Source organism: Sulfitobacter sp. R86518, assembly GCF_042466275.1.
In the GTDB taxonomy this organism is placed as follows: domain Bacteria; phylum Pseudomonadota; class Alphaproteobacteria; order Rhodobacterales; family Rhodobacteraceae; genus Sulfitobacter; species Sulfitobacter pontiacus.
Map to the genome: position 1 here is coordinate 906,542 of NZ_JAXHCA010000005.1, position 56,553 is coordinate 963,094.

The 56,553-nt window shown below is 62.2% G+C and carries 54 protein-coding genes and 1 pseudogene (2 of these 55 only partly in view); 34 read left to right on the plus strand and 21 right to left on the minus strand.

The genetic code is table 11. The annotated features are described in order from the left end of the window. A protein-coding gene (locus tag SJY36_RS05260) for an SLC13 family permease (RefSeq protein ID WP_009826493.1) crosses the window boundary here: on the plus strand, positions 1-1,664 show its 3' portion. 109 nt of this gene lie to the left of the window's left edge; 1,664 of the gene's 1,773 nt are visible here — the last part of the coding sequence; the start codon falls outside the window, past its left edge; the stop codon is at positions 1,662-1,664. A gap of 79 nt (positions 1,665-1,743) precedes the next feature. On the opposite strand, the gene SJY36_RS05265 is transcribed toward SJY36_RS05260, so the two are convergent. Further along, on the minus strand, positions 1,744-3,516 hold the full coding sequence (locus SJY36_RS05265) for an SLC13 family permease (RefSeq protein WP_386173483.1): 1,773 nt from the start codon (positions 3,514-3,516) through the stop codon (positions 1,744-1,746). Positions 3,517-3,674: 158 nt separating this feature from the next. On the opposite strand from SJY36_RS05265, the gene SJY36_RS05270 reads away from it, so the two are divergent. Beyond that, positions 3,675-4,415, plus strand: a complete 741-nt coding sequence (locus SJY36_RS05270) for a YebC/PmpR family DNA-binding transcriptional regulator (protein WP_005852303.1) — start codon at positions 3,675-3,677, stop codon at positions 4,413-4,415. A gap of 145 nt (positions 4,416-4,560) precedes the next feature. Here the strand turns inward: SJY36_RS05270 and SJY36_RS05275 are convergent, their stop codons facing one another. After that, the gene (locus SJY36_RS05275) at positions 4,561-4,800 is read right to left on the minus strand and encodes a hypothetical protein (protein WP_009826495.1); all 240 of its coding nucleotides are present in this window, start codon (positions 4,798-4,800) and stop codon (positions 4,561-4,563) included. A gap of 200 nt (positions 4,801-5,000) precedes the next feature. On the opposite strand from SJY36_RS05275, the gene SJY36_RS05280 reads away from it, so the two are divergent. The 8 genes from SJY36_RS05280 to SJY36_RS05315 all read left to right on the plus strand — a co-directional run bounded on the left by SJY36_RS05280 (position 5,001) and on the right by SJY36_RS05315 (position 14,209). Continuing rightward, the gene (locus SJY36_RS05280; protein ID WP_037943761.1) at positions 5,001-5,597 is read left to right on the plus strand and encodes a LysE/ArgO family amino acid transporter; all 597 of its coding nucleotides are present in this window, start codon (positions 5,001-5,003) and stop codon (positions 5,595-5,597) included. A 37-nt stretch (positions 5,598-5,634) separates the two neighbouring features. Continuing rightward, entirely contained in the window at positions 5,635-6,537 is a 903-nt protein-coding gene (locus SJY36_RS05285; protein ID WP_005852306.1) for a DMT family transporter, read from the plus strand. A gap of 122 nt (positions 6,538-6,659) precedes the next feature. Further along, positions 6,660-7,235, plus strand: a complete 576-nt coding sequence (betI, locus tag SJY36_RS05290) for a choline-responsive transcriptional repressor BetI (protein ID WP_074635535.1) — start codon at positions 6,660-6,662, stop codon at positions 7,233-7,235. Then, positions 7,232-8,740, plus strand: coding sequence for a choline-sulfatase (gene betC, locus SJY36_RS05295; protein WP_386173486.1), 1,509 nt, complete (start codon positions 7,232-7,234; stop codon positions 8,738-8,740). Before betI ends, betC begins: the two co-directional genes overlap by 4 nt. A 63-nt stretch (positions 8,741-8,803) precedes the next feature. After that, positions 8,804-9,988 (plus strand): choline transporter, encoded by a 1,185-nt coding sequence (locus tag SJY36_RS05300; RefSeq protein ID WP_005852309.1) that lies wholly within the window; start codon positions 8,804-8,806, stop codon positions 9,986-9,988. 57 nt (positions 9,989-10,045) lie between these two features. Further along, the gene (betB, locus tag SJY36_RS05305) at positions 10,046-11,497 is read left to right on the plus strand and encodes a betaine-aldehyde dehydrogenase (protein ID WP_005852311.1); all 1,452 of its coding nucleotides are present in this window, start codon (positions 10,046-10,048) and stop codon (positions 11,495-11,497) included. Between the two features lie 261 nt (positions 11,498-11,758). Beyond that, positions 11,759-13,417, plus strand: coding sequence for a choline dehydrogenase (betA, locus tag SJY36_RS05310; protein ID WP_386173489.1), 1,659 nt, complete (start codon positions 11,759-11,761; stop codon positions 13,415-13,417). A 105-nt stretch (positions 13,418-13,522) separates the two neighbouring features. After that, positions 13,523-14,209 (plus strand): thermonuclease family protein, encoded by a 687-nt coding sequence (locus tag SJY36_RS05315; protein ID WP_386173491.1) that lies wholly within the window; start codon positions 13,523-13,525, stop codon positions 14,207-14,209. Between the two features lie 4 nt (positions 14,210-14,213). Here SJY36_RS05315 and SJY36_RS05320 read toward each other — a convergent pair. Continuing rightward, positions 14,214-15,615 (minus strand): annotated as a pseudogene (locus tag SJY36_RS05320) (short-chain fatty acyl-CoA regulator family protein). A gap of 70 nt (positions 15,616-15,685) precedes the next feature. Then, positions 15,686-16,903, minus strand: coding sequence for a multidrug effflux MFS transporter (locus SJY36_RS05325; RefSeq protein WP_005852318.1), 1,218 nt, complete (start codon positions 16,901-16,903; stop codon positions 15,686-15,688). A gap of 178 nt (positions 16,904-17,081) precedes the next feature. Between SJY36_RS05325 and SJY36_RS05330 the strand changes: the two genes are divergently transcribed. From SJY36_RS05330 to SJY36_RS05355, 6 genes are all read left to right on the plus strand, one after another. Beyond that, on the plus strand, positions 17,082-18,614 hold the full coding sequence (locus SJY36_RS05330; protein WP_005852320.1) for an acyl-CoA carboxylase subunit beta: 1,533 nt from the start codon (positions 17,082-17,084) through the stop codon (positions 18,612-18,614). Between the two features lie 62 nt (positions 18,615-18,676). After that, complete coding sequence (locus SJY36_RS05335; protein WP_235208501.1) at positions 18,677-19,129, plus strand: DUF6497 family protein; 453 nt, start codon at positions 18,677-18,679, stop codon at positions 19,127-19,129. A gap of 214 nt (positions 19,130-19,343) precedes the next feature. Continuing rightward, positions 19,344-19,487: a hypothetical protein gene (locus SJY36_RS05340; RefSeq protein ID WP_005852323.1), complete on the plus strand. Its 144-nt coding sequence runs from the start codon at positions 19,344-19,346 to the stop codon at positions 19,485-19,487. Positions 19,488-19,586: 99 nt separating this feature from the next. Next, complete coding sequence (locus SJY36_RS05345; protein WP_005852325.1) at positions 19,587-19,934, plus strand: hypothetical protein; 348 nt, start codon at positions 19,587-19,589, stop codon at positions 19,932-19,934. A 184-nt stretch (positions 19,935-20,118) separates the two neighbouring features. Next, positions 20,119-20,325: a hypothetical protein gene (locus SJY36_RS05350; RefSeq protein ID WP_037943771.1), complete on the plus strand. Its 207-nt coding sequence runs from the start codon at positions 20,119-20,121 to the stop codon at positions 20,323-20,325. 116 nt (positions 20,326-20,441) lie between these two features. After that, entirely contained in the window at positions 20,442-22,487 is a 2,046-nt protein-coding gene (locus SJY36_RS05355) for an acetyl/propionyl/methylcrotonyl-CoA carboxylase subunit alpha (RefSeq protein WP_005852328.1), read from the plus strand. Between the two features lie 94 nt (positions 22,488-22,581). Here SJY36_RS05355 and SJY36_RS05360 read toward each other — a convergent pair whose 3' ends face one another. Continuing rightward, positions 22,582-23,043 carry a DUF4174 domain-containing protein gene (locus SJY36_RS05360; RefSeq protein WP_037954287.1) on the minus strand — a complete coding sequence of 154 codons (462 nt, stop codon included), beginning with the start codon at positions 23,041-23,043 and terminating at the stop codon, positions 22,582-22,584. Positions 23,044-23,211: 168 nt separating this feature from the next. Between SJY36_RS05360 and SJY36_RS05365 the strand changes: the two genes are divergently transcribed. From SJY36_RS05365 to SJY36_RS05395, 7 genes are all read left to right on the plus strand, one after another. Beyond that, positions 23,212-24,141, plus strand: a complete 930-nt coding sequence (locus tag SJY36_RS05365) for a hypothetical protein (RefSeq protein WP_386173495.1) — start codon at positions 23,212-23,214, stop codon at positions 24,139-24,141. Then, entirely contained in the window at positions 24,104-26,233 is a 2,130-nt protein-coding gene (gene scpA, locus SJY36_RS05370) for a methylmalonyl-CoA mutase (RefSeq protein WP_037943775.1), read from the plus strand. Before SJY36_RS05365 ends, scpA begins: the two co-directional genes overlap by 38 nt. 69 nt (positions 26,234-26,302) lie before the next feature. After that, entirely contained in the window at positions 26,303-26,917 is a 615-nt protein-coding gene (locus tag SJY36_RS05375) for a VOC family protein (RefSeq protein ID WP_386173497.1), read from the plus strand. Further along, positions 26,914-27,399 carry a GNAT family N-acetyltransferase gene (locus SJY36_RS05380; protein ID WP_386173499.1) on the plus strand — a complete coding sequence of 162 codons (486 nt, stop codon included), beginning with the start codon at positions 26,914-26,916 and terminating at the stop codon, positions 27,397-27,399. The genes SJY36_RS05375 and SJY36_RS05380 overlap by 4 nt, the downstream gene beginning before the upstream one ends. Positions 27,400-27,431: 32 nt before the next feature. Continuing rightward, positions 27,432-28,112, plus strand: coding sequence for a molecular chaperone DjiA (locus SJY36_RS05385; protein ID WP_037944973.1), 681 nt, complete (start codon positions 27,432-27,434; stop codon positions 28,110-28,112). After that, positions 28,112-29,137, plus strand: a complete 1,026-nt coding sequence (locus SJY36_RS05390) for an endonuclease/exonuclease/phosphatase family protein (RefSeq protein ID WP_386173501.1) — start codon at positions 28,112-28,114, stop codon at positions 29,135-29,137. Before SJY36_RS05385 ends, SJY36_RS05390 begins: the two co-directional genes overlap by 1 nt. Before the next feature lie 42 nt (positions 29,138-29,179). Continuing rightward, entirely contained in the window at positions 29,180-29,599 is a 420-nt protein-coding gene (locus SJY36_RS05395) for a hypothetical protein (protein ID WP_009826515.1), read from the plus strand. A gap of 6 nt (positions 29,600-29,605) precedes the next feature. Here SJY36_RS05395 and ppx read toward each other — a convergent pair whose 3' ends face one another. The 5 genes from ppx to SJY36_RS05420 all read right to left on the minus strand — a co-directional run bounded on the left by ppx (position 29,606) and on the right by SJY36_RS05420 (position 36,864). After that, positions 29,606-31,180, minus strand: coding sequence for an exopolyphosphatase (ppx, locus tag SJY36_RS05400; RefSeq protein WP_386173504.1), 1,575 nt, complete (start codon positions 31,178-31,180; stop codon positions 29,606-29,608). A gap of 179 nt (positions 31,181-31,359) precedes the next feature. Then, entirely contained in the window at positions 31,360-33,534 is a 2,175-nt protein-coding gene (locus SJY36_RS05405) for an RNA degradosome polyphosphate kinase (protein ID WP_039911814.1), read from the minus strand. A gap of 52 nt (positions 33,535-33,586) precedes the next feature. Then, positions 33,587-34,270: a hypothetical protein gene (locus tag SJY36_RS05410; RefSeq protein WP_005852349.1), complete on the minus strand. Its 684-nt coding sequence runs from the start codon at positions 34,268-34,270 to the stop codon at positions 33,587-33,589. 4 nt (positions 34,271-34,274) lie between these two features. Further along, positions 34,275-35,354, minus strand: a complete 1,080-nt coding sequence (locus tag SJY36_RS05415; protein ID WP_386173506.1) for an AI-2E family transporter — start codon at positions 35,352-35,354, stop codon at positions 34,275-34,277. Between the two features lie 148 nt (positions 35,355-35,502). Further along, positions 35,503-36,864 carry an FAD-dependent oxidoreductase gene (locus SJY36_RS05420; protein WP_386173508.1) on the minus strand — a complete coding sequence of 454 codons (1,362 nt, stop codon included), beginning with the start codon at positions 36,862-36,864 and terminating at the stop codon, positions 35,503-35,505. Between the two features lie 173 nt (positions 36,865-37,037). Between SJY36_RS05420 and proS the strand changes: the two genes are divergently transcribed. The 5 genes from proS to SJY36_RS05445 all read left to right on the plus strand — a co-directional run bounded on the left by proS (position 37,038) and on the right by SJY36_RS05445 (position 41,876). After that, positions 37,038-38,378 (plus strand): proline--tRNA ligase, encoded by a 1,341-nt coding sequence (gene proS, locus SJY36_RS05425; RefSeq protein ID WP_386173510.1) that lies wholly within the window; start codon positions 37,038-37,040, stop codon positions 38,376-38,378. 86 nt (positions 38,379-38,464) lie between these two features. After that, positions 38,465-38,977, plus strand: coding sequence for a DUF2937 family protein (locus SJY36_RS05430; protein WP_386173512.1), 513 nt, complete (start codon positions 38,465-38,467; stop codon positions 38,975-38,977). A 158-nt stretch (positions 38,978-39,135) separates the two neighbouring features. Continuing rightward, complete coding sequence (locus SJY36_RS05435) at positions 39,136-40,383, plus strand: lipoprotein-releasing ABC transporter permease subunit (RefSeq protein WP_009826523.1); 1,248 nt, start codon at positions 39,136-39,138, stop codon at positions 40,381-40,383. Beyond that, positions 40,376-41,059: an ABC transporter ATP-binding protein gene (locus SJY36_RS05440; protein WP_005852360.1), complete on the plus strand. Its 684-nt coding sequence runs from the start codon at positions 40,376-40,378 to the stop codon at positions 41,057-41,059. Before SJY36_RS05435 ends, SJY36_RS05440 begins: the two co-directional genes overlap by 8 nt. Before the next feature lie 82 nt (positions 41,060-41,141). Continuing rightward, complete coding sequence (locus tag SJY36_RS05445) at positions 41,142-41,876, plus strand: calcium-binding protein (protein WP_386173514.1); 735 nt, start codon at positions 41,142-41,144, stop codon at positions 41,874-41,876. A gap of 6 nt (positions 41,877-41,882) precedes the next feature. Here the strand turns inward: SJY36_RS05445 and SJY36_RS05450 are convergent, their stop codons facing one another. Then, positions 41,883-42,317 carry a DMT family transporter gene (locus tag SJY36_RS05450; RefSeq protein WP_005852364.1) on the minus strand — a complete coding sequence of 145 codons (435 nt, stop codon included), beginning with the start codon at positions 42,315-42,317 and terminating at the stop codon, positions 41,883-41,885. A gap of 94 nt (positions 42,318-42,411) precedes the next feature. Here SJY36_RS05450 and SJY36_RS05455 point away from each other — a divergent pair, with 94 nt between their 5' ends. Next, positions 42,412-42,840: a c-type cytochrome gene (locus SJY36_RS05455; RefSeq protein ID WP_386173516.1), complete on the plus strand. Its 429-nt coding sequence runs from the start codon at positions 42,412-42,414 to the stop codon at positions 42,838-42,840. On the opposite strand, the gene SJY36_RS05460 is transcribed toward SJY36_RS05455, so the two are convergent. After that, the gene (locus tag SJY36_RS05460; RefSeq protein WP_005852368.1) at positions 42,837-43,517 is read right to left on the minus strand and encodes a hypothetical protein; all 681 of its coding nucleotides are present in this window, start codon (positions 43,515-43,517) and stop codon (positions 42,837-42,839) included. The two genes, SJY36_RS05455 and SJY36_RS05460, sit on opposite strands and share 4 nt — an antisense overlap. Before the next feature lie 1,073 nt (positions 43,518-44,590). After that, entirely contained in the window at positions 44,591-46,552 is a 1,962-nt protein-coding gene (locus tag SJY36_RS05465; RefSeq protein WP_386173518.1) for a type IIA DNA topoisomerase subunit B, read from the minus strand. A 150-nt stretch (positions 46,553-46,702) separates the two neighbouring features. Between SJY36_RS05465 and SJY36_RS05470 the strand changes: the two genes are divergently transcribed. After that, a complete protein-coding gene (locus SJY36_RS05470; protein WP_180829110.1) occupies positions 46,703-47,380 on the plus strand; it encodes a dimethylsulfonioproprionate lyase family protein in 678 nt (225 codons plus the stop codon). A gap of 28 nt (positions 47,381-47,408) precedes the next feature. Here SJY36_RS05470 and SJY36_RS05475 read toward each other — a convergent pair whose 3' ends face one another. Next, a complete protein-coding gene (locus tag SJY36_RS05475; protein WP_386173520.1) occupies positions 47,409-48,281 on the minus strand; it encodes an alpha/beta fold hydrolase in 873 nt (290 codons plus the stop codon). Beyond that, positions 48,278-49,423 carry an alpha/beta hydrolase family protein gene (locus tag SJY36_RS05480; protein ID WP_386173522.1) on the minus strand — a complete coding sequence of 382 codons (1,146 nt, stop codon included), beginning with the start codon at positions 49,421-49,423 and terminating at the stop codon, positions 48,278-48,280. Before SJY36_RS05480 ends, SJY36_RS05475 begins: the two co-directional genes overlap by 4 nt. Before the next feature lie 145 nt (positions 49,424-49,568). On the opposite strand from SJY36_RS05480, the gene SJY36_RS05485 reads away from it, so the two are divergent. Then, on the plus strand, positions 49,569-50,942 hold the full coding sequence (locus SJY36_RS05485) for an MATE family efflux transporter (RefSeq protein WP_005852382.1): 1,374 nt from the start codon (positions 49,569-49,571) through the stop codon (positions 50,940-50,942). 24 nt (positions 50,943-50,966) lie between these two features. Here SJY36_RS05485 and SJY36_RS05490 read toward each other — a convergent pair whose 3' ends face one another. Next, positions 50,967-51,362 carry a hypothetical protein gene (locus SJY36_RS05490; protein ID WP_005852384.1) on the minus strand — a complete coding sequence of 132 codons (396 nt, stop codon included), beginning with the start codon at positions 51,360-51,362 and terminating at the stop codon, positions 50,967-50,969. A 22-nt stretch (positions 51,363-51,384) separates the two neighbouring features. Continuing rightward, positions 51,385-52,587, minus strand: coding sequence for a pyridoxal phosphate-dependent aminotransferase (locus SJY36_RS05495; protein ID WP_009826536.1), 1,203 nt, complete (start codon positions 52,585-52,587; stop codon positions 51,385-51,387). Between the two features lie 89 nt (positions 52,588-52,676). Here SJY36_RS05495 and SJY36_RS05500 point away from each other — a divergent pair, with 89 nt between their 5' ends. The 3 genes from SJY36_RS05500 (at position 52,677) to SJY36_RS05510 (ending at position 53,947) form a co-directional block, all read left to right on the plus strand. After that, the gene (locus tag SJY36_RS05500) at positions 52,677-53,075 is read left to right on the plus strand and encodes a helix-turn-helix domain-containing protein (RefSeq protein WP_005852388.1); all 399 of its coding nucleotides are present in this window, start codon (positions 52,677-52,679) and stop codon (positions 53,073-53,075) included. After that, on the plus strand, positions 53,068-53,334 hold the full coding sequence (locus tag SJY36_RS05505) for a succinate dehydrogenase assembly factor 2 (protein ID WP_037943808.1): 267 nt from the start codon (positions 53,068-53,070) through the stop codon (positions 53,332-53,334). Before SJY36_RS05500 ends, SJY36_RS05505 begins: the two co-directional genes overlap by 8 nt. A 112-nt stretch (positions 53,335-53,446) precedes the next feature. Continuing rightward, the gene (locus SJY36_RS05510) at positions 53,447-53,947 is read left to right on the plus strand and encodes a MarR family winged helix-turn-helix transcriptional regulator (protein WP_037943810.1); all 501 of its coding nucleotides are present in this window, start codon (positions 53,447-53,449) and stop codon (positions 53,945-53,947) included. Here SJY36_RS05510 and SJY36_RS05515 read toward each other — a convergent pair. The 4 genes from SJY36_RS05515 to SJY36_RS05530 form a co-directional block, all read right to left on the minus strand. Beyond that, positions 53,941-54,669 (minus strand): DUF1194 domain-containing protein, encoded by a 729-nt coding sequence (locus tag SJY36_RS05515; RefSeq protein WP_386173525.1) that lies wholly within the window; start codon positions 54,667-54,669, stop codon positions 53,941-53,943. The two genes, SJY36_RS05510 and SJY36_RS05515, sit on opposite strands and share 7 nt — an antisense overlap. Next, positions 54,666-55,376 (minus strand): DUF1194 domain-containing protein, encoded by a 711-nt coding sequence (locus SJY36_RS05520; protein WP_340289077.1) that lies wholly within the window; start codon positions 55,374-55,376, stop codon positions 54,666-54,668. Before SJY36_RS05520 ends, SJY36_RS05515 begins: the two co-directional genes overlap by 4 nt. 4 nt (positions 55,377-55,380) lie before the next feature. Next, positions 55,381-55,815: a VOC family protein gene (locus tag SJY36_RS05525; RefSeq protein WP_005852400.1), complete on the minus strand. Its 435-nt coding sequence runs from the start codon at positions 55,813-55,815 to the stop codon at positions 55,381-55,383. 96 nt (positions 55,816-55,911) lie between these two features. Then, on the minus strand, positions 55,912-56,553 hold the 3' end of the coding sequence (locus tag SJY36_RS05530) for a surface lipoprotein assembly modifier (protein WP_386173527.1). 753 nt of this gene lie beyond the right edge of the window; 642 of the gene's 1,395 nt are visible here — the last part of the coding sequence; the start codon falls outside the window, past its right edge; the stop codon is at positions 55,912-55,914.

The following is a 56,553-nucleotide window of genomic DNA, read 5'->3' on the forward strand; positions in this document are numbered from 1 at the left end:
CCCTGTCAGGGGCGGCCATCATGCTGGCGCTTGGCATCTTGCCCTATGACGATGCGCAGGCGGTGCTGCAGAACTCTGCCCCCTGGACCATTGCCGCGATGTTCATCGTGATGGGCGCGCTGGTGCGCACGGGCGCGCTGGATGTGCTGACGCGCATGGCCGAACGCTATGCCAAGACGCATCCGAAAACGGCGGTGGTGGGCGTGATCGTGGCGGTCATGGCGGCCTCGGCGGTGATGAACAACACGCCCGTGGTGGTGGTGATGATTCCGGTCGTGGTGCAGCTCAGCCAGACGCTTGGCACCAAAGCCTCCAAACTGCTGATCCCGCTGAGCTATGCGGCGATCATGGGCGGCTCCCTGACGCTGATCGGGACATCGACCAACCTTCTGGTGGACGGTGTCGCACGGTCGCAAGGGCTGGAGCCCTTTGGCATTTTCGAAATCCTGCCCATCGGTCTGGTCGTCTGCGCCTGGGGCCTGATCTATATGGCCGTCTTCGCGCCCAAACTGCTGCCCGCGCGCGACAGTATGGCGAATATGCTGTCGGACCGCTCCAAGATGAAGTTCTTCACCGAAGCCGTGATCCCGCCCGACTCCAACCTGATCGGGCGCGAGGTGCTTGACGTGCAACTGTTCAAACGCGAAGGCGTGCGGCTGATCGACGTGGTGCGCGGCGATCAATCGTTGCGCCGCGATCTGGCCAGTGTCGAACTGCGGGTCGGCGACCGCGTGGTTCTGCGGACCCAGATGACAGAGCTGCTCAGCCTTCAGGCGAATAAAGAGCTTAAGCGCGTCGATCAGGTGTCGGCGGTGGAAACCTCGACCGTAGAGGTGCTGATCACGCCGGGCTGCAAGATGGTGGGCCGCACACTCGGGGCGCTGCGTCTGCGACGGCGCTATGGGGTGTACCCTTTGGCGGTACACCGGCGGAACCAGAACATCGGTCGTCAGCTTGACGACCTCATCGTCAAGGTCGGTGACACGCTGCTGCTTGAAGGCGCGATGGAGGATATCCAGCGCCTTGCCTCGGATATGGATATGGTCGACGTCTCGCAGCCGTCGGCACGGGCCTTCCGGCGGGGGCATGCCCCGATCGCCATCGCGGCGCTGGTGGGAATCGTGGTCTTGGCCGCGCTGAATGTCGCGCCGATCCTGCTACTGGCCGTGCTAGCCGTGGCGTTGGTCCTGGTCACGGGCTGTATCGACGCGGAAGAGGCCTTCAGCTTTGTCGATGGCCGTCTGCTGGCGCTGATCTTCTCGATGCTTGCGGTCGGGGCAGGGTTACAAAACTCCGGCGCGATCAGCCTGATCGTTGACAATATCGCGCCCTTCCTCGGCACGCTGTCGCCCTTCTATGTGATCTTCGCGGTGTTCCTGCTGACGACAACCCTGACAGAGATCGTGTCGAACAACGCGGTGGCGGTGATCATGACACCGATTGCCATCAGCCTCGGGTCCGCACTTGGCATGGACCCGCGCCCCTTGGTCGTGGCGGTGATGATCGCGGCGTCTTGCGCCTTTGCCACTCCCATCGGCTACCAGACCAACACGCTGGTCTATGGGCCGGGCGGCTACCGTTTCACCGACTTCATGCGCATCGGCATTCCGCTCAACCTGTCGATGTCGCTGCTCGTCTCCATGATGATCCCGCTCTTCTGGTAGCACCGTTCCCGCGCTTCCAAATGGCAAAAATCCCGGGGGTCCGGGGGCTGGCCCCCGGCTCCTTCCCTTAGCTCTGCCCCTAAAGCGGCCAGAATACCAGAATAGCCGGAATGGACACCGCGACGACGATGATCTCAAGCGGCAGCCCCATACGCCAGTAATCGCCAAAGCTATAGCCCCCGGGACCAAGGATCAGCGTGTTGTTCTTATGCCCGATGGGCGTCAGGAACGCGCTCGATGCGGCGACGGCGACCGCCATCAGGAACGGGTCGGGAGAGACATCAAGGCTTGCCGCCATCTGGATGCCCACGGGGGCGGCGACGATGGTGGTGGCGGTGTTGTTCAGCACATCCGACAGGGTCATGGTGACCAGCATCAGCACCGTCAGCACCACCCATGCGGGCAGCCGTTGGGTCAATCCGACAAGCGCGCCGGCAATCAGCTCCGTCCCGCCAGAGCTTTCGAGCGCCGCCCCCAACGGGATCATCGACCCCAGCAAGACGACGACCGGCCATTCGATATGGGTATAAAGCTCCGACAGCGGGACGATCCGCGCCAGCACATAGGCGATGACGACCAGCCCCAGGGCGACGGGCAGGTAGATCAACCCAAAGCTCGCCGCCGTGACCGCGCCGCCAAACAGGCCGATGGCCAGCCAGACCTTGTGGTTTTCGGTCACTGCCAACCCGCGGTCAGCAAGGGGCAGCACGCCCAGCCATTCGACCACATGGGACGCGGTATCGCGCGGCACGAGCAGCAGCAGAATATCCCCCACCTGCAGCTCGGTCTTACGCAATTGCGAGGTGATGCGTTTGCCGCGCCGCGATACCCCCAGCAGCACGGAGCGCTGCCGCCACGACAGGCCGACCGCCTGAGCCGACCGGCCGTTCAGTCGGGAATCGCTGGTGACCACGACCTCGATGATCTCGACCCCTTCGCCATCGGCGCGCAGGCGGTCTTCGCGGTCGGCGTCGGCGACATGCAGGTCCAGCGTGCTGCGAAATTCGTCCAGCGCGTCGGGTGTTGCCTCAAGCACCAGCGCGTCGCCTGCGCGCAGGGGCAGGTTGCGTGACTGGCCGTAGCGGCGCTTGCCGTCCCGGATCACCCCCAGCATGGCGACATCGGCCTTCTCGGCCGCGTCCTGAAGCTCTGCCAGACGTTTACCGATCTGGGCATTGCCTTCGGGGATCGTCAGCTCTGCCAGATAGGGGGACAGGTCTTCGGGGCCCAGCACGTTGTTTTCGCGCTGCGGGATAAAACGCCAGCCGATCAGCGCGACAAAGGCCAGCCCCGCCGCCGCTGCAATCCCGCCGACAGGGGCGAAATCGAACATGCGGAACGGTTCGCCAAGGGATTCCTGTCGGATCGAGGCGATGATGATATTGGGCGGCGTCCCGATCAGCGTCGCCATGCCGCCAAGGATCGTGGCAAAGCTCAGCGGCATCAGGCTCAACCCCGGGGATCGTCCGGCTTTGCGGGCGGTCTGGATGTCGACCGGCATCAGCAGCGCGAGGGCCGCGACGTTGTTCATGAAGGCTGACAGCACCCCGCCGATAACCCCCATCAGCGTGATATGCCCGCCAAGGCTACGCGAGGCATCGACCAGCGTGCGGGTGATCAGCAACACCGCGCCAGACCGCGTCAGCCCCGCCGATACGATCAGCACCAGCGCGACCACCAGCGTCGCAGGGTGACCAAAACCCGCAAAGGCATCCTTGCTGTCGACCACCCCCAGCACCACGGCAACCATCAGCGCAGCAAAGGCGACAAGGTCATAGCGGAACCGCCCCCACAAGAGCATGCCGAACACGGCGGCAAACAGGGTGAACAGGATGATTTGATCGGTGGTCATGAGCGTACCTTGCGTGAACTGCGACCAAAGCCCTAGCAGCCGCCCGCGCGCCTGTCTGCCCCAAACCCGGCTATACCGCGCGCGTGCGCGGTGGCTTGTTCAGGCGCGTGGGCTGCCGTATAGAGAGCCAACCGAGAATTTTAGCATGTGAGGTCACCATGGCAGGTCACTCAAAATGGGCAAATATCCAGCACCGTAAGGGCCGTCAGGACAAACTGCGCGCCAAGGTGTTTTCCAAGCTCTCCAAAGAAATCACCATCGCGGCGAAGATGGGCGAACCCGATCCGGACAAGAACCCGCGTCTGCGTCTGGCGGTGAAAGAGGCCAAGGGCCAGTCCATGCCCAAGGACAACATCGAACGCGCGATCAAGAAAGCCGTCGGCGGCGAGGGCGAGGATTACGAAGAAATCCGCTATGAAGGCTACGGCCCCAATGGTGTTGCCGTCATCGTCGAGGCGATGACCGACAACCGCAACCGCACCGCGTCGACCGTGCGGTCCACCTTCACCAAGAACGGTGGCAATCTGGGCGAGACAGGCAGCGTCGGCTTCATGTTCGACCGTAAGGGCGAAATCACCTATCCCGCCAGCGTTGGCGATGCCGACACCGTCATGATGGCCGCTATCGAAGCCGGTGCGGAAGACGTCGAAAGCTCGGATGACGGGCATGTGATCTGGTGCATGGATACCGACCTGAACGATGTCAGCACCGCGCTAGAGGCCGAGTTGGGCGAATCCGACAGCACCAAGCTGGTCTGGCGTCCGACCACCACGACCGAAATGGATCTGGAAGGGATGGAAAAGCTGATGAAGCTGATCGACGCCCTGGAAGACGACGACGACGTGCAGCGGGTCACCGCGAACTTCGAAGCCTCTGACGAGGTGATGGAGCAGCTGTAACATCTACGCCCCGCCGTTGACCCATGTCGCTGCGGGGCTTTGCTTTGGCGGGGGGCGGTTGCGTCACACGCCCGCGAGACACAAAAAAAACCGCCCCTGGCTTAGCTGCGGGGCGGTTTTTTTGTGTCAGCGTTTGGGGCCGAATTTATCCCAAAAGGCGCGCCATGCGAAAAAGACCACCCCAGGCCGGTTTGGTCGTGGTGTCGCGCACGCGCTGCTGCGAGATAGAGGCGAGGACGCGTTTGACCTCGTTCAGGTGCCCCAAGGCCTTTGATCCGCCTGCGCTTGCCTGAACGCTCAGGATCTTGGACTGTGTGTGCAGGGCTGCTTCGATAAGCGCCAATTCATCTTGGCTGATTTCCAGCTTCTGTTTGTCGTCGAACATGACATTATTCCTTGGTTGTATGCGGGTCAGATAGGCGCTGTATCTGTGGTTCGCTAGTAGTAACGGGCCCAATCACGCAAATGTTTCGCGGCCGCAACAATAAAGTTGGGGTTGCAGGGGATGAAAATTTATTTTTGGGTGGGGTCCGGCGGTGCATCTTGCCCGAGACCGGCCCAGATTCCCGACGGAGCTTTTGACATATGACCGCCTTCTTTCCCGGCTTTGCCTTGGGCCTGACCTTGATTCTGGCGATCGGGGCGCAGAACGCCTTTGTCTTGCGCCAAGGCTTGCGGTTGCAGCATGTCTTTTGGGTCTGCCTGACCTGCGCCTTGTCGGATGCGGTGCTGATCGCCGCAGGGGTGGCGGGGTTCGGTGCGCTGGCCACGGCGGTGCCGTGGTTCGAAACGTTGATGCGCTACGGCGGGGCGGCGTTCCTGATCTGGTACGGTTTCCAGAACGCGCGATCGGCTTGGCAGGGCGGCCATGCGCTGGCCGCTGACGGGGCCGCGCAAACCAGCCTGCGCCGCACGATCCTGACCCTGCTCGCGCTGACCTGGCTGAACCCGCATGTCTATCTTGATACCGTCGTGCTGCTGGGGTCCATCGCCGCGCAATATGAAAGCCGCCTTGCCTTCGGGGCAGGTGCGGTCACGGCGAGCTTTGTTTTCTTTTTCAGCCTGGGCTATGGCGCGCGCTTGTTGGGGCCGTTTTTCAGTAAGCCGCGCAGCTGGCAAATTCTGGATGGTGTGATCGCGCTGACCATGTGGGCGATTGCTTTGAAACTTCTGCTGATGTGACCTTGCCCTTGGGGAAGGGTTGGGGAATGTTGCGCCCATGACAACTGCACATCCCCAACGCCCCGTCACCGGTATCTTCTGGATGGTCGTGACCGGCCTGTGTTTCATTTGCGTGACCGCTTTGGTCAAACATATGGGCCCGCGCCTGCCGTCCTCCGAAGCTGCTTTTATCCGTTATGGCTTTGGCTTGGTGTTCCTGCTGCCCGCGATTGGCGCGCTGCGCGAGGCGAAGCTGTCGCGCCGCCAATGGGCGCTGTTTTCGGTACGCGGCGGGCTGCATGGGGTGGGCGTTATCCTGTGGTTCTACGCCATGACCCGTATCTCTATCGCCGAGGTGACGGCGATGAACTATCTTGCGCCGATCTATGTCACCATCGGGGCCGCGCTGTTTCTGGGCGAGAGCTTGGCCCTGCGCCGGATCATTGCGGTCGTGCTGGGGCTGGTCGGGGCCGCGATTATCCTGCGACCGGGGTTTCGAGAGCTGACCGGCGGGCATTTCGCGATGCTGATCGCAGCGGTGGTGTTTGGCGGGGCCTATCTGCTGGCCAAAGTGCTTGCGGATGAGGTGCGCCCGTCGGTCGTCGTCGCGATGATGTCGCTGTTCGTGACGCTGTTTCTGGCCCCCTTCGCGCTTGCCAACTGGATCACCCCCACGTGGGAGGAGATCGGAATCCTCGCCGCTGTCGCGTGTTTTGCAACCGCAGGCCACTACACCATGACGCTTGCCTTTGCCGCGGCACCGCTGACGGTGACCCAGCCGGTGACCTTCCTGCAACTGGTCTGGGCCACGGCGCTAGGTGCTGTCGTTTTTGCTGAACCCATTGATATCTGGGTCGTTCTTGGCGGGGCGGTAATCCTTGGGTCGGTGACGTTTATCACATGGCGCGAGGCGATGCTGAAACGCCAGATCACCCCCGCCACGCCGGCGACGAAATTCTAGCAACGCCGCCGGCTGGAAAATGACTAAACCCTGAGTTGATCCGCTCTCAGGTTTTTATTGACTTGTCAGTCAATGAACGTAGGTTTGATGGCCAGACGCTATCAAACCACTAAGGATTCTTTATGCCCAAAGTCGGAATGGAGCCTATTCGCCGCGACGCCTTGGTCAAAGCGACGATTGCCGAAATCGGTGCTGCCCAGTCACTGGATGTGACGGTCGGCCAGATCGCGCGCCGCGCGGGGATGTCCTCGGCGCTGGCGCATCACTATTTTGGCGGCAAGGATCAGATCTTTCTGGCGGCCATGCGCTATATCCTGACGGAATACAGCGCCGAGGTCCGCCGCGAGCTGCGTCTGAACAAATCTCCGCTGGGACGGGCCGAGGCGATCATCCGCGCGAGCTTTGACGAAAGCTATTTCGATCCGGCAACGGTCAGCGCCTGGATGACGCTCTATGCCTCCTCGCGGACCAATACCGAAACCTACCGTTTGCTGGTGGTGTATCAAAAGCGGCTGCGGTCGAACCTGACCTATGCGCTGCGCCCGATCTCGGATGATCCGGCAGGGGATGCCGATACGCTGGCCGCCCTGATCGACGGGCTTTACCTGCGTGCCGCCTTGTCGGACGAGGGCAGCGCCCGCGCCGCCAGCGACCGCGCCCTGTCGGTGCTTCATATGCTTGTGGGGACCAAAGAATGACCCAGCCCAATATCCTGATCCTGATGGTCGACCAGTTGAACGGCACGCTGTTTCCCGACGGCCCAGCTGACTGGCTGCATGCTCCGAACCTCAAAAAGCTGGCGGCGCGGTCGACGCGGTTCAAGAACGCCTATACCGCCAGCCCGCTGTGCGCGCCGGGGCGGGCGGCGTTCATGTCGGGGCAACTTCCGTCGGCTACGGGCGTCTATGACAACGCGGCAGAGTTCGCGTCGAGCGTGCCCACCTACGCCCACCATCTGCGGCGTGCGGGCTATCAGACCTGCCTGTCGGGCAAGATGCATTTCGTCGGCCCCGATCAGCTGCACGGGTTCGAGGAACGCCTGACCACCGATATCTACCCCGCCGATTTCGGCTGGACGCCGGACTACCGCAAGCCGGGGGAACGCATTGACTGGTGGTATCACAATATGGGGTCGGTGACCGGCGCAGGTGTGGCGGAAACCAGCAACCAGATGGAATATGACGACGCCGTGGCCTATGAGGCGACGCGCAAGATTTACGACCTGTCACGCGGTCTGGATCCGCGCCCGTGGTGCCTGACCGCCAGCTTTACGCACCCCCATGACCCCTATGTCGCACGCAAGAAGTACTGGGATCTGTACAACGATTGCGACCACCTGCTGCCCGAGGTGCCCGATCTGGGGTATGAAAATCAGGACAACCATTCGAAACGTATCTTTGACGCGAACGACTGGCGCAGTTTCGACATCACCGAAGACGATATCAGACGTTCGCGTCAGGCTTACTTTGCCAACATCAGCTATCTTGACGACAAGATCGGTGAGATCCTGCAAACGCTAGAAGACACGCGCCAAGAGGCGATCATCGTCTTCTGCTCGGACCACGGCGATATGCTGGGCGAGCGGGGGCTCTGGTTCAAGATGAGCTTTTTCGAAGGGTCGTCCCGCGTCCCGATGATGATCGCCGCCCCGCAGATGGCACCCGGTTTGCAGACCACGCCGGTCAGCAATATCGACGTGTGCCCGACCGTTTGTGATCTGGCAGGCGTGTCAATGGACGAGGTGATGGAATGGACCACGGGGCAATCGCTGGTGCCCATGGGGCAGGGGGTGGAACGCACCGAACCCGTCGCCATGGAATACGCGGCAGAGGCGTCTTATGCGCCGATGGTCTCACTGCGCTACGGCAAGTGGAAGTTCAACCGCTGCGCCCTTGATCCTGACCAACTGTTCGATCTGGAAGCCGATCCGCACGAGCTGACCAACCTTGCCGAAGAACCTGCCCATCAGGGCACGCGGCTGACCCTGTCGGCCAAGGCCGACGCCCGCTGGGATCTGGCCGCCTTCGATGCCGATGTGCGCAAAAGCCAGGCCCGCCGTTGGGTCGTCTACGAGGCGCTGCGCAAGGGCGGGTACTATCCGTGGGATCACCAGCCGCTGCGCAATGCGTCAGAGCAATACATGCGCAACCACATGGATCTGAACGTGCTGGAAGAGAATAAACGTTTTCCGCGCGGCGAATAGAACGACTGCCCAAGGGGTGCGGGCAACCAAACCAATAATGCACCCCCAACACGGAGGGACACAATGTTAACGACCATCATTTCGTTCGGGGTCATACTGGCTTTGGGCTTAACTATTTTCTGTACGATCAAGTGGTGGAACCTGCCGCTGACCGGCGTGACGCCGGTGCCGCTGTTCACCTTTATCGCGATCCTCTTCACGTCGGGGCTGGATGTGGGGCTGATCATGTTCCCGCTGGCCTTCGACTTTCCGCTTTATGCGGATACGGCGACCGAGCCGGCCTATGGGTTCACCAACCCGCTGGCGCTTGAATTCGGCTTCTGGGGCTTTCTGATCTGGACGTTCTACTTCCTGACGACCTTCTATTTCTGCGCCATCGAGCCGCGGGTGAAGTTCTTTGAGATCCCCGCGATCAAACTGCTGAACAACATCGTGATCATCACCACCTGCGCCTTCACCGGTGCGTTGTTCCTGATCTATATGCCCTATTACATCGCCGAGGTCGGCGACGGAGAGACGATCCTGCCGGTCTTCTACCTGATCTGCTTCCTCGTGATCCTGATTGCGGCTTTCAGCTCCACCGATCTGAAGTTCGTGCGTGTGCTGTCGGTCAGCTCGACCCTGCTGTTTCTGGCGCTGATCGCTTACATGTGGCTGAATGCCGGCATGGGATTGGGCGAATTTGCCTCTAGTGCCAGCAACCTTGGCGGCTATTTCGCGAATATCCACAAGTTCATCATCCCGCTGACGGATTACCACGAATTCTACCTGTTCTGGTGGTTCGCCTGGTCGATCATGATCGGGCAGTTTGTCAGCCGCTTTGTTGGCGGGCTGAAGACATGGCAACTGCTGGCATCCTTGCTGGTATTCCCGTCGATCCCCTTGGGGTTGTGGTTCTCGGTGCTGTATTACTACCACCTGAACGGCATCGGCACCGCGGGCTTCCCGAATTGGGCCATGACCATCGTGGGCATCGTGTTCGTGATCAACTCTTTCGACAGTCTGATCCGGCTTTACACCGATAACCTCAACTTCACGACCGAACGCTTTGGCACGGTGTCTTACGTGCTGGCCAACGCCATCGGCCTGTTCGTGCTGACCCTGCTGTTCCAAAGCCAATGGCTGCAGATCCAGTGGGTCGGGACCATCGTGATCGGCATCTACCTGCTGGCGCTTGGCTATATGTTCTTTGTCAAACGCCGTCACCTGCACGGGCTGGATGGCAACGCCAATATCCCGGCCGAATAACCCTTAAACCTAAGAGGCCCCGCCATACGGGCGGGGCCCAACCGAAAAGAGAGACCTATGCAAACGCAACCCATCGCCAGCCATTTCATCAACGGCGAATATGTCGAAGATACCAACGGCACCCCGATCGAGGTGATCTATCCGGCAACGGGCGAGGTCATCGCGACCGTCTATGCCGCCACGCCGGAAATTGTGGAAAAAGCCATCACCGCCGCGCGGGACGCGCAGGCTGCTTGGGCCGCGATGACCGGCACCGAACGGGGCCGTATCCTGCGCCGCGCCGCCGACATCATGCGCGAACGCAATCACGATCTGTCGATCCTCGAGACCTATGACACCGGCAAACCCTATCAGGAAACCTCGGTTGCGGATGCGACCAGTGGTGCCGATGCGCTGGAATATTTCGGCGGTCTGGCGGCCTCGTTGACGGGGGAGCATATCCAGCTGGGCGAAGACTGGGTCTATACCCGCCGCGAACCGCTGGGGGTCTGTGTTGGCATCGGCGCATGGAACTATCCGACGCAGATCGCCTGCTGGAAAGGCGCACCGGCGCTGGCCTGCGGGAACTCGATCATCTTCAAACCGTCCGAGACGACGCCGCTTTGCGCGCTGAAAGTCGCGGAAATTCTGGTAGAGGCAGGGCTGCCCGCCGGTCTGTATAACGTTGTGCAAGGCATGGGCGAAGTGGGGGCCTCCCTTGTGACCGACCCGCGCGTCGACAAGGTCTCGCTCACCGGTTCTGTGCCCACGGGCCGCAAGGTCTATGCCGCGGCCGCGGAAGGCATCAAGCACGTCACGATGGAACTGGGCGGCAAGTCCCCCATGATCGTGTTCGAGGACGCGGATATCGAAAACGCCATCAGCGGCGCGATCTTGGGCAATTTCTACAGCTCGGGCCAGATCTGTTCGAACGGCACCCGCGTCTTCGTGCACCGCGACATCAAGGAGGCATTCCTGAAACGCTTGGCCGAACGTCTGGACACCGCCGTGATCGGCGACCCGATGGACCCTGACACCAGCTTTGGCCCGATGGTATCGAAACGTCAGATGGAGATCGCGCTTGGCTATGTCGAAAAGGGCAAGGCCGAAGGCGCGCGTCTGGTCTATGGCGGGGCAGCAATCGACCGCGACGGATTTTACATGCAGCCCACCGTCTTTGCCGATGTGACCGACGACATGTCCATCGCCCGCGAAGAGATTTTCGGGCCGGTCATGTCGGTGCTGGATTTCGAGACCGAGGCAGAGGTGATGGCCCGCGCCAATGCGACCGAATTCGGTCTGGCCGCCGGTGTGTTCACCAAAGACCTGTCCCGCGCGCACCGCGTCGCGGCAGGGTTCGAGGCGGGTACCTGCTATATCAACACCTATAACGACGCCCCGGTCGAAGCCCCCTTTGGCGGCATGAAAAATTCGGGGGTGGGGCGCGAGAACTCCAAGGCGGCGATTGATCACTATAGCCAGCTGAAAACCGTCTATGTGCGCATGGGCGATATGGAAGCGCCTTTCTAGGGCGCTGATCCAACGCTGCGCTGACGCGTATGCGATAGATGGGCACGCATCCGGCCCAAGCTTTCCTTCGGCAACAAAGGGGGCTTTGGCAGGGCGTGCGGGAATATGCTGAGAGGTGCTTGAGGGATCGGTCTGATCCTCAAGTCACCTCGTCAATGTTGGGATGCGAGTCTTGCGCGCGTCATGGACAAGCCGCGCCGGGGGCGCGGGGCCTGCGGCCTCCTTGACCCGCGCAAGAACTCACGGAAGGAAGGCGATAGGATGGAAGCTGAATTTATTATCGTAGGGGCGGGCAGCGCGGGCTGCGCGATGGCGTACCGCCTGGCCACGGCAGGGCGCAAGGTGATGGTGATCGAACATGGTGGCAGCGATGCGGGGCCGTTCATCCAGATGCCGGCGGCGTTGTCCTATCCGATGAACATGAAAACCTACGACTGGGGGTTCCAGTCCGAACCCGAACCGCATCTGAACAACCGTCGGCTGGCGACCCCGCGTGGCAAGGTGATCGGCGGATCGTCGTCGATCAACGGGATGGTCTATGTGCGCGGGCACGCGATGGACTATGACCACTGGGAAGAGCAGGGGGCCGACGGCTGGGGCTATGCCGATGTGCTGCCCTATTTCAAACGCATGGAAAGCTGGCATGACGGCGGCCACGGGGGCGACCCCGACTGGCGCGGCACTGACGGCCCGCTGCATGTCAGCCGTGGCCCACGCGAAAACCCCTTGTTCGAAGCCTTTGTCGAGGCGGGCAAGCAAGCGGGCTATGAGGCGACCGACGATTATAACGGCGAGAAACAGGAAGGCTTCGGCCCGATGGAGCAGACGGTCTGGAAGGGCCGCCGCTGGTCCGCCGCCAACGCCTATCTGCGGCCCGCGCAAAAGACCGGCAACGTCGAACTCGTCCGCGCCTTGGCGCAGCGGATCGTGATCGAAGATGGTCGCGCTGTCGGGGTCGAGGTGCTACGCGGTGGCAAGACCGAGGTGCTGCGTGCCACCAGCGAGGTGATCATCGCGGCGTCCTCCATCAACTCGCCCAAGCTGCTGATGTTGTCGGGCATCGGCCCCGCGGCCCATCTGGCAGAGCATGGTATCGAGGTGATCGCGGACCGCCCCGGTGTGGGCCAGAACCTGCAAGACCACCTTGAACTGTATATCCAGATGGCCGCCAGCCAGCCGATTACGCTGTACAAGCACTGGAACATCTTTTCCAAGGCCGTGATCGGCGCGCAGTGGCTGTTCACGAAAACCGGCATGGGCGCGTCGAACCAGTTTGAAAGCGCGGCTTTCATCCGGTCGAAGGCAGGGACTAAATATCCCGATATTCAGTATCACTTCCTGCCGATCGCCGTGCGCTATGACGGTCAGGCCGCCGCCGAGGGGCACGGGTTTCAGGCGCATGTGGGGCCGATGCGGTCGACCTCGCGCGGGTCTGTCACGCTGGCCTCGGGCAATCCGGCCGACGCGCCGAAGATCTTTTTCAACTACATGTCGCAAGACAAGGATTGGGAGGAATTCCGCACCTGCATTCGCCTCACCCGGGAGATCTTTGCGCAGGACGCCTTCAAACCCTTCGTCAAACACGAGATCCAGCCGGGGGCCGATGTGCAAAGCGACGCAGAGCTTGACGCCTTCATCCGCGAACATGCCGAAAGCGCCTATCACCCCTGTGGTACCTGTCGCATGGGCCGCGCCGATGACCCTCAGGCGGTGGTCGATCCGCAGGGCCGTGTGATCGGGGTAGAGGGGCTGCGCGTCGCCGACAGCTCGATCTTTCCGCGGATCACCAATGGCAACCTGAACGCCCCGTCCATCATGGTGGGCGAGAAAATCTCGGACCATGTGCTGGGGCTTGATCCATTGGCCGCGGCGAATGACGTGCCCTGGATCCACCCCGACTGGGAAACCGCGCAGCGCTAAGGGGCTGCCCCTCCCTTGGTCGAGAGGCCACAAGTGTCAACGAAAGTTAACCTTGGTTAATATCTCTGGTTGATTGAGGCGTGAAAACGCCCCAATCAACGGGATATGAAAGTCCTCCTTCATTCATGTTTCGCCGCGGCGCTGGTCGCCGTTTTCACGCAACCCGCTGCGGCGGTCGAACCGCGCCTGACGGGCGAGATCCGGGTGATCGACGGCGATACGATCGCATTGGGTGAGACGCGGATCCGGCTTTTCGGCATCGATGCGGTCGAAGGCGACCAGCCTTGCCGTGCCACGGATGGGCGCGTGTTGAACTGCGGCGCTTGGGTGACGGCGCAGGTGCGTGCCACCTATGACGGCCAGCGGGCCGACTGCCAGCGAGTGGATACCGACCGCTATGGCCGGATTGTCGCGCGTTGTGCCGCCTTAGGGCAGGATATGGGGGAAGCTTTGGTCGCGGCGGGGCTTGCCTTTTCCTACGCGCGTTACAGCCGCGCCTATGTCGCAACCGAAGCGGCGGCCAAGCGGGCGGGACGCGGGGTACATGCCTATGAAACGCAGCGCCCCGATGCCTATCGCAAAGCCTCTAAAGCAGCGCCAAAGCCCGTCGCCTCGACAGGGCCGGGCGGCTGTGTGATCAAGGGGAATGTCAGCAGCAAGGGCACGCGGATCTTTCACGTGCCCGGACAGCACGACTATGACCGCACCGTGATCCGCACCGACAAGGGCGAACGCTGGTTCTGCACCGCGGCGCAGGCGCGTGCCGCGGGATGGCGGGCGGCCAAGCGGTAAGCGGTCAATCCACCTGATAGGGCAGCACGTCGCGCAGGTTCGGGTCCACCACCAGCTGGCGTTCCAGCGGCGGCACAGACCGCTGGTGGCAATGTTTACGTTCGCAAATACGGCAAGATATGCCGATGGGTTCAAATGCAAAGGCGCGGGTGGTGTCCATCCCGTCTGCATAGACCAGCGCGGGCGCATGGCGCACCTCGCACCCCAGTGAAATCGCATAGCGCCGCACCGGCGCGCCAAACCGCCCCGCCGGCTTCGAGATGTCCCGCGCCAGCGAGATATAGCGTACCCCGTCCGGCGTTTCGGCCAGCTGACGCAGGAAGCGGCCCGGCGTTTCAAAGGCGCTGTGCACGTTCCACAGGGGGCAGGCCCCGCCAAACCGCGCGAATTGCAGACGGGTGGCCGAATGGCGTTTTGTGATTGTGCCCGCCTGATCCACACGGACAAAGAAGAACGGAATCCCCTTTGACCCGGGGCGTTGCAGCGTCGACAGCCGATGCGCGACCTGTTCGATCGACGCCCCGAAATCAGAAGGCCAGCACCTCGAGGTCGTGGCGGCAGCTTTGGGCGCGCTCCAGAAACCGGGCGTAGGGCATCAGCGCGGCCCCGGCAAAGTAGTTCGCCAGCCCCATCTTCGCGATGTCACGGGCCGCAGGGCTGTTGAAACGCGCGAAATCCAAGGTTGCCTCAAGCAGGTCGTTCTGGCGCACAAGGGCGACCTGCAGCAGCATCTGGAACGTCTGTGTGGCCTGCGAGGCGCGGGCCGAGACATGCAACACGCCGCTGGCCGGATCATAGCGGCGCAGGGCATCTGTCTCGTCGAAGGCGACGGTGATGCCTGCGCTGGACAGCGCCTCTAGCGTGGTGTCGCGCAGGCTTTGGCCGGTGCCGGTGTCGCGGGCGAAATACTCGGCGGCGCGGTCCACGGCATCCAGATAGTTGTCGCAATAATGGAAGAAGTCGCGCACCTCTTCCCACGGGCTGGGGGAGGGGCGGGCATCTTCGCGGCCCAAGGCTTCGTCCAGATAGGCCAGCCGTTCCTGGGTCTGGCGGTGGCTTTGGTGCAGCTTGATGAACGCCCGCGCCAATCCCGGCGCGTTGGAGGCCGCAAGCTGCACATCGGCCAGTGGCAGCACATCGCCCTCGAACACCGGATCAGACAGGACTTCGCGCATGTCGCTGACCAACCGTTCGCTGTCCCCGCTGGACAGTTCGGTGACGTCCATCCCGAATTCAGACGCCAGTGCCAAGACGACCGTGGTGCTGACGGGTCGGTTATTGTTCTCCATCTGGTTAAGGTACGGGAGGGATACGCCAAGCCGCGCGGCGAATTCTTTTTGGGTATGAGCCAGATTGGTGCGCAGCTCGCGCAGTTTTGCGCCAGCGTATAGCTTTTGGATCGCCATCGGGGTGGGCCTTTGCAAAGTTACCGGTTCTGCAAACCGTATCTTTGCAAACTAACGGCGGCAAGGCCCGTCAGGCAATGCCAAGCGCCCGTTCACGGCGGATCACGACCAAGATCGACGCGACGCCCGCCACGGCGGTAGCCAGCATGATCCAGAGCAGCGGGTAGGCTCCGGTCTCCTCGCTCAGCAGGGCGCCGGCCAAAATGCTCAGCCCCGCACCACCGCCAATCATGATCGCGCCGCCAAGCCCGGATGCCGTGCCCGCCAGATGCGGGCGCACCGACAACAGGCCCGCGGTGGCGTTGGGGATGCACAGCCCGTTGCCAAGGCCCACCAGCGTCATCATCCCGAAGAACGACAGCGGCGATCCATAGCCCAGCAGGAAGATCATCATCGACACCGACCCGCCAATCGCATTGGCCAGACAGCCCCAAAGCACCAGCGTGTTGACGCCGACCACGGTCGCTTTGCGGGCCGTGATAAAGTTGCCAAGGAAATAGCCCACGGCGGGCGCGCCGAAATAGATGCCAAGCTCGGCCGGTTCCATGCCGAAAACGACGCTGCCCACAAAGGGCGCGCCGCCAAGGTAGGCGAAGAACGCCCCCGAGCAGCAGGCCGCCGCCATCGAGTACCCCCAGAACCGCGGAGAGCCGAGCAGCTCGGGGTATTCGGCGAATTGCTGGGTCAGCGTGCGCCCTGACGCGACGTGGGTCTCGCCAAGGTCGAACCATGTGATCGCCAGTACCAGCGCCCCGATCCAAAACATCGCCCAGAAGGTCGCCTGCCAGCCGAAAGATTGTTCCAGCAACCCGCCCACAGCGGGGGAGATCATGGGCACCAGTGCCATGCCCATCGTGACATAGCCGATCATCGAGGCGGCTTTATCTTGGGCGAACATATCGCGCACCACTGCACGGCTCAGCACCATCGACACGGCGACGATGGCCTGCACGCAGCGGAACGCAAGGAACACAGCCGTCGTGGGGGCGTAGATACAGCCCACCGTCGCGACCATATATATCGCCAACCCCCATAGCAGCACATTGCGGCGGCCCAGATTGTCCGAAATCGGGCCGATCAGCACCTGCAGTACCGCGCTACACAGCAGATAAAGCGGCACGGAAAGCTGCATCACAGCGTAATCGGCGTCGAAATATTCAGCCATTGCGGGAAGGCTTGGCAAGAACATATTCATCGCCAGCGCCCCGATCCCCGACAGAAGGATCAGCGTGGAAATATGCGGGGGGGATGTTTTATCCAGAAAACGGACGGGGTTATCCTTGATCATTGCATATCAGTATGCCTGCGGTTGCATCTTGTCTATCCAGAACCATACGGTAACCGAACGATTTGCAAGTTTTCAATTAGCAAATGGGTGGGTGTATAGTTTTTGCAAATTTGCAAAAATGCACTTTGGTTCGCGCGGGGGCGGCGTTACGGTGGCGGAAATCTTATAGAGGTGCGTGATGAAAGATATTCTGGAACAGCTTGAAACCCGCCGCGACGACGCCCGACTGGGCGGAGGGCAAAAGCGCATTGATGCGCAGCACGCCCGTGGCAAGCTGACCGCCCGCGAGCGGATCGACCTGTTGCTTGATGATGGGTCGTTTGAAGAATTCGATATGTTCGTCACCCACCGCTGCACCGACTTCGGGATGGAGCAGCAAAAACCCGCAGGTGACGGCGTTGTCACCGGTTGGGGCACGATCAATGGCCGTCTGGTCTATGTTTTCAGTCAGGATTTCACGGTCTTTGGCGGGTCGCTGTCCCAGACCCACGCGCAGAAGATTTGCAAGATTCAGGATATGGCGATCCAGAACGGTGCGCCTGTCATCGGGATCAACGATTCCGGCGGCGCGCGTATTCAGGAAGGCGTCGACAGCCTCGCGGGCTATGCCGAGGTGTTCCAACGCAATATCGAAGCCTCCGGTGTGATCCCGCAGATCAGCGTGATCATGGGGCCATGTGCGGGCGGGGCGGTCTATTCCCCTGCGATGACCGACTTTATCTTCATGGTGAAAGACACGTCCTATATGTTCGTGACAGGCCCTGACGTGGTGAAAACCGTGACCAACGAACAGGTCACCGCAGAGGAATTGGGCGGCGCGACGACGCACACGCGCAAATCCTCCGTCGCGGATGGCGCGTTTGAAAATGACGTCGAAGCACTAGCCGAGGTGCGTCGTCTGGTCGATTTCCTGCCTGCCAACAACCGCGACCTGCCGCCCGTGCGCCCCTTCTTTGACGAACCCGACCGGATCGAGGCGTCGCTTGATACATTGGTGCCCAGCAACGCCAACACGCCCTATGACATGAAAGAGCTGATCCACAAGCTCGCGGATGAAGGCGACTTTTACGAAATTCAGGAAGACTTCGCCAAGAACATCCTGACCGGCTTTATCCGTATCGAAGGGCGCACCGTGGGTGTGGTCGCGAACCAGCCGATGGTGCTGGCGGGCTGCCTTGATATCGACAGCTCGCGCAAGGCGGCGCGGTTTGTGCGCTTCTGCGATGCGTTCGAAATTCCGATCCTGACGCTGGTGGACGTGCCCGGCTTTCTCCCCGGTACGGGGCAGGAATATGGCGGCGTGATCAAACACGGTGCCAAGCTGCTGTTCGCCTATGGCGAAGCGACGGTGCCGATGGTGACGGTCATCACCCGCAAAGCCTATGGCGGCGCGTATGACGTGATGGCGTCCAAGCACCTGCGGTCCGACTTCAACTACGCGTGGCCCACAGCCGAGATTGCCGTGATGGGGGCCAAGGGCGCGACAGAGATCATCCACCGTGCCGATCTGAACGACCCCGAAAAGATCGCACGCCATACCGCCGATTACGAAGAGCGTTTCGCGAACCCCTTTGTCGCGGCAGAGCGTGGCTTTATCGACGAGGTGATCCAGCCGCGGACCACGCGCAAGCGCATTGCCCGCGCCTTTGCCTCTTTGCGCAACAAGAAAGCCGCGATGCCTTGGAAAAAGCATAACAACATCCCGCTCTAACGTCGTTTAATCCATATCCCTCGCGGGGCCTTTGCGGGCACCGCGAGGGGCAGGAGACCGCTTTGGTTACCGATCACCCCTCTCTTTCCGCGTCATTGCCCTTCGGGCTGCATCCAGCGGGTGCGGCACTGAAGTGGCTTGCGGTTTGCGCAGCTTTCGCCACGGCCTCTGCCGCGGCGCAGCCGGTCGAGGTGCCGTCGGGCGAAAGCATCGAATTGCAAGAGGTGCTGATAGACGAGGTGGGGGTGCAGACATGGCTGCGCTTCCGTTTTGTGGCCCCTTATATCGCGCGCGATACGGGCGCTGTGGACTTTGCGCAGGTTGGGGCCGATATGACCTATCTGTGCGACGCGCTGGCCATTCCCTACATGGCGCAACATGCGCTGGACGGAGAGGTCATCGTGATCTCTTTGGCTGATCGCGTCACGGAATTCGGGGTGTCCGACCCCGAGGCCACACAGTTTTTCGAGGCATTTCGCCTGAGCAACGACACCTGTATCTGGGAGGGCCTTTGATGCACCCACAACATCTTGCGAGCGCTGCGGCACCAGCGCGCCGAACTGCGGCTTTGGCGTCACATCTGGCCGCATTGGAAAGCACACCGTATGCAACGCCAATGAACTGCGATAATGTCGCGGCGGGGAATACCGACGTATTTCTTACTTTAACATCGGGGTCTGATTGGCATGAGGCAGTGCCGGGCCCTTTAAACAGTGACAGGAGACTTAGATGTCCAAGAGCATCACAATGCTGGCCGCATTCGGCCTTATCGCAGCCGTTGCGGCATGCGCACCCAAGCAGCAAGAAGAATATGTCGTGGTCGCACCCGAGCCCATCTCGGTTGAGCCCGTGTACACAGGCAAGTACAAGTAATGCTTGTCGGGGACAGGCCTTTGCGCCTGTCTCCAACCCCTCTGCGGCATGTAACGCAGGGGTAGCACCGCGCATCGCCCTCGCAGTCTGGGGGGTATCATGCTGAAACATCGCGGTTTTCCGGGGCGTATGCCCGGATCAGACTATCAATTCGTTATCCGTCGCGCCAACCCGCGTGGGGTCACCCCGCTGACCCGTCGCGAACGCCGTTCCGACCGCAAGGCGGCGGACCGTCGCGTTGACACGGCCTTTATGCGCGCGCTGTGGGAAGCCTTTGGCGACCAGCCGTTCGAAAGGGGCAATCTGGACGCGGGGCGTTTGTCTTGGCTCTTTGGCCGCGAGGTCGTCGCGGTAGACGACCCCTTTGATCCAGCCGACTATGACGCGATGCTGGTCATCAACGAAGCCCTTGCCCGGGCGTCTTTCCCCGACGCGTTCGAGGATTGATCATGCGCGTCGCCCCCTTCCTTTCGGCTGGTTTTTGCCACATGCGCGGCATGTTGGGCGGTAATTTGCCCGTCGGGGCAGGGGCGCGCGCCGTTATTCAAACCGCGGTGGAACCTTCTGCGAAACCATGCGTTTATCAGTATCACATCACGAATAACGCACGATCAATAAAAGGTTTAATCCCATGTCCATCAAAACAATTCTTCTCGCCGTTACTGCCTCCGCTGGCCTCGCTGCATGCGGTGACACACTGGGCGAACAAGCGCTCGGCGGTGGTGTCGTGGGTGCCGGTGCTGCAGCCGTCACAGGCGGTAGCCTCGCGCAAGGCGCAGCCATCGGTGCCGGCGCAAACGTACTGGCGTGCCAATCCGGCGCAGTACGCTGCCAATAATCTGACATCTGCCGCGGCCTCCGGTCGCGGTAGCTGCAGTGCCAAAGATTTTGCCCCGCTCAGCCGCGTGCTGATGCGGGGTTTTTCCGTTCACTCAAGACCAAAAGGGACAGTCGATGTTCAATAAGATCCTGATCGCCAACCGCGGCGAGATTGCCTGCCGCGTTATCAAGACCGCCAAGAAGATGGGCATCGAAACCGTCGCCGTCTATTCCGACGCTGATGCGCAGGCGTTGCACGTCCAGATGGCCGATGAGGCGATCCACATCGGCCCGCCTGCCGCGAACCAGTCGTATATCGTGATCGACAAGATCATGGACGCGATCAAGCAGTCGGGCGCGCAGGCCGTACACCCGGGCTATGGCTTCCTGTCCGAGAACGCGAAATTCGCCGAGGCGCTCGAGGCCGCTGGCGTCGCCTTTGTCGGCCCCCCTAAGGGCGCGATCGAGAAGATGGGCGACAAGATCACCTCCAAGAAAATCGCGCAGGAGGCCGGTGTTTCCACGGTCCCCGGCTATATGGGGCTGATCGAAGACGCGGATGAGGCGGTGAAGATCTCGAACGAAATCGGCTATCCGGTGATGCTGAAGGCCTCTGCCGGTGGGGGCGGCAAGGGGATGCGTATCGCGTGGAACGACGAAGAGGCTCGCGAGGGGTTCCAGTCGTCCAAGAACGAGGCCGCCAATAGCTTTGGCGATGATCGTATCTTTATCGAGAAATTCGTCACCCAGCCGCGTCACATCGAAATTCAGGTGCTTTGCGACGCCCACGGCAATGGCATCTATCTGGGCGAACGCGAATGTTCGATCCAGCGCCGCAACCAGAAGGTCGTGGAAGAGGCCCCGTCGCCTTTCCTTGACGAAGCCACCCGCAAAGCCATGGGCGAGCAATCCGTCGCCTTGGCGCAGGCCGTTGGCTATACCTCTGCCGGTACGGTCGAATTTATCGTGGACGGTGACAAGAACTTCTACTTCCTTGAAATGAACACCCGTCTTCAGGTGGAACACCCCGTGACCGAGCTGATCACCGGTGTCGATCTGGTCGAACAGATGATCCGCGTCGCCAATGGCGAAAAGCTGACCATCACCCAGGACGACGTGAAACTGACCGGTTGGGCGATCGAAAACCGGCTCTATGCCGAAGATCCGTACCGCGGCTTCCTGCCCTCCATCGGCCGTCTGACGCGCTACCGTCCTCCGATGGAGATTGCGGCCGGCCCCTTGCTGACCAACGACAAATGGCAGGGCGATGCGCCAGCGGGTGACACGGCTGTGCGCAACGATACCGGTGTCTACGAGGGCGGCGAGATCTCGATGTATTACGACCCGATGATCGCCAAGCTGTGTACATGGGCACCGACCCGCGCCGAGGCGATTGAACGCATGCGCGTGGCGCTGGATAGCTTCGAGGTCGAAGGCATCGGGCACAACCTGCCGTTCCTCTCTGCCGTGATGGATCATCCGATCTTTGTCGAAGGCAACATGACCACCGCCTTTATCGCCGAACAATACCCCGACGGCTTCGACGGGGTAGAACTGCCCGACGCAGAACTGCGCCGGATCGCGGCGGCCACCGCAGCCATGCACCGCGTCGGAGAGATCCGCCGGACTCGCGTGTCGGGCCGCATGGACAACCACGAACGCAAGGTCGGCACCGCTTGGAACGTCGCGCTGCAAGGCCAGTCGTTCGATGTGGAAATTCAGGCCGACCCAAAGGGCGCGACGGTGACCTTCGACGACGGCACAGCGCTGCGCGTTGCGGGCGACTGGACACCGGGCGACCAATTGGCCGAGATGACCATCGACGACGCACCGCTGGTGTTCAAGGTCGGCAAAATCTCTGGCGGGTTCCGCGTGCGGGCCCGTGGCGCGGATATGAAAGTGCATGTGCGCAACCCGCGTCAGGCCGAACTGGCCCGTCTGATGCCCGAGAAACTGCCGCCCGACACATCGAAAATGCTGCTGTGCCCGATGCCGGGTCTGGTGGTGAAAATCGATGTAGAGGTTGGCGACGAGGTGCAGGAAGGCCAGAACCTCTGCACCATCGAGGCGATGAAGATGGAAAACATCCTGCGCGCCGAGAAGAAGGGCAAAGTGTCCAAGGTCAATGCCGCAGCGGGTGACAGCCTCGCTGTGGATGATGTCATCATCGAGTTCGAATAAGCGCCATGCCAGCCGTTGCCATCATGGGATACAACACGGCGCTGCGGGGGATCCCTTCGCAGCACCGGCCCATATTGCAGCGGCTGCTGGCTGTTCAGTCGAAGATTTTACCTGACTTTTCCTTGGCTTCGCGAATTTCGCGTTGCCGGATGGTCATTTTGTCGATGCTGCGGGTGATCTCGCGCACATCCCAGGGGCGGGGCTTGCGCAGCTTGATCCCGCCGTCTTTGCCCACCAGCACTAACATGAACCCGCGCGGCCGCATCCGCAGCCGCAACGGGCTGCGCGCGCCCGGATCGGTATCGGTCAGGACGATCACGTCACGTTCGATCAGGTCTTCGGGCTGCTCGCGCAAAAGCTCCATCTGGGATTGGAAGGCGGGGTCATCCTCGCTGTCCGCAAAGACCAGAACCGGTCTTTTTTTCCAGTGGAATTCACTCAAATCTTCCATATCTGCGGGCAGGAACAAGCCGGGAACCTCGGGTTCCGTGGCCGTTTGCGCCCCCGCCGAGACCGCAAACAATCCTGCAAAAACAAGGGCTATCACTGGTTTCATTTTGTCTCCTGTCCGTACAGATATAAGCTTGCGCGACGCAATTGCGATGCACAACCGGACATCTGCGCATATTAAGCACTCTGCAACAGGTTTGCGGGCATGACTGTGGCTCAAACTCTTAGTGGGCCACAGTGGCTGGCCCCCGTTCAAGGATTGGGCAAGCAGATCATGGATATTCTTCTTCACGTCGGTGCGCACCGTACAGGAACCACCAGTTTTCAACGCTATCTGGCGGATCACGCCGACCCCATTGCGGCGCAGGGGACCTGCGTCTGGGGGCCGCGCCAGACCCGTGGCGGGCTGTTTGCGGGGCTGTTTCCGGCGTCGGGAATGCTGGCCTCGGGGCCGAATTTGGTAAACGGGCGCGTGTCGCTGCTGATGGGCAAGGCGCGGGACCTCGGGGCGGATCAACTGCTGATCTCGGACGAGAATATGATCGGTTCGGCGCGCCATTCGGTGCGCAGCGGGCGGCTGTTTCCGGCCATCGGCGAACGTATGGCGCGGTTCGGGGCCAGCTTTGGCGGGCGCGTGACGCAGGTGGTGCTGACCATCCGGCAGACGGACCATTGGTGGGCCTCTGCGCTGGCCTATACCGTGGGGCGCGGGCATCCCGTACCGGACGCCGACCAGATTGACCGCATCGCCCATGACCGGCGCGGCTGGCGCGATGTCATCACCGATCTTGCCTGCGCCTTGCCCGAGGCGAAGATCAGCATCGCCCGCTATGACGACTACGCGGGCCGCCCCGATGCGCTGTTTACGCAGCTCACCGGTCGCGCTGCCCCCGCCACCACCCAAGGCTATTGGCTGAACCGCCGCCCGGACGAGGCCAGCCTGCGTGCGCAGATGGGCCCCGACGCGGCAGGGCTGCGCAGTGACGGGCTGGGCAACTGGCACCCCTTTAGCGACGCGCAGGCCGCGGCCTTGCGTGAAACCTATGCGGACGATCTGTTCTGGCTGATAGCCGGTGCGGATGGTCTTGCCACCCTGACAGAGACATCAACCGCCCCAAGAGCCGGCACAAGCTGGCCAGACGGCGATAGAAGAAAAGGACACCACCATGACAGCGGACAAAGAAAACTGGCGCAATCTGGCTGAGGCGGAACTGCGCGGGCGTAGCCTCGATGACCTGACGTGGCACACGCTGGAAGGCATTGATGTAAAACCGCTTTACACCGCGGAAGACACCGAAGGGCTGGACCATCTGGGCGGCATCCCGGGCGAGGCACCCTTTACCCGTGGGGTGAAGGCGACCATGTATGCCGGCCGCCCGTGGACGATCCGCCAATACGCGGGGTTCTCTACGGCAGAGGAATCGAACGCCTTTTACCGCCGCGCCCTTGCGGCGGGGCAGCAGGGGGTATCGGTGGCCTTCGATCTGGCCACCCACCGCGGCTATGACAGCGACCACCCCCGGGTAGAGGGCGACGTGGGCAAGGCGGGCGTGGCCATCGACAGCGTCGAGGATATGAAGATCCTGTTCGACGGCATCCCGCTCGACAAAGTATCGGTCTCCATGACGATGAACGGCGCGGTGATCCCGATCCTGGCGAATTTCATCGTCGCGGGCGAAGAGCAGGGGCATGATAAATCCGTGCTCTCGGGCACCATTCAGAACGACATTCTGAAAGAATTCATGGTCCGCAACACCTATATCTATCCGCCCGAGCCCTCGATGCGGATCATCGGGGATATCATCGAATATACCTCGGACCACATGCCGAAGTTCAACTCCATCTCGATCTCGGGCTACCACATGCAAGAGGCGGGCGCGAACCTTGTGCAGGAACTGGCCTTTACCCTTGCCGATGGCCGCGAATATGTACGCACGGCGATTGCGGCGGGCATGGATGTGGACCGGTTTGCACCCCGGCTGAGCTTCTTTTTCTGCATCGGCATGAACTTCTTTATGGAGGCCGCGAAACTGCGCGCGGCGCGTCTGCTGTGGTCGCGGATCATGGATGAATTCAAACCGAAGAACCCCAAATCCTCGATGCTGCGGACCCACTGCCAGACCTCCGGCGTGAGCCTTCAGGAACAAGACCCCTATAACAACGTGATCCGCACCGCCTACGAGGCGATGAGCGCGGTTCTGGGCGGCACGCAGTCGCTGCACACCAACGCGCTGGACGAGGCGATTGCCCTGCCCACCGATTTCTCCTCGCGCATTGCGCGCAACACGCAGTTGATTTTGCAAGAAGAAACCGGCGTTACCAATGTCGTCGACCCGCTGGCTGGCAGCTACTATGTCGAGAAGCTGACCGCCGATCTGGCAGACGCCGCATGGAAGCTGATCGAAGAGGTGGAAGAACTGGGCGGGATGACCAAGGCCGTCGCCTCCGGCATGCCGAAACTGCGCATCGAAGAGGCCGCCGCCACGCGTCAGGCCAAGATCGACCGCGGCACCGAGGTGATCGTCGGGGTCAACAAATACCGCCGCGAGGTCGAGGACGAGATCGACATTCTGGATGTCGATAACGTCAAGGTGCGCGACAGCCAGATCAAGCGTCTCGAAGCGATCCGTAGCGCGCGTGACGAAGACGCCTGCAAAGCCGCCCTGGCCGAGCTGACCCGCCGCGCCGCAGAGGGCGGAAACCTGTTGGAAGGGGCGGTCGAAGCCGCCCGCGCCCGCGCCACCGTAGGGGAGATCAGCATGGCGATGGAAGAAAAATTCGGACGTCACCGCGCCGAGGTCAAGACATTGGCCGGCGTCTATGGCGCGGCCTATGAGGGCGACAGCGGCTTTGCGGAAATCCAGAAATCGGTCGAGGATTTCGCCGAAGCGGAAGGCCGCCGTCCGCGTATGCTGGTGGTCAAGATGGGTCAGGACGGGCACGACCGCGGGGCCAAGGTCATTGCGACGGCCTTTGCCGATATCGGGTTCGACGTGGATGTGGGGCCGCTGTTCCAGACCCCCGCCGAGGCCGCGCAGGATGCCGTGGACAACGACGTGCATGTCATCGGCATCTCGTCCCAGGCGGCGGGTCACAAAACGCTCGCCCCGCAGCTGATCAAGGCGCTGAAGGATCAGGGGGCCGAGGATATTCTGGTCATCTGCGGCGGCGTCATTCCGCAGCAGGATTACAAGTTCCTCAAAGACGCGGGGGTCAAGGCGATCTTTGGGCCGGGGACCAATATCCCCAATGCCGCGCAGGATATCCTGAAACTGATCCGTGCCGCACGCAGCTAAACGGGCGCGAGGGGGCTGTCTGCCCCCTCACACTCCCCCGAGGATTTGAACCATCTGGAAGCAGGACCAATGATTGAACTGGACCATCTTGCCGTCGCGGGCGAGAGCCTGAAAGCCGCCTCAGACCTGGCCGCGCAGGTGCTTGGGGTGCCGTTGCAACCGGGCGGCGCACATGCGGTGTTTGGCACGCATAACCACCTGCTGGGGCTTGGCGATGCGCTGTATCTGGAGGCGATTGCCGTAGACCCCGACGCGCCTGCGCCTGCCTATGCGCGCTGGTTTGATCTGGACCGGTTCAACGGCCCGGCGCGGCTGTCCAACTGGATTTGCCGCTGCGATGATCTTGAGGCGACGCTGGAAGCCTTGCCCGAAGGCTATGGCGCGCCGGTGGCGTTGCAGCGTGGGGATCTGCGCTGGCGTATGGCGGTGCCGGACACCGGTATGCTGCCCTATGACAATTGCGCCCCTGCCTTGATGCAATGGGAAGGCGAGGCCCATCCGACCCAGCGGCTTGATGCCTCTGGCTGTCGTTTGGTGACATTGACGGTCCAGCACCCGCAGGCAGAGACGTTGGCGGCAACGCTTGCCCCGATCTTCAGCGATGCGCGCGTCGTGTTCGAGGTCGGGACACCGGCGCTGTCTGCCCGGTTTGATACGCCTGCGGGCTGCGCTGTGCTGGCGTGATCATCCGACCTGCAAAGGGCAGTGACGCCGGTGTGGTGGCGGCCCTGTGGAATGTGATGATCACCCAGACGCTGTTCACCTTCACGTCGCAGCCCAAGACCGATGCAGAGGTCGCGGCGCTGATCGCCGGTCGCGCCGGGCAGTTCTGGGTGGCCGACGCGGAGGGTGTCACCGGTTCCATCACCTACGGGGCCTTTCGCAGCGGGGTGGGGTATCGCGATGCGGTGGAGCATTCGATCGTGCTGGATGCCGCAGCGCAGGGCGCGGGTGCCGGGCGTGCTTTGATGCAAACCGCCTGTGATGCGGCCGTCGCACAGGAGCGGCGCGTCATGGTGGCGGCGATCAGCGGGGCCAATCCGGGTGCCGTTGGCTTTCATGCAGCGCTCGGGTTTGACCACGTGGGCAGGATGCCGCGCATCGGGCAGAAGAACGGGCAGCAGCTTGACCTAATTTTGATGCAGAAAATGCTGACGCCCCGCTGACTTCCCCGGCGCTGCCCCGTATGGTGGGCGTCATGTCTATTTGGTCTCGCATCACCGAAGCTTTGTCAGCGCTCACCGCCGGTGAGGGGCTGTCGGCTGTTTTCGACCGTCTGCGCACCCCGCCAGAGCGGTCGGTGGCCTTTACCATTGCGGTGATCGCGCTTGGGGCCAAGATGGCCAAGGCCGACGGGCAGGTGACCCGCGACGAAGTTACCGCCTTTCGCGAAGTGTTCCAGATTGCCGAGGCCGACCAGCAGGGGGCGGCGCGGGTGTTCAATCTGGCCCGGCACGATGTGGCCGGGTTCGAGGATTACGCCGCGCGCATTGCGCAGATGTTCGCGGACCAGCCCGAGACGTTGCATGACCTGATCGAAGGGTTGTTCCACATTGCCATGGCCGATGGCATGTACCACCCGAACGAGGATGCGTTTCTGGTGCGTGTCGCGCAGATCTTCGCGATGGATGACAGCGATTTTGCCTCGCTTCGGGCGCGGTTCGTGCCCGATACCTCGCCGTTGCCCCATGCGGTTCTGGGCATTCCGCCCGATGCCTCGCTTGAAGAGGGGCGCGCGGCGTGGCGCAAGCTGGTGCGGGCCAATCACCCCGACGCTTTGGTCGCCCGTGGCCTGCCACAAGAGGCCATCGCCATGGCCGAAAAACGCATGATCGACATCAACCGCGCGTGGGAGACCTGGTCAGGCAAGGCGCAGTAATGCGGATCGCGACCTATAACGTTGAATGGTTCACAGGTCTGTTCGACGATGAGGACCAACTGTTGCTGGATGACGGGTGGTCGGCGCGCCACAATATCACCCGCGCGCAGCAGGCGCAGGCTTTGGGCACCGTGTTTCGGGCGATGGATGCCGATGCTGTGATGGTGATCGAGGCCCCTGACCAAAGCCGAAAACGCGGCACCGTGGCCGCATTGGAACGCTTTGCCGCGCATTTCGATCTGCGCACCCGCAAGGCGGTGATCGGCTTTGCCAATGACACGCAGCAGGAAATCGCGCTGTTGTTCGATCCGGACCGGCTGTCGGCTACCCATGCGCCCGGTGGTTCGGCCGGGCAGGGGGATGCGCCACGCTTTGACGGGACGTTGGACATTGATCTGGATATCGACGCGCGCGAGGATCATGTCGTCTTTTCCAAACCGCCTCTCGAGCTGGATATCGTTACCCGCGAAGGGGTGGCGTTTCACATGATCGGCGCGCATCTGAAATCCAAGGCCCCCCATGGGGCCAAGACGCCGCAGGATGCGCTGCGCATCGGCATCGCCAACCGACGCAAGCAGTTGGCGCAGGCGATCTGGCTGCGTCGGCGGATCGATGCGCAGCTAGACGATGACACGCCGCTGATGGTCTTGGGCGATCTGAACGATGGGCCGGGCCTCGACAGTTTCGAGGATCTTTTTGGGCGGTCCTCGGTCGAGATTGTGATGGGCCACCGGCAAGATCGCGCGCTCGTCGATCCCCATGCGACCCGCGCCTTGGGCCAGCGGATCGGGGCGATGCCCACCACGTCACGCTTCTGGATCGCGCCCGAAAAACGCTATCTGCAGGCGCTGCTGGATTACATCATGATCAGCCCGGCCCTGACCGCGCATCGGCCGCACTGGCGCATCTGGCACCCGTTGGACGACCCGGGATGCTGGGGGGATGCCGCGTTGCGCGACGCCTTGATCACGGCGTCGGATCACTTTCCGGTGACGATTGATCTGGACCTGTCGACGCGCCTTTAATCCCGCTTTCATCACAAGATGAAATAGGGCAGTCTTCACCGCATGAGACAGTTTCTTTTGACCACCACCCTGATCTGCCTGTCCAGTGTCGCCGTGGCGCAGGAGCAGGAAAACGACGGCTCCGGCTTTTCATTGATGGAACGCGGGGCGCGGGATTTCTTTGACGGTATGAAGAAAGAGATGGCCCCCGCGCTGGAAGGGCTGGGCGAGTGGGGGCGCAAGGCCAGCCCCGCGCTGCGGAATTTCATTTCCGAGATGGGGCCCGCCTTTACCGATCTTCTGGAAGAGGTCGAGGATTGGAGCGTCTATGAGCCGCCCCAAAAGATGCCCAACGGCGATATTGTGATCCGCCGCAAGCCAGACCCCGCGCCGGAAGATGACATGCCCGAAGACAAGACACCCGAGGAAACGCCGCCCCCGCCCGCGATCTATCTGGACGAGGTGCCGCAGATCGACCTGTAAGACAGGCTATTTCTTGCAAGTCTTAAGCTGGACCTCGGCCCCCAGGGATAGGGCGAGGGAATTCAGTCGCGCTTCGGCGACCTCTCCGAACAGGGGCATCATGTCGTCGGTCAGCCACAGCTCCAGCAGCTTTTTCTTGGGGAACCAGCGCAGGTGGCCGCGCTCTTCCTCTGGGTTCATCCAGAGCATCGCGCCAAAGCGCATGGCCTTGCCCAGAATCTCGGCCTCTAGCCGGGTCTTTTCATCGACCATTTCATAAAGGTCTTCGAAACGGGTATTCTCGCGTTTGTTGGAATAGCGGTGCAGCAGGGCCAGCCCCAGATAGATCCGTTCTGAATGTTTCAGCCCGCCCAGATTTGCCCGCGTTGCATTGTCGAAACAGACTTCGGCGCGGTAGTCGGGATGCGCGCGCCAGCTGACATCGTGCAGCAGGCAGGCGGCCTTGACCAGACGTTTGCGCTGCGGCGGCGCGGATTTATAGAGCGGTAGGATAAAGTCGAACAGCGCTTTACCGAACCCCGGTGTGCGCGCGTCCTTGGCTTCGGCAAAGCGGCAGGCCTCGATCAGAGGGTCGCGGTCGCGCAGGCGTTGGGGCATCTGTTCATACAGCATCCCCTCGCGGATCCCGTAGCTGGAGATCGCGATATCCTTGGGTTTGAAGGTCTTGACCAGCCGCGACAGCACTTCGGCGGCAAAGGGCACCAATGCCATCCGGCTGGAGGAGACGCCACTGATCTTGCGCAGCTCTTCATGGTCGCTGGTCTGGATGTGTTTCACCGTCTCGCGGACGGATTTCGGGGTCATCCGGTATTCATGAAGCACGTGCAGCGGGTAGCCGCGGCGCACCATGTCGATGCGCGCGATGGCACGCCATGAGCCGCCCACCAGAAACAGACGGTCGCGCTGTGCGCCCATCTTTTCGGCCAGCTCTTCGATCACTGTCTTGATCTGCGCCTGCCGTGCCTTGGCACCGCCCTTGATGTCGCGCAGTTTCAGCGGCCCAAGCGCCGAGGTCACCCGTTTGCCCACGCGCCCGCCCGAGATTTCTGCCAGCTCCATCGACGACCCGCCGATGTCGCAGACCAGACCAAAGGCACCGGGCCAGCCCAGCAAAACACCCTGCGCTGACAGCCGCGCCTCTTCCTCGCCGTCGATGACCCAGATCTTCAGGCCCGTCTCGCGCTGCACCTCGTCGCAGAAATCACGCCCGTCGCTGGCATCGCGCACGGCGGCGGTGGCGACGACGGTCAGCTCGGACAGGCCCATGCCCTGTGCCAGCTTGCTGAAGCGGCGCATGGCAGAGAGAGCGCGGACCCGGCCTTCGGGCGACAGGTGGCCTGTTTCGGCCATGCCCGCCCCAAGGGCGCACATGATCTTTTCATTGTAGAAATAGGCTGGCGACCGTGCGGCCCCGTCAAACACCACCAACCGGACAGAGTTCGACCCCACATCGACCACGCCCACACGCGCCAGCGCACGGGCCGAAGGGTCTAGGAACAGGGGTTTGCCGAACAGGCCCAGATCAGCGACGCCCGTTTCGGGGACGGGAGAGGGCGGAGGGGTGTCGGTTTTATCTGCCACGGACGCTCCTGCGGGGGCCTTTGTTTGGGGGGCAAGTTGGCCCAGCCGGCCCGCCGCGTCAATCGTTAACGCAAACGGGCACGTGAAAAACCCCGCCGCGTTGGGGGGATACAAACGCCAGCGGGAACGCAAGCGGACAGATGCGCCTTCGGCGAGAGTTTATAGGCAAAATGAAGCGGTTAGTCTTCGGTATGGGTCAGTTTCGGGACGTCGGATGCGCCCGCCGTGCCGCGCCCGGAGAGAGAGGGGTTCTCCATGAAGAAGCGGTGGCAGTTGAAGGCGAAGGTGCCTTCTGCAATCTCGGGGCGGGCAAAGCTGCCATCGGGGGACATGACCCAGCTTTGCGCCACATCCGCAAGATTGGCCGCCATGACCTGACTGGTGATCTGCGCCTTGACGGTGGGGTTCTCGATCTCGACCAGGGTTTCGACGCGGCGGGTCAGGTTGCGGCCCATCCAGTCGGCGGAGGACATGAAGACCCGCGATTTCTTATGCGGCAGCCCGTAGCCATTGCCAAAGCAGACGATGCGTGAATGCTCCAGAAAGCGCCCGACGATGGATTTCACGCGGATGTTTTCGGACAGCCCCTTGATGCCGGGGCGCAACCCGCAGATGCCGCGGATCACCAGGCTGATTTTTACCCCTGCCTGGCTCGCGGCGTAAAGCGCGTCGATCACATCCGCATCCACGATGGAGTTCATCTTGGCCCAGATCTCTGCCGGTTTTCCGGCTGCGGCATGGTCGGCCTCGGCGGCGATCATCGCCAGCAGGCGCGGCTTCAACGAGATGGGCGAGATGGCGAGGTTGTCCAGCGTGTCAGGTTGCGCGTAACCCGACAGGTAGTTGAACACTTTGGTCGCGTCGCGGCCCAGCTTCTGGTCACAGGTGAACAGCGACAGATCGGTATAAATGCGCGCGGTGATCGGGTGATAGTTGCCCGTGCCATAGTGGGTATAGGTGACCAGTTGATCGCCCTCGCGGCGCACCACGGTCGAGATTTTTGCGTGGGTCTTGAGGTCGAGAAACCCATAGACGACATGTGCGCCCGCGCGTTCCAGCCGGCGTGACTGGCGGATGTTGGCAGCCTCGTCGAAACGCGCCTTGAGCTCGACCAGCGCGGTGACGGATTTCCCGTCTTCGGCGGCTTCGCACAGCGCCTCGACAATGGGGCTGTCGCGCGAGGTGCGGTAGAGCGTCTGTTTGATCGCCACCACATCAGGATCGCGCGCGGCCTGTGCCAGAAAGCGGACCACCATATCGAAGGTCTCGTAGGGGTGGTGCAGCAGCATGTCCTTGGACCGGATCGCGGCGAACATATCGCCCTCGTGGTCGGTCACGCGTTCGGGGATGCGCGGGGTGAATTGCGGCCAGAGCAGATCGGGGCGGCTGTCGGTCACCAGCTCGGACAGGTCGTTGATGCCGATCATCCCGTCCAGTTCGATCACATCCTGCGGGCGCACGCCCAGTTCGGCCATGACCACGGATTTCAGCTTTTCGGGGGCACCGGCGGAATGGGTCAGGCGCACGACCTCGCCGCGGCGGCGGCGTTTCAGGGCGACCTCGAATTCGCGCACCAGATCTTCGGCCTCTTCCTCGACCTCAAGGTCGCTGTCACGCAGCACGCGGAATTCGAAATGCGCCTTGAGCTTGTAGCCCGGAAACAGCCCCGGCACCTTGAGCACCAGCAGATCTTCAAGCGGCAGGAACCGCAGCGAGCCTTCGGCGGCGGGCAGAGCGACGAAACGGTCGATCTGCGCCGGGATCGGCAGCAGCGCCTGAAGGGGGCGTTTGTCGCTGGTGCGTTCCAGTTGCAGCGCCAAGGCGTAGCCGGTGTTGGGGATGAAGGGGAAGGGGTGCGCGGGGTCAATCGCCAGCGGGGTCAGAACCGCAAAGACACGGTGCAGGAATACATCGTCAAGATAGGCCAGATCGGCCTCGTCCAGATCAGCGGCGCGTTCGAGCATAATATTCTGGTCGTCCATCTCGGACATCAGATCGACCAGCACGCGCTGTTGTTCGGTCATCAGCTTGCGCGCGTCTTCGTTGATCAGTACCAGTTGCTGGGCAGGGGTCAGCCCGTCGCTGGCCGGGGTGGTGTTGCCCGCCTGAGCCAGCTCGCGCAGGCCCGCAACACGCACGGTATAGAATTCGTCGAGGTTGCCTGCCGAGATCGACAGGAAGCGCAGGCGTTCCAGCAGCGGCACGCGGGGGTTCTTGGCCTCTTCGAGAACACGCCAGTTGAACCCGAGCCAGCTGAGCTCGCGGTTATAGAAACGACCGGGGCCGGTGATGTCCAGATCGGGCATATCCTGCGGCGGAACGAAGGCGGATTCGAGAAAGTCAGCGTTTGTCATGACGGCCTTATGGCGTTGCATTGTAATGGGTTTGTGACGAAATCTGAGAAGACTATCGCGCGGCGTTAAACCCATTGTCCAGCACTTGTGCGGCCAGCGCCCGTGTCACCGGCTTTTGTTGCGCCAGACTGGCGGCATCCAGTGCCGCGACCAGATCACCGGCAGCTGCGAAAGATCGGTCCATTCGCAGCAGCAGATAGGGGATCACATCGGGTTTGGGGGTCAGTTGGCGGTCGGCCAGCAGCTTGGCCATGACGGCCGTGAGCAGGCTGTCATCGGGCGCTTCAAGTGCGGCCGCCGTCGCCGCGCGCATACGGCTGGTCAGGTCAGGCAGATGCAGCCCCCATTGGGGCACCGCCGGGGTGCCGGTCAGCAGCAGGCTATGGCCTTCGGCCAGCACCAGATTGTGCAGGTGGAAAAGATGCGTCTCGGCCGCATTGTCGCCTGCGATGTCGGGCACGTTCTCGACCGCCAGCGGGCCCTGAGCCAGCGCGGGGATATCGCCCGTGGCAATGTCGCGCGCGTCGATGATGCCTGCGCCGGACAGATTGGCCCAGACATGCGCCAGATGGGTCTTGCCTGATCCGGGCGGGCCGGTCAGCACCATCTTGCGCCCCGCCCAGGCCTGCCAGCCCTCGATCATGGCCACGGCAATCGCGTTGGACGGGGCGACGAAAAAGTCGTCCCGTCCCAGTGCGGGGCGGCTGGGAAGGTCAAGTCCAAGCTGTTGTGCCATCGTGTCAGTCCGCCGTTTCGTCCAGGGTCTTGCGCTGCGTGCCCTGATATAGCGAGCTTTCGACATATTGCTCGGTCGCGAAGCGTGCAACCACTCCAAGGGCGGCGGCAATCGGCACGGCGGCCAGCATGCCGACAAAGCCGAACAAAGAGCCAAAGACCGACAGCGCGAGGATCAGCCAGACCGGATGCAGGCCGACCGAATTGCCCACCAGCTTGGGGGTGAGGAAGTTGCCTTCAATCATCTGGCCAAGCACGAAGATGCCCGCCACCATCCCGATCGAGAACCAATCCCCCCAGAACTGGAACAGCGCCAGACCGATGGCCAAGGCACCGCCCAGAACCGCGCCGAGATAGGGGATGAAGGTAACCAGCCCCGCGATAAAGCCCACCACAAGGCCGAATTGCAGCCCCACCAGCATCAGCGCGATGGCATAATAGGCCCCTAAAATCAGGCAGACGGTGCCCATGCCGCGGATGAACCCCGCCAGCGTGCGGTCGATGTCACGCGCAAGGCGACGGATCACCGGCGCGTGGTCGCGCGGCAGCAAACGGTCGATCTGGGCGACCATTCGGTCCCAGTCCAGCAGCAGATAGACGGCAACCACCGGCACGATCACAAACAGCACCATGACGTTCAGCAGCGACGCCGCCGAGGAGATCGCCGTGTTCAGCACCTCTCCGCCGCGTTCCTGAATGGTCGACCCGATAGAGTTGATCGAGCTGCGCAGGGTCGATCCTTCGTCCAGCAGGGCGGGGAAACGTTCGGTCAGGAAATTGGTGAAATTGCGGGCCAGCTCGGGGGCGACCTCGAACAGGTTGACGGCCTGATTGATCAAGGTCGGGATCACCAGCAGCGCCATCAGCACAAAGATCAGCAGGGCGACAAGCGTGATCACCATCGTGGCCATCGCGCGGCTCAGCCCCACGGCTTCAAGCCGGTCGGCCACGGGATCCAGGAAATAGGCAATCGCCGCCCCGATCAGAAACGGCAGCAGCACGTCACCGGTGAACCACAGGAACACCAGAAAAAGCGCCCCCGCGACACCCCAGTATTTCATCTGATCTCTGATAGGCAGGCCCATGCCGCATCCTCGCATTCTGGTTTCGGTCGACATTGCGCAACGGGGCCGGTTTTTCAAGGCCCGTGGTGAAATGGATCGGCAGCACCCGCCGATAGGGCAGGTGCCTTCGGCGAGGATTTAGAGCCATTTGGAAGCGGTCGTGGCGCGGTCAATGCAAGCGGACACCCTGATCTTGCAGGGTTTTTTGCACGCGCTCCAGCGGCACGGCGTCCAGCGGGCAGCCCGAAGCCAGCGCGATGGCCGCCGCGACGCCCGCGCCTTGGCCCGCCACCGTGCAGCACGCCATATTGCGCGTGGCGGCATGGGCGATTTTATCGCCGCCGATGGCGCGGCCCGCGACGAGCAGATTCTTCACCCCTTTAGGCAGCATCGCACGGTAGGGGATATGCATGTAGCGCCCCGTGGTGGGGATGATCAACACGCCGTAGCCGTCGATGAACTCGGGGTAGATGCCGATACTGTCGTCAAAACGGGCCTGCTGGCGCACGTCGGTTTCGGTCATGTTGTAAACCGCGTCGATCTTGCGCGTATCGCGGATGCCGATGCTCATGCCGAAATTGCGCAGCCGCGCGGTCTCGCAGCCCGGCGTATAGGCCTTGAGCGCGTCAATCGCGTGCATCGCCTGCGCGCGGCCCTCGATCTCGAAGCGCGTCATGCTGTCGGGGTCGGTGCCGTCGCATTCCGCAAGGTGGACGAGGTTCATATAGGTCATTTCGCCACTGTCATGCACAGCGCCCCATGTGCCCCCGATGGTATTGAGGTTGGCGGGCATACGCCCGTCGCGGATGGCCTGGGCAAAGGGTTTGGCCAGAAACGGAGAGAACATCGCGTCTTCCTTGCCATCGGTTTCGACCACCCATTCGCCCGTGGACCAATTGGCGTAAGTCTGCGGGTCGGCCTTGACCCCCGCCATGAAGGCCGCCTTATCGACGCCCGCGATGTGGAACATGACCGAGGCGGCCTGCATCTCCTCGACCGGGGTCTTGTAGGTCGGCGCACCTGCACGGTGGGTGACATCGGCGTCGCCCGTGGCATCGATCACGATTTTGGCGAGGATCGCCTCGCGGCCCGCTTTTGATTCGACGATGACGCCCCGGATCGTGTCGCCCTCCATGATGGGGGCTACGAACTGGCGGTGCAGCATCGGGTGGATCCCTGCTTCGGTCACCAGCCGGTCGGCGACAAGTTTGAACCCCTCGCTGTCCAGCTCGTAGCTGAGCGATTGGGATTCAGGGCTGGCAGCCCCCATCGCCTTGGCGCGTTCCTCGAATTCCCAGCCGATGCCGCCGGCCTCTATCGTCTGTTCATGGCGGTACCAGGCAAAGCCTTCGACCCCGACCACGGTGATATTGCCGCCAAAGCAGCCGAACCGGTCGAGCAGCGTCACCTCTGCCCCCGCGCGGGCGGCGGCAAGGGCCGCGGCCAGACCACCGGGGCCGGAGCCGATCACCAGCACGCCGGTCTCGTGGATCACAGGGGTTTCGCGCGCGGGCTCTAGGATCATGGTCATGGGGCGTCCTTTTTGTTTTGTGCCGCTGACAACAAACGCGTCTGTGCGCCGAGGGTCAATCGGTTGCGGGACGCGGGACCTGGTGCCCCGCTTCTTGATGCCCCGTCTGTTGGTGATTGTCTCGGCGCGGGGATTATCATAGTCAGGTGCCAATTCACTCTGAGAGGATCATCATGCGTCTGTCCCGTTATTTTTTGCCTGTGCTCAAGGAAAACCCCTCTGAGGCGCAGATTGTCAGCCACCGGTTGATGCTGCGGGCGGGCATGATCAAGCAATCGGCGGCGGGGATCTATTCGTGGCTGCCGCTTGGCTTTAAGGTGCTGCGCAAGATCGAAACCATCGTGCACGAAGAACAGCAGCGTGCGGGCCACATCCCGATGCTGATGCCGACGTTGCAATCGGCGGACCTGTGGAAGGAATCCGGCCGCTTTGACGCCTATGGCCCCGAGATGCTGCGCATCAAGGACCGTCAGGACCGCGATATGCTTTACGGCCCCACGAACGAGGAAATGATCACCGATATCTTCCGCAGCCACGTCGGGTCGTACAAGGACCTGCCGATGACGCTGTACCACATCCAGTGGAAATTCCGCGACGAGGTCCGCCCCCGTTTCGGCGTGATGCGGGGCCGCGAGTTCCTGATGAAGGACGGCTATACCTTTGATCTGACGAAAGAAGATGCGCTGCACGCGTATAACCGCCATCTGGTGACCTATCTGCGCAGCTATGAACGCATGGGGCTCCAGGCGATCCCGATGCGCGCGGATTCCGGCCCGATCGGCGGCGACGACACGCATGAATTCCTCGTGCTGGCGGAAACCGGCGAATCCGAGGTGTTCTATGACAGCCAGATCACCGAGCTGAAGTTCGGCGATCGCGAGATCGATTATGATTCCGTCGACCAGTGTCAGGCGGTGATGGAGGAGTTCACCTCGCGCTATGCCCGCACGGACGAGACCCATGACGAAGCGCTTTTCGCCGAAGTCCCCGCCGAACGCCAGCGCAGCGCGCGCGGGATCGAAGTGGGGCAGATCTTCTATTTCGGGACGAAATATTCCGAACCGATGGGGGCGACCGTACAGGGGCCCGATGGCAAGCCTGTGCCGGTGCACATGGGGTCGCACGGCATCGGCGTCAGCCGTCTGCTAGGCGCGATCATCGAGGCATCGCATGACGACAAGGGCATCATCTGGCCCGAGGGCGTGACGCCGTTCCATGTGGGGATTGTGAACCTCAAGCAGGGCGACGAACAGGCGGATGCGGCCTGTGAGGCGCTGTATGCCAGCCTGCAGGCTCTGGGTCTGGACCCGCTGTATGACGACACCAAGGAACGCGCGGGTGGCAAATTCGCGACGATGGACCTGATCGGTCTGCCCTGGCGGATCACCGTCGGGCCGCGGGGGCTGAAAAACGGTGTGGTCGAGGTCACCTCGCGCCGCAGCGGCGAAAGCGAAGAGATGACGCCCGAGGCCGCGGTCGAAAAGATCGCCGGGATTTATCGCGGTATCGCTTAACCTTTAACGAGGGGCCTTGGAACGTGGGGCCTTGAAAAACGGGGGCGGATCATGAAGCGCTGCACAACGGACCTTTGGGGCGTTTCATGATCCTGCGGGCGCTGACCCTTGCTGGCGGTGTGGCGGGCGCGGCTGTGACCTCGCAATTCCCCGAATACTCGCAGCAATATCTGCAACGGTTGGGCGGGGCGGTCGATGCGCTGCACGAGGTCGTTGCCGATTTCGATGCCAGCGCCCAAGCGGTCGGCCTGTCGCGCAGCGATGCCTTGGCGCAGATGACCGGCACCGCGTTTATGGAGCGTCGCCGCGCCGATATGGCCGCGACCTTTACCCGCTACGAGACATTGCAAACCGCCCTGACCCGATTGCAGGGGCAGGGGCCTTTCATGCGCGCCTACCACCTGCCGCAGATGTCGGACCCGCAGATCGCGGCGGCGGCGTGGCAGGCGTTTCAGCCCGCCGTACCGTTGAACTTTGCCGGGGTGGTGTTTGCTGGCGCGGGCTTTGTCGCGGGCGGCTTGGGGCTGGGGGTGCTGCTGCGACTGTTACGCGCCCCGTTCCGGCGGCGCGGCGCCCGCATACCGGCGCAGGGCCGCTGACACGCGCGGCTTTACCTGCGGTACAAGCTGCCGCGCGACCACTCCTCGCTTGACCCGATGCGCCGAAACCGCGAGGTTGCGCGCGATTGATCCCAGATCGGAACCATCCCTTGGCCAAACCAGTATCCTCGACACCGCCCTTCGCCCCTTTTGAATGGATGATCGCCTGGCGCTATCTGCGTGCGCGTCGCGCCGAAGGCGGCGTGAGCGTGATGACCTGGATCAGCCTGATCGGGATCACGCTGGCGGTCTTTGCCCTGATCGCGACCCTTGCCGTGCGGTCGGGCTTTCGGGCTGAATTCGTCGATACGATCCTAGGGGCCAATGCCCATGTGACCGTGTATAATATGGCGTCGGTGGATGAGAACGGCGTGTCCCAGACGGGGATACCCGATTACACCGAGATGGCCGCGCGTGTGGCCCAGGTGCCGGGCGTGACGCAGGTGGCCCCTTTGGTGCGCGGTCAGGTGATGGCCAACAAGGGGCAGGCCAACGCGGGGATCGAGATTTTCGGCATTGAGGCCGCCGATCTGGCCAATATCCCGCGCATCGCCAACCCCGAAACCGCCGACGGCGATCTGGCCGATTTCGAACAGGGCATCGCCATCGGGTCCGGCGTGGCACAAGCACTGCGGGTCGGGTTGGGCGACACGATCAAGATCATCTCTCCGAACGGGGTGAAAACCGCCTTTGGCACATCGCCCCGCGTGAATGGCTACGAGGTGACCTATATCTTCTCGGCAGGGCGCTATGACATCGACCGCACCCGCGCCTATCTGCCTCTGGCCGAGGCGCAATCCTTCTTCAATCGCGAAGGCGTCGCCGATGAGCTTGAGGTAATGGTCGAAAACCCCGATAGCGTGGATGATCTGACCGTGCCGCTGCTATCCGCTGCGGGGGAACGCGGCCTGATCTGGACATGGCGCGATGCGTCGGGCTCGTTTTTAAGCGCGCTGGATATCGAGGACCGCGTGATGTTCGTGATCCTCAGCATCCTTGTGCTGATCGCGGCGATGAACATTGTCTCGGGCCTGATCATGCTGGTCAAGAACAAGGGGCGCGATATCGGGATCCTGCGCACCATGGGGCTGAGCGAAGGGTCGATCCTGCGCGTGTTCTTCATCTGCGGGGCCTTCACGGGCATCATCGGCACCGCGATGGGGGTGATCCTTGGCTGTCTCTTCGCGCTCTATGTCGATCAGATTTTTGCCGTCGTGAACTACATCTCGGGGGGCAACGCATGGGATCCGTCGATCCGCGGCATCTACTTCCTACCCGCCAAACTGCAATTCGGTGACGTGATGTCGGCCATCGGCCTGTCGCTTGGCCTGTCATTCGTCGTCACTATCTTTCCCGCGCGCCGTGCCGCGCGCATGAACCCAGTCGAGGCGCTGCGCTATGAATGATCCTGTTTTGCGGCTCTCGGGGATTGGCAAATCCTACAACCCCGGCCAACCGAACGAAGTCAACGTGCTGCGCGGCATCGACCTGACCGTCGCCGCCGGAGAGGTCGTCGCACTGGTCGCCCCCTCTGGCGCGGGCAAGTCAACGCTGCTGCATATCGCGGGTCTGCTGGACACGCCCGACGCGGGGACGGTCGAGATTGGCGGCACCGATATGACAGGGCAGTCCGATCGCAAACGCACCGGCGTGCGGCGGCGCGATGTGGGGTTTATCTATCAGTTCCACCACCTGCTGCCTGAATTCTCCGCACTGGAAAATATCGTCCTGCCGCAGCTGGCAAACGGTGTCTCGCAGTCCGAGGCGCAGACCCGCGCGCTGTCACTGTTGGACGAGGTCGGTATCGGCCACCGCGCCGACCACCGCCCGGCGGCGCTGTCGGGGGGCGAACAGCAACGGGTCGCGTTCTGTCGTGCGCTGGCCAATGCGCCGCGGCTGCTGCTGGCGGATGAGCCCACAGGCAACCTTGATCCGACCACCTCGGATCAGGTCTTTGCCGCGCTGATGACGCTGGTGCGGGGCACGGGGCTGTCGGCGGTGATCGCGACCCATAACCTCGAGCTTGCCGCGCGGATGGACCGCCAGATCCGGCTTGAGGCAGGGCAGCTCGTCGCGCTTTAAGGCAGTTGCCTTAATTTATCCTTACCCAGACCCAACTGGTGCCACGAGCAGGGGGCAAACTGTGTCAAAACAGGATGCTGCCATGTCACCTTTGCTCGTCATGCTCTTTGCCGCTTTCGGCCCCATGCTGGCCGTGTTTGACCCGTTTGGTGATGACATGGAGGATGAGGTCGGGGACGAAGAAATCCCCATCGGCATGCCCGATATGGGGACGACCACGGGCGCAGGCATGGACGACGCGCTGACCCCCGACCCGGCAGCGCCTGAAGCTGACGCCTCAACCGATCTGCCGACCGAGGAGGATTCCGCGGTCGAGAATATCGACGACACCGAGCAACCCCCCGAGGATGACGCACAGTCGCAAACCGGCACGGCGGGCGATGATACATTACAAGGCACCGACGGGCGCGACATCCTGTTTGGCGGGCAGGGCAATGACACGCTTTCGGGCGGGGTCAACGCCCAAGACGGCAGCGACGACGGGGTCGCGGACGAGCTTATCGGTGAAGACGGTGACGACAGCCTGCGATTGGGCGCGAATGACACCGGCATCGGGGGCACGGGCGCGGACAGCTTCACCGCGATCTACGGTGCCACGGGCGGGATCACGGTCAGCGATTATGACGTGGGCACCGACGCGCTGATTGTCGAAACCGACGATGAAAACGCCTCTGTCACCGATCAGACCGTCGCGGATGGGGAGTTGACGGTCACGCTCAGCACTGGGCTCACCATCACCCTGCCGGGGGTCGAAAACCCCTTGGCGGAGGATGAAATCCTCTTTGTGCTGACCAGCCCGCTACAAGACGAGGCCTGATCGTTCTCAGGCTTGCTGGGTCAACCAGACACCGGCACACATCAGGGCAATGCCAGCCGCCCGCGCGGCCCCCAAGGGTGCCACCTGCGCGCCGAACAGCCCGAAATGGTCAATCGCCGCGGCGCTGAAAAGCTGGCCCACCAGAACAAAGAACACCGCGTTGCCGACGCCAAAATGCGGCGCGATAAAGGTGATCGACAGGATGTAGAAAGCCACCAGAAATCCGGCCAGCAGCAGATGCTTCGGGGCCGCGGGGATCTGCGCAAACCCTTGCCGCCCCACCAGCATCGCGACCAGCAAGCTGACGGTGAACGCCACCACAAACAGCACCGTAGCCGCTGCCGCAGGGGATCCGATCCGGCTGCCAAGCCCTGCGTTCAACGCGGCCAGAACGGGAATGCCAACCCCGGCCAAAAGCATCACAACTGCATAATGCGCCATGAGTATTCCTAATCTTTCCCGTTTCTTGATCCAGATCATGGCGAAGACCCCCGCCAAGGGCAAGCATCCCCGTGACCTACCGGAGGATCATATAATGAAAACCACAATCGCCCTCGGCGTGCCGCTGTTCCTGGGGCTGGCCGCCTGTATGCCCGCACAGACCCGGCCCGACGCCCCCGACCGCGCGGAAGGGGCGGCATTTTTTGCCGAAAACTGTGTGCAATGCCACGGGGTGAACGCCCAAGGGGCCGGTGCCGCGGCCAAGGGCCTTCGCCCGCAGCCCCGCGACCTGACCCTCCTGGCGCGGGACAATGGCGGGCGTTTTCCGCAGACCAAAACGCTGGCCTATATCTACGGCGACCCGGCGGGCGATGCCACAGACAGCCACCTGCAACGGGTGATGCCGCAGTTTGGCGAGGGCATGGCGCTGGATCTGGTGCCTGTCGATCTGGATGGCCAGTTGACGCCCACACCACGGGTGCTGGCGGGGCTGCTGGTCTATCTTGAAAGCATCCAGCGTTAACTACAGATCCCGTTCACCTCGACCCCGTCCCAGGGCATCCGCACCGCATAGGGCCGGCTTTGGGGCAGGGGTGCTACGGGCATCTCTTGCGAGATCAGCGCATGCAACCGTTTGGTGCGCGGTGCCTGCGGGTCCAACGCACGACAGCAGACGAATTCCTCGACGATAGAGCCTTGTTGTTCAAAGGCAAAATCCAGAAACTTCGGGTCGCTCTCCAGATCAAAGAGATACGGGTCCGCCCCGCCGCCATGTTCAAACGCCGCACGCAGCGGCGAATAGCCCGTCGTCTTGCGGTTCTGCCACTGCCAGATATGGGTCAGCTCATGGGCAAAGATCATCGCCGCGATCAGCCCGATCCGGTCGGGATAGTCGGGCAGGTAATCGTCCAGATACCAGTCTTCGTCAAACAGCACCGTATTCCACAGCGCCACGGCAGCGGGCTTGGTAGTGATCACCTCACCCACCTTTTCGGGCGGCAGGATACGTTCGCGACAGGTCGTGCGCGGCCGCGCCTTGCGCGTCATCGTCACCCCGCGCGAGGGCGACCCGTCATGCAGCCGCACCTTGGGGTAATTGAGCGTATCCCCCATGATGTCGCCCGCGAATAGCAGCTCATTCTGGGTCAACGGCCGCCCGCAAGAGGCCAGAAACATAAGGAGGATGAAGGCTCGGATCATGCCGAAACGTTGAGTGAAAGCGCAGGGCGGATCAAGCGGTATTTTTCACGTGAGACCCGTGTTGAAATCTTCCGAGGGAAGGTTTCAGGGGCGAACGGGCGGAGCGGATATCCTGCGGAACAGATGTTAAGGGTCGCGCCCGACCCTGGGGCGGAGGCCGTCTTGCAAACTGTCCGGGGGACAGTTTGAGGCTGGAGCGGTCGAAGACCAGGGGGCACGAAGTGCGCCCTCCCGTCGGGAGGGTCGGGCGCGGCCCGAGGCGGGGCCTCGGGCGAGAGACACAAGTCACCACCTCAAAAGGGGCAAAGACGTTTATGCAATCGAGTTTAATGCCGGAATTATACGGTTGAGGGGTAAAAAATTGAAAGCCGTGCGGCTTGCCTCTGTTAAAATACCTGCGAGAAAAAGCTTCAACAGCGTCCCCTCCATTCTTACCGCAAAAACTGGGGAACCACTCATTCCAGACGGTTCAAAATCGATAGGAGAAATAGGCGAGAACGACAATCGGCCCACGATTCGAGGTTCTTTTTCAAAACCCCATACCGCATTTGGCCCTATCGGGTAGGAGCTGCTTTCATAGTCGATATGGTTTCGGTAGGATGGGTATCCTACTGTACATATTATGATCGGCTTTGGTGTTGAGTATCCACGTGATTCCTATGGGATTTGATACCAGACGTCACTTGGGATTCTTCCAGATCTTACTAGGTCGGTAAACTCGTAAACCAGACAGTCGAAAGAATATTCATTCTCACCAACTTCAATTGGAAAGACGGCCCTATGCCCAGAATAGTATCTGCTTCGTTCTCGATTGGTGACAACCAACTCATCGTAGTCATAGTCAGCAAGTTTTGACTGATGATGACTCGTTAGCGCGAAGTACCTGCCTTTGTGAGCTACCCTCGCTAGTGAACCGGATTTGCTTAGTTGATACTCTTTAAGACCGTGAGCGTGGTAAAGGCCAGGATCGCTAAATCTCTGTATATAATGAGAAAGAGAGTTAATTGGTACTAACAAGCTGCCAGTATCTATCGAAGTGTCAATCCGAGAGCCGATTATCGTTTTCATATCCCTCAAACATCCAGCTCCTCCACAAACTGGGCGTTCTCCTGGATATACTGGTAGCGTAGCTCGGGTTTCTTCCCCATCAGACGCTCGACCAGATCGCCGGTCTCTCCGGGCATGTCTTCGTCGACGGTGACGCGGATCAGCTTGCGGGTGGTGGGGTCCATCGTAGTCTCTTTCAGGTCTTTCGCGTCCATTTCGCCCAGACCCTTGAACCGTTGCAGATCGATCTTGCCTTTGCCGCCCAGGCCTTTCTCAAGCCACATGTCCTTTTCCGCATCATCCGCCACATAGACGCGCTTGGCCCCTTGGGTCAGGCGGTAAAGCGGCGGACAGGCTAGGTAGAGGTGCCCGGCGTCGATCATCGGGCGCATCTGGGTGTAGAAGAACGTCATCAGCAGCGCCGCGATATGGGCCCCGTCGACATCCGCATCGGTCATGATGATGATCTTGTCATAACGCAGGTCATCAAGGTTGAACTTCGTGCCCATCCCGACGCCAAGCGCCTCGCATAGATCGTTGATCTCGGCATTGGTGTTCAGCTTGCTCGACGCGGCCCCCAACACGTTGAGGATCTTGCCCTTCAGCGGCAGCAAGGCTTGCGTGTTCCGGTTGCGCGCGCCCTTGCCGGACCCACCGGCGGAATCGCCCTCCACGATGAACAGCTCGGTGCCTTCGCGGGTCTTGGAGGTACAGTCGGTCAGTTTGCCGGGCAGGCGCAGCTTTTTCGTGGCGGTCTTGCGCGCGGTCTCTTTTTCCTGACGGCGGCGCAGGCGTTCTTCGGCGCGCAGCACAAGGAAATCAAGGATCGCCCCGGCACTTTTGGTATCCGCCGCCAACCAGTTGTCAAAGTGGTCGCGCACAGCGTTTTCCACCATGCGCTGCGCGTCCACCGTCGCCAGACGGTCCTTGGTCTGGCCGACGAATTCAGGCTCGCGGATAAAGCAGGACACCAGCGCACAGCCGCCGGTGATCAGATCGTCGCGGGTGATGGTGCCGGCCTTCTTGTTGCCGACCAGTTCGCCGTAGGCTTTGACACCCTTCAGGATCGCGGACCAGAAGCCCGCCTCGTGGGTGCCGCCTTCGGGGGTGGGGATGGTGTTACAATAGGACTGGATGAAGCCATCGCGCGACGGCGTCCAGTTGATCGCCCATTCGACCTTGCCCGGTGCGTTGAACTTCTCGCGGAAGTCGACGGTGCCGCCAAAGGGGTGCTCGGCGTAGGTTGTCGACCCTTTCAGCGTTTCGTTCAGATAATCCGACAGGCCGCCGGGGAAGTGGAACGTCGCCTCTTGCGGGGTGTCGCCGTCCTGCTGGCCGCATTTCCAGCGGATTTCGACGCCGGAAAACAGATAGGCCTTGGACCGCGCCATCGCGAACAGCCGCGCGGGCTTGAGCTTGAGCGGGCCAAAAATCTCTGCATCGGGGTGGAAGGTGACAGCCGTGCCGCGCCGGTTCGGGGCCGCGCCGATCTTTTCAAGCTTGCCTTGAGGGATGCCGCGCGAAAACTCCATCGCGAACAGCTCGCGGTTGCGCGCGACCTCGACCCGCAGGTGATCCGACAGCGCGTTGACCACGGACGACCCCACACCGTGCAGACCGCCCGAGGTCTCGTACGAATTGCCCGAGAATTTGCCGCCCGCGTTCAGTGTGCAAAAGATGATCTCCAGCGCGGATTTGCTGGGGTCTTTGGGGTGCGGATCGGTGGGGATGCCACGCCCGTTGTCACGCACGGTGACATGGCCGTTTTCATGCAGTTCCAGCTCAATCCAGGTGGCATGGCCCGCGACGGCCTCGTCCATCGAGTTATCGATGATTTCCGCGACCATATGGTGCAGCGCGCGATCGTCTTTGCCCCCGATGTACATGCCGGGGCGCAGGCGCACGTGCTCCATATCCTCAAGAACCTGGATCGAAGAGGCATCATATTCCTTGGCGTTGCTCTGCGCACCGGAAAGAAGATCGGACATGTAGGGGCCTGCCTGTCTGTTGCTTTTGTTGAGCCTCCCACTATGCCAGAGCGCTATGGTCGGGGGAAGGGCGGATGACGTCGCAATGCGGTGTTTCCTGCGGCTGTGCCTTTGCTATCATCGGGGCAGGAAACCGTTGGAAGGCTTGCCATGACGTTTGACACCGCTGCCCCCACCACCCTGCGCGATGTGCCCGACTGGCGCTATATGATGCAGGAATGTGACGAGCTTTATCGCTACCTGCCCGCGGGCGGCAGCGACCGGATCAAAAGCCATCAACGCAAGGCGCGCGAGGCCATCGCTAGGCTGCTGCGGGGCAATGCCGAACTGCGGTTACAGCCGCGAGCGGAAAAGCCCGTCACCGCCCATTTGCGCCGCGCGCTGGACGAGGGCAAGCAGGGGGCCTTGGCCCCCGCGGTCCGGGCGCTGGATGCCGTGGCCCATGATCTCAGCTGGCAATACGGCTACGAGAAAGTCCCCAAGGGGCTGACCAACAGCTATGCCTATGCCGAATTGGCAGGGGCGCAGGGGCCGGTGGTCAGCCATGATATCATTCTGGGTGTGGTGCTCTTCGCGCCGGGCTGCACCTATCCGGCCCATGCCCATAAGGGGATCACCGAAAGCTACGTCTGTCTGTCAGGCGCGGTGTCCGAGAACCATCAGGGCGTCTATGTGCCCGGTTCGATGATCTTTAACCCGCCCGAACATCTGCACCGCATCACCGTGGGCGACCGCGAACCGGCGCTTCTGGCCTATGCGTGGATGGGCGATCCTGCCGATCTGCACCAGCAGAAAATGGTCTTTACCCGCGCCCGCCCGCGCCCGTAAGTAACGCGCGGGACGGGGCAGGGGTGGCCTAAAGCCAGTTCAGAATGGCCTCCGCCACCTCTTGCGGTTTTTGGTGGTGCAGCCAGTGATCCGCGCCCTCGATGGTGACGCGGGTCAGGTCGGGGGCGTAGTCCTCAAGCCCGCGGGTCGTCTCGGGCAGCAGCGCGGTATCATCGGAGCCCCAGACCAGCAGATGCGGGCAGCGGACCTGCAACCGCGCCGGATCAAAGCTGAGCGCGTCGTCAATCGCCTCGCCCTCGGCCCCCAGTTTCAGCGGAGAGGCGCGATACCAGTTCACCATCCCGCGCAGCCCCGCCGCATCGCGCCAGGCGTCCTTGTAGCCCGCCAACGTCTCGCCCTCTAGCCAGCTCATATCCATATGCGCCGAGAACAGCCCCATCAGCTTGTCGAAATCATCTGCGGCCAGAATATCCTCTGATCCCTCACGGCGCAGGAAATGGATGTATTGCGAGGCATCGGTCTGCGCGCCGCCCTTGGCAAGCTCGCGCTGGAAGGGGGCGGGGTGGACGCCGTTCATGATGATCAGCTTCGATACCAGATCAGGCCGCCCGATGGTCAGCGCATAGGCGACAGAGGCCCCCCAGTCATGGCCCAGCAGGATCACGGGTTCGTCCCCGATCAGCGCGGCCATATCCGACACCAGCTTCGATGTCTTATACTTCTCTACCTCGGCGGGTCGCCAGCTTTGCCCATAGCCGCGCTGGTCGGGGGCAATGCAGTGGAACCGCTTTGCCAGCAGCGGGGCCAGATCGTTCCACGCGCCCGAATATTCGGGAAAGCCGTGCAGCATCAGCAGCTTGGGCGCGTTCTCATCGCCCCAGTGGCGAATAAAGAAAGGATTGCCGTTGATCTGGCGGGTTTCGGTCCAATGGGCGGTCATATCGTCTTCCTTTTCGGTTTGTCCGGGGCGGGGCCGGCGGGCAAATGCTCCAGTCGCAGCCCTGCGGCGGAGCCCGGGGCGAAACCGGGCCAGTCAGCCCCGTCCAGCATCCCTGCGGTGTCGTCACCGCGCAGATGCATCCCCATAAAGGCCGCCGCATAATGTTGCGCGATGTTGTTCATGCGCAGCGTGTCCCAGACCGGATCGGCATAGTGCTGGAACGGTGCCCACCCCAGCAGATCCGAATGCGCCCAGCTTTCCAGCGGAGCAGGGATCGGCGCGGCGGCATTATGGCCCGCGTTGATAAAGCTTAACAAATAGCGGTCGCTGGCGCAGTCGGTGAAGAGGCGGCGCATCGCGGCATAGTCTGATACATCATCGACGGTGCCGGCCATCATGAACAGCGGCGTGTCCATCTGCGCCAGCCCATCGGCATCCCACATCGCCTGCCCGTTGCCCCAAGGGCCGATGGGCATGATCGCGCACAGCCGCGGGTCGCGCAGGGCGGCGTGGGTCTTTGACCCCGCAAGATGCCGCGCAAGGCTGCCGCCCTCGGGCGCGCGCGGATGCTGCAACGCCGTCTCGGCCAGACCCGCCCCGCCAAAGATCATCGCCCCGTAGCCGCCCATGGAATAGCCGATCAGCCCGACGCGGCGACAATCCACCAGATCGCCCAAGGGGCCCGTCAGCGCCTCCATCGCGTCAATCACCGCGCGCTGGTCCAGCGGACGGTTCAGCAACGTCACCCCGAAGGCTTGCTGATCCTCGTAGGTACTGCCCGCGTGATCCGGTGCCGCCACGACAAAGCCTTGGCGCGCGAGCAATTCCGCCAGATGGCTCAGCAAAAAGCGGTTGCCGGGATACCCGTGCGAGATCACGATCAACGGCGCAGAAAAGCCCGTGGCGACAAAAGCCTCGCGGCAGGCCGACCCGTGCAGGACAGTCGGCGTCACCCCGTCGCGCAGCAAGGTGGCATACGATGTCCCCGCACCCGTGCCCTCGGCCGCCGGATACCAGACCTCTAGCGTCAACTGGCGCGTGTCGGACACAGGGGCGGTCAGGGTGGTCACGCCGACGGGATGGGGGCCAGGCTGCGCCAGCGCTGGCGCGTCGGGGCGCAGCAGATCGATGCGGTTGTGCAAGGCGGTGTCCTCCCAACTTCGGTGTCGCGACTGTGGCGCGGCCAGCCGCAGGGTGCAAGCCCGCCCGACCACGCAGACCGCCGCGCTGCCTTCCCCTAGGTCATCGGCTCTTTCCCTTGCGGGCGCGGCGGCGTAGGAAAGGCGCATGACACAGCAAATGACATATCCGGGCCACGCCCGAGCCATCACCGTGATGGGGCTTCCGCTTGTAGGCGGGCATCTGGGGCAGATCGCGATCGGGGTCTCCGATACGGTCATGGCGGGCTGGTACAGCGTAGAGGCGCTGGCCGCTGTCACCCTCGCCAGCACCTATTTCTTCGTGCTGCTGATCTTCGGGTCGGGCTTTGCATGGGGCGTGATGCCGCTGGTCGCGGCCTTTGACGCCGAGGGCGACGAGGTCGGCCTGCGCCGCGCCACCCGCATGGGCATGTGGCTGTCGATGGGCTTTGCCGTGCTGGCGCTGCCGCTGATGATCTGGTCGCGGCCGATCATGGCGTTGATGGGGCAGGATCAGGCGCTGGCCGATATGGTGGACGGCTATCTGTTCATCGCTGCCTGGGGCATCTTCCCCGCGCTGATGGTCATGGTGCTCAAAAGCTACCTCGCCGCGCTGGAACGCACACAGGTCGTGCTCTGGATCACGCTGCTGGCGGGCGTTGCGAATGTGCTGGCCAACTATGCGTTCATCTTCGGTAACTGGGGCGCGCCAGAGCTTGGTGTGCGCGGTGCGGCCATTGCCTCTGTCACGTCGCACAGCGTGTCGCTGGTCGCCGTGGTGATCTATGTGCTGTGGAAAATGCCGCAACACCAGATGTTTGTCCGCCTCTGGCGCCCCGATTGGGAGATGTTGGCCCGTGTCTTCCGCCTTGGTCTGCCCATCGGCTTCACAGGGCTCAGCGAGGTCGGGCTCTTTGCCGCCAGCGCCGTTATGATGGGTTGGCTGGGCACCGTAGCGCTGGCCGCCCACGGCATCGCGCTGCAACTGGCGTCGATCACCTTTATGGTGCACCTTGGTATCAGCAACGTGGCCACGATCCGCGCAGGCAATGCCTATGGCCGCCGCGACCCGGCGCATCTGGCGCGTGGCGCGATCACCGCGACGGTGATGTCGGCGCTGGTCGCAGTGTTGACGATCTTTGTCTTCGTGATGTGGCCCGAACCGCTGATCAACCTGTTCATGCAACGTGACGAACCCGCGCGCGACCAGATCCTTGTGATCGGGGTGGGGCTGCTGGCGATGGCGTCACTGTTCCAGCTTGTCGATGGCGCGCAGGCCGTAGCCTTGGGCATTCTGCGCGGGGTGCAGGACACCACAGTGCCGATGCTCCTTGCGGGCTTCAGCTATTGGATCGTGGGCATGCCCGCGTCGTATCTGCTGGGCTTTGTCTTTGACCTAGAAGGGGTCGGCGTCTGGCTCGGGCTGGTCTTTGGCCTTGGCGTGGCAGCGATCCTGCTGAACGCGCGCTTCTGGGGCAGCGTGCTGAAACGTCTGGGGCCAACAGACCCCGCAGCCGCGTAACACCACCTGCTGACTGGCAGCCGCCTAGGGCAGCCGGTCGGCCTTCTTGCGTACCAATGTGCTGCGCAGATCATGCATCGCCAACAGCAGCGCGTCCGTGACGGCATCAAGCTGGTCGTCCGTGGCCTTTGACTGCACCCACTGCGTTGTCAGGTTCAGATAATCCACCGCACGGTGGATATCGTCGATGTCGCGCTGCGCCAGCACCTGTGCGCGCTCGGTCATCCACTGGCGGATACGCTCCAGATCGCCGTCCGACAGCACGCGATCGCCTTGGGGTTTGATCTCGCCGTTGCGGATGTTCACAACGGCGATCTGGTCCATCTCGATCCGCCGCTGGCGGTTCTCTGCATCCACGCGAAACACCGCCGCGCCATTCTCGCGCACGCGAAAGTAATACTCTGGCAGGTCGCTCGCCATGGGGGCTCCTTTACGGTCTGGCTTAGCTCAGCGCGGCGCAGAACTGCTGCAAACGGGTGCAGGCTTCTTTCAGCGCCTCGTCCGAGGTGGCATAGCTGATGCGGAAGTTCGGGCTCAGGCCAAAGGCCGCGCCAAAGACGACGGCAACACCGGTGTCTTCCAGCAGCGCGGTGGCAAAAACCTCGTCATCGGTGATGGTGACGCCCGACGGGGTGGTCTTGCCGATCAACCCTGCGATGGACGGGTAGACATAGAACGCGCCTTCGGGTTTGGGGCAGACGATGCCGTCGATCTCGCTCAGCATATCCACCACCAGATTGCGACGGCGGGTGAACATCTTGTTGTTCTCGGCGATGTAATCCTGCGTGCCGTTCAACGCCTCCACCGCGGCCCATTGGCTGACGGTGCAGGGGTTCGACGTGGATTGCGACTGCACCTTGCGCATCGCCCCGATCAGCTTTTCCGGCCCCGCCGCATAGCCGATGCGCCAGCCGGTCATGGCATAGGCTTTGGACACGCCGTTGACCGTCAGCGTCCGGTCATACAGCGCGGGCTCCACCTGCGCGGGGGTACAGAATTTGAAATCATCATAGGCCAGATGTTCATACATATCATCGGTCATCACCCAGACATGGGGGTGACGCATCAGTACATCGGTCAACGCCTTCAGCTCATCCCAGCTATAGCCCGCGCCCGTGGGGTTCGAGGGCGAGTTGAAGATGAACCATTTCGTATTGGGCGTGATCGCCTCTTCCAAGGCCTCTGGGGTCAGCTTGAAATCATTCTCAAGCGTCGCGGGGGCAATCACCGGCGTGCCACCGGCCAGCAGCACCATATCGGGGTAGCTGACCCAATAGGGCGCAGGGATCACGACCTCTTCACCGGGGTTCATCGTGGCCATCAGCGCGTTGTACAGGATCTGCTTGCCACCGGTCCCGACGCTGACCTGAGACGGGGTATAGTCCAGCCCGTTGTCACGCTTGAACTTGGCGCAAATCGCCTGCTTCAGCTCGGGGATACCGTCCACGGCAGTGTATTTGGTCTTGCCCGCGGTGATCGCGGCGATACCGGCGTCCTTGATGTTCTGCGGCGTGTCGAAATCCGGCTCTCCGGCACCCAGCCCGATCACATCCTTGCCTGCGGCCTTCAGCTCGGCAGCTTTTTGGGTCACGGCGATGGTGGGCGACGGTTTTACGCGCGCAAGGGTCTTGGACAGCAGTTCCATTTCGGCCTCAGTTTGATATGTGTGCAGCACCCTCATAGGGCGCACCCCCGCACCGATCAAGCCAGATCGGTCCAAACAGGAGAGACGCAATGGCCGAGAACGAAGACTGGTACGCATCCGACGTGGCAACCTTTGGCGACCGGGTCGCCGCCGCGCGCGAGAACGCGGATATGACGCAAGCCGCGCTCGCCAAGCGGTTGGGGATCAAGCAATCCACCCTGCGCGGCTGGGAAGACGACCTGTCCGAACCCCGCGCCAACCGCCTGTCCACGCTCGCCGGGGTTCTGGGCGTGTCGATGATGTGGCTGATCAACGGCGAGGGCGAAGGCATCGACGCCCCCGATGACACAGCCGCCACCGACGCCAATATCAAAGAAGCATTGATCGAACTGCGCGACATGCGCGCCGATCTGTTGAAACGGGCCGAACAAATGGGCCGTCTCGAAAAGAAACTACGCCGGATTTTCAAAGGGAACACCCATGGCTGAGCTGCACGAACACAAGGTCAAACGTCTGCATATGCGCTCCATGCGGCGAGGTATTAAGGAAATGGATCTCATTTTACCTTCTTATGCCGCAACCCGTCTCGCGACGATGGATGACGCGGCATTGTCCCTCTATGACGATATGCTGAGCGAAAATGATCACGATCTTTATCAATGGGTTACGGGGCAAACACCTGCGCCCGAACCCTTTACCGCGCTGATCGCGGACATCCAGATTCATCTGGCTGCAAACCCGCTTTAGGCGCGGTTTCCCCTGCGGATGTCGGCCCCCGCGCGCCGACATCCGTCCGGTTTAACGATATATTTTATTTTTATCTTCAGCTTCCGCCCCAATCGCAATGTCGGAGTTGAATATGAGTATCCAAAACCCCATCCCCATCCCCCCGTCAGAGGCGGGATTCATGCAAAGCTACCTCGATGCGCTCGGGCTGGTTGAACGGCTGCACCGCCTGTTGCTGGACGTGATCAAGGATGAATTCGAACGCGTCGGCGTGCTGGACATCAACGCCGTGCAAGCGCTGCTGCTGTTCAACATCGGCGACAATGAAGTCACCGCCGGAGAGTTGAAAAGCCGCGGCTACTATCAGGGCAGCAACGTCAGCTACAACCTGAAAAAACTGGTGGATATGGGCTATATGCACCACCAGCGCTGCCAGATCGACCGCCGCTCGGTTCGCGTGCGGCTGACCGGCAAGGGGCGTCACATCAGCGGCGTCGTGTCAGACCTGTTTGGTCGCCACGCCAGCGGTCTGATGCACAAGGGCGCGCTGGGCGCATCGGGCATGGATGACATCACCCGCGCGCTCAAACGGATGGAACGCTACTGGACGGACCAGATCCGCTATATCTACTGACCGCGCAGGGCGGGCAGGGCGGGCGGGGCTTCGTCAGCCAGTTGCGCCAGCGACAGCACCGCCAGCTCGCGCAGCAGCTTGATGGTCATGGCGGATTGATAGGCGTCAAACCCCGCGGCGGGCAGGGCAAAGGCACCGGGGCCGGTGATCACCTCTGCCATGAAATACCCCGTCAGCGTGCTGTCCTCCCCCGCCGCTTCGACCACCAGCGCGTTCACCGTCAGATCGCGCCCCGCCAGCTGTCGTTTCACGTCACGGGGGCGGGGCCCAAGGTTGGATATCCCGTCGCCCGAGATATCAAGCGTGTGCTTCAAACATGCAGGCCGCTGCGCCAGATAGGCCGCCCCCGCCGCCATCGCCACGCCTAGCGCGGTGCCGGGCGACGCGGCCGCGCGCTCCACCTGCCGCAGCCCGTCGATCAGCTCTTGCAGGGCGGCGGCATCACTGATCGACCGCCATGGCGCAATAACGCGCTGGTCTGTCGGGCCGCTCCATTCATAGACCAACAGGGACACCGGTGCCTCCGGTGCCGACAGGATCGCCGCACGCACCGCCGGATCGTCCAAGGCCCCGGCAACCCCGTCCAATTGCAAGCGGTACTCCCGCGCATCGACGGACCCCGACACATCCAGCCCCAAGGCCAGGGCCTGCCGACACTCCGCCACGCCAGCCGACGCCCAAAGCGTTGCGCCGACAAGGGCCGCGACCCCGGCGCGGATCATCCGGCGTCCTCGGCCAAGGGCAGGCTGCCAATCGCAGGGGGCGTCAGCTCGCGTTCCAGCTTGATCCGCATGGCGCGTTCAAAATCCTCGAACCCGTTGGCGATCACCAGAAACGCACCGGGGCCGTGCAAGACCTCGCGTTTGTAAAAGGCGATCAGCCCTGTCTCGGCCTCGAAATCGGCGGCATTCACCACCAGCCCGTTGACCGTCACGTCGTCAAAATCAAACGAGCGATAGGCCAGCGGCGGGCCAAAGCCTTCGTTATTCTGACCGTCCCCCGCCAGATCAATTGTCTTGTATAAACAACGCGGTGCCCGCGCCATGACCGCCGCACCAAACCCCAGCGCATAGCCCATGGCCGTGGGGAAATCATTATGACTGCGCTGGCTGCCTGCCACCACGCCCGCCGCGCGCGTCAGATCGTCGGGCGAGTCTATCATCTGCCAGTCCAGCACCATCTGCTGGTTATAGCGCCCCGACCATTCATAGACGGCCAGCGCCACCGGCAGATCGCTGGCGAAAAACGCCCGCCGCACCGGGTCTGACAGCAACGCGGCGGCGGTGCCGCCACGCTGCAAACGGTCCTCGACCGCATCAACCGAACTGGACACATCCATCGCCAGCAGCAGCGCCAGCCGACACTCCGCCGCCGCTAGGGCCGCGGGTGCGACGCCCAGCGCTGTGGCAAGGAAGGCCGCCCGGATCATCGGCTTACCAATGGCCGGTGTTTTCCATGCTGGCCCAAGGTTCCTGCGGCTCCAGCCGGTCCCCTTCTTGCAGCAATTCGACCGACACATTGTCGGGGGACCGGATGAACGCCATATACCCGTCGCGCGGAGGACGGTTGATCGTGATCCCGTTCTCTTGCAGCATCTTGCAGGTTTCATAAATGTTTTCAACGGTATAGGCGAGGTGTCCGAAGTGACGGCTGTCATCGGGCAGCGCATCATCGCCGTCCCAGTTATAGGTCAGCTCCACATCCGCATGGCCGTCGTCCTGCCCGGGAGGGCACATGAAAATCAGCGAAAACCGCCCATCCTCATTGTCGATCCGGCGGCGCTCTTTCAGGCCCAGCAGCTCGTAGAAGGCTTGCGATTTCTCCAGATCCTTGACGCGCACCATCGTGTGCAAATATTTGATCGGCATGGGTTGGCTCCTTTGCTTTCGTCTTCGGCCTGCAGGGTAGCACGGCTGGCGGCGGTTGCCAGCGGGCAGGGGGCCATAGCCTACACAAAACCTTGATCAGAAGGCAGATTTAATGCCGATGCTGATGCCCACACGGTTGATGTCATACAGGTTGATATTGCTATCCGTACGCGAGGCTTGCAGCGTGGCCGACGGGTTGAACCCGTAATAGTCAAACTGTTGGAACGTGGCGGTGATATCGGCAAAGATGCGTTTATCCTGTCGGCCGTCCGCGCTGTGGCGCGATACATCGTAATCGCGCAGTTCCACGCCCATCCCCAGTTGCAGCGCGGCCCCCGCCACGGGCTTGCGAAACACATAGGCCCCGCGCAGCTCTACCTCGTCATATTCGGAATTCGCATCGGGCGAGGTCGCAACCGTTGCCCCTAAAGACAAATAGGCCAGATCGCCCGAGCTTAGATTCTGCGTGAACGCGCCCGAAATACTGGTGGTCTCCATATCGACGGTGCGTTGGCCGTCCTGCAGCTCATGTTCCAGCGACAGCATGGCTTTCTGGCGCGGCGCGATTCTGTAGCTTTGCGAGATACCCGCCCGCATACGGGTCGCGTATTCGGCCCCGCCATACCAGCTTTGCCCCAGCTGGGCAAAGCTTTGAAACTCGCCCCGCGCGTCCAGATTGATCTGCCGGAACCCATACCCCAGCATCACCGTCCCAAAGGCAAAGTCGCCCCCGTCCAC

Excerpts from the sequence above, each read along its gene's own strand:
- SJY36_RS05465 (WP_386173518.1), bottom strand. The coding sequence starts at position 46,552 with ATGTCCGATCTTCTTTCCGGTGCGCAGAGCAACGCCAAGGAATATGAT.
- SJY36_RS05485 (WP_005852382.1), top strand. The coding sequence starts at position 49,569 with ATGACACAGCAAATGACATATCCGGGCCACGCCCGAGCCATCACCGTG.
- SJY36_RS05405 (WP_039911814.1), bottom strand. The coding sequence starts at position 33,534 with ATGACAAACGCTGACTTTCTCGAATCCGCCTTCGTTCCGCCGCAGGAT.
- SJY36_RS05420 (WP_386173508.1), bottom strand. The coding sequence starts at position 36,864 with ATGACCATGATCCTAGAGCCCGCGCGCGAAACCCCTGTGATCCACGAG.
- SJY36_RS05440 (WP_005852360.1), top strand. The coding sequence starts at position 40,376 with ATGAATGATCCTGTTTTGCGGCTCTCGGGGATTGGCAAATCCTACAAC.
- SJY36_RS05510 (WP_037943810.1), top strand. The coding sequence starts at position 53,447 with ATGAGTATCCAAAACCCCATCCCCATCCCCCCGTCAGAGGCGGGATTC.
- SJY36_RS05345 (WP_005852325.1), top strand. The coding sequence starts at position 19,587 with ATGCTGAAACATCGCGGTTTTCCGGGGCGTATGCCCGGATCAGACTAT.
- SJY36_RS05395 (WP_009826515.1), top strand. The coding sequence starts at position 29,180 with ATGAGACAGTTTCTTTTGACCACCACCCTGATCTGCCTGTCCAGTGTC.
- betC (WP_386173486.1), top strand. The coding sequence starts at position 7,232 with ATGACCCAGCCCAATATCCTGATCCTGATGGTCGACCAGTTGAACGGC.
- scpA (WP_037943775.1), top strand. The coding sequence starts at position 24,104 with ATGACAGCGGACAAAGAAAACTGGCGCAATCTGGCTGAGGCGGAACTG.
- SJY36_RS05520 (WP_340289077.1), bottom strand. The coding sequence starts at position 55,376 with ATGATCCGGGCGGCCTTCCTTGCCACAGCGCTGGGCGTCGCACCCGCG.
- SJY36_RS05455 (WP_386173516.1), top strand. The coding sequence starts at position 42,412 with ATGAAAACCACAATCGCCCTCGGCGTGCCGCTGTTCCTGGGGCTGGCC.
- SJY36_RS05375 (WP_386173497.1), top strand. The coding sequence starts at position 26,303 with ATGATTGAACTGGACCATCTTGCCGTCGCGGGCGAGAGCCTGAAAGCC.
- SJY36_RS05450 (WP_005852364.1), bottom strand. The coding sequence starts at position 42,317 with ATGGCGCATTATGCAGTTGTGATGCTTTTGGCCGGGGTTGGCATTCCC.
- SJY36_RS05415 (WP_386173506.1), bottom strand. The coding sequence starts at position 35,354 with ATGGGCCTGCCTATCAGAGATCAGATGAAATACTGGGGTGTCGCGGGG.
- SJY36_RS05505 (WP_037943808.1), top strand. The coding sequence starts at position 53,068 with ATGGCTGAGCTGCACGAACACAAGGTCAAACGTCTGCATATGCGCTCC.
- SJY36_RS05365 (WP_386173495.1), top strand. The coding sequence starts at position 23,212 with ATGGATATTCTTCTTCACGTCGGTGCGCACCGTACAGGAACCACCAGT.
- SJY36_RS05385 (WP_037944973.1), top strand. The coding sequence starts at position 27,432 with ATGTCTATTTGGTCTCGCATCACCGAAGCTTTGTCAGCGCTCACCGCC.
- SJY36_RS05360 (WP_037954287.1), bottom strand. The coding sequence starts at position 23,043 with ATGAAACCAGTGATAGCCCTTGTTTTTGCAGGATTGTTTGCGGTCTCG.
- SJY36_RS05495 (WP_009826536.1), bottom strand. The coding sequence starts at position 52,587 with ATGGAACTGCTGTCCAAGACCCTTGCGCGCGTAAAACCGTCGCCCACC.
- SJY36_RS05300 (WP_005852309.1), top strand. The coding sequence starts at position 8,804 with ATGTTAACGACCATCATTTCGTTCGGGGTCATACTGGCTTTGGGCTTA.
- SJY36_RS05390 (WP_386173501.1), top strand. The coding sequence starts at position 28,112 with ATGCGGATCGCGACCTATAACGTTGAATGGTTCACAGGTCTGTTCGAC.
- SJY36_RS05350 (WP_037943771.1), top strand. The coding sequence starts at position 20,119 with ATGTCCATCAAAACAATTCTTCTCGCCGTTACTGCCTCCGCTGGCCTC.
- SJY36_RS05270 (WP_005852303.1), top strand. The coding sequence starts at position 3,675 with ATGGCAGGTCACTCAAAATGGGCAAATATCCAGCACCGTAAGGGCCGT.
- SJY36_RS05340 (WP_005852323.1), top strand. The coding sequence starts at position 19,344 with ATGTCCAAGAGCATCACAATGCTGGCCGCATTCGGCCTTATCGCAGCC.
- SJY36_RS05475 (WP_386173520.1), bottom strand. The coding sequence starts at position 48,281 with ATGACCGCCCATTGGACCGAAACCCGCCAGATCAACGGCAATCCTTTC.
- SJY36_RS05435 (WP_009826523.1), top strand. The coding sequence starts at position 39,136 with ATGATCGCCTGGCGCTATCTGCGTGCGCGTCGCGCCGAAGGCGGCGTG.
- SJY36_RS05355 (WP_005852328.1), top strand. The coding sequence starts at position 20,442 with ATGTTCAATAAGATCCTGATCGCCAACCGCGGCGAGATTGCCTGCCGC.
- betB (WP_005852311.1), top strand. The coding sequence starts at position 10,046 with ATGCAAACGCAACCCATCGCCAGCCATTTCATCAACGGCGAATATGTC.
- SJY36_RS05275 (WP_009826495.1), bottom strand. The coding sequence starts at position 4,800 with ATGTTCGACGACAAACAGAAGCTGGAAATCAGCCAAGATGAATTGGCG.
- betA (WP_386173489.1), top strand. The coding sequence starts at position 11,759 with ATGGAAGCTGAATTTATTATCGTAGGGGCGGGCAGCGCGGGCTGCGCG.
- SJY36_RS05285 (WP_005852306.1), top strand. The coding sequence starts at position 5,635 with ATGACAACTGCACATCCCCAACGCCCCGTCACCGGTATCTTCTGGATG.
- SJY36_RS05525 (WP_005852400.1), bottom strand. The coding sequence starts at position 55,815 with ATGCCGATCAAATATTTGCACACGATGGTGCGCGTCAAGGATCTGGAG.
- SJY36_RS05315 (WP_386173491.1), top strand. The coding sequence starts at position 13,523 with ATGAAAGTCCTCCTTCATTCATGTTTCGCCGCGGCGCTGGTCGCCGTT.
- proS (WP_386173510.1), top strand. The coding sequence starts at position 37,038 with ATGCGTCTGTCCCGTTATTTTTTGCCTGTGCTCAAGGAAAACCCCTCT.
- SJY36_RS05280 (WP_037943761.1), top strand. The coding sequence starts at position 5,001 with ATGACCGCCTTCTTTCCCGGCTTTGCCTTGGGCCTGACCTTGATTCTG.
- SJY36_RS05430 (WP_386173512.1), top strand. The coding sequence starts at position 38,465 with ATGATCCTGCGGGCGCTGACCCTTGCTGGCGGTGTGGCGGGCGCGGCT.
- SJY36_RS05515 (WP_386173525.1), bottom strand. The coding sequence starts at position 54,669 with ATGATCCGCGCCGGGGTCGCGGCCCTTGTCGGCGCAACGCTTTGGGCG.
- betI (WP_074635535.1), top strand. The coding sequence starts at position 6,660 with ATGCCCAAAGTCGGAATGGAGCCTATTCGCCGCGACGCCTTGGTCAAA.
- SJY36_RS05410 (WP_005852349.1), bottom strand. The coding sequence starts at position 34,270 with ATGGCACAACAGCTTGGACTTGACCTTCCCAGCCGCCCCGCACTGGGA.
- SJY36_RS05500 (WP_005852388.1), top strand. The coding sequence starts at position 52,677 with ATGGCCGAGAACGAAGACTGGTACGCATCCGACGTGGCAACCTTTGGC.
- SJY36_RS05470 (WP_180829110.1), top strand. The coding sequence starts at position 46,703 with ATGACGTTTGACACCGCTGCCCCCACCACCCTGCGCGATGTGCCCGAC.
- SJY36_RS05445 (WP_386173514.1), top strand. The coding sequence starts at position 41,142 with ATGTCACCTTTGCTCGTCATGCTCTTTGCCGCTTTCGGCCCCATGCTG.
- SJY36_RS05460 (WP_005852368.1), bottom strand. The coding sequence starts at position 43,517 with ATGATCCGAGCCTTCATCCTCCTTATGTTTCTGGCCTCTTGCGGGCGG.
- SJY36_RS05265 (WP_386173483.1), bottom strand. The coding sequence starts at position 3,516 with ATGACCACCGATCAAATCATCCTGTTCACCCTGTTTGCCGCCGTGTTC.
- SJY36_RS05330 (WP_005852320.1), top strand. The coding sequence starts at position 17,082 with ATGAAAGATATTCTGGAACAGCTTGAAACCCGCCGCGACGACGCCCGA.
- SJY36_RS05490 (WP_005852384.1), bottom strand. The coding sequence starts at position 51,362 with ATGGCGAGCGACCTGCCAGAGTATTACTTTCGCGTGCGCGAGAATGGC.
- SJY36_RS05325 (WP_005852318.1), bottom strand. The coding sequence starts at position 16,903 with ATGATCAAGGATAACCCCGTCCGTTTTCTGGATAAAACATCCCCCCCG.